The following is a 57,671-nucleotide window of genomic DNA, read 5'->3' on the forward strand; positions in this document are numbered from 1 at the left end:
CTGGCGATCATGTCGGCCTCGCCGCGCTTCGCGCTGCGGCGGTACCGCTTCGCCGCGCGCTTGTGGAGCCTTCGCTCGGTCCGCCGCGACGGACGGGGGACCTGCCGGTCGAAGTAGTGCGTCCGAGCCATACCGAACTGCTCGTCGACTGCGTTGAACAGCGAGGTCATCGCCCGCAGGGTCTTCTCCGCGTCGGCCAGCTCCGCTCTGCGGGTCGCGGGGTCACCCTCGCCGGCCTCGGCGATCACGTCGATCCGCTCGCCGACCCGTCGGAGCTTGTCCCGGAACCGGTCGATCTCCTGGTTGAAGGGGTGCACGTCGAAGCGGTACGCGTCGCTCAGCACCTCGCGAAACCGCGCCTCCTCGAAGATGCGGTCGCGCAGCCGGGCGGTCCGCGCGGGTGCGCGGCCCCCGCGCATTCGGGCCAAGGCCTCCTCGCAGTCCCGCTGCGCCGCGGTCGCCGCGCCCCTGACCCGCCCGCAGTAGGAGCCGATGCTCAGCAGCGGGAACTGGTGGTCTCCGCCGGGCGCCCGGCCACGCGCCAGGAGCGCCACCCCTACGGCACTGACGGTGGCGCCCACGGTGGAGATCAGCGCCACGACGATCTCGCCCTGCACAGCTCCCCCTCCGCACAGCGCCACTGCCGCTACTCCCCCATGGTAGGCACGGCCAACCCTTGCGGGACAGAGGGAGGTTGACGCGACGAAAGGGACCGCCGGCGCGTCAGCCCGCGCAGGAGTACGCCACGAATGCGGCCCAGGCTTCCGGCCCGAGGGCGAGCCGGGGGCCGTCGGCCCGCTTGGAGTCACGGACGTGGATCTTGGTGGGTGTGGGGGCTATTTCGACGCAGTCGTTTCCGTTGCTGCTGCTGCTGTAACTGCTCTTGCGCCACTCCAGGGCGACCTCGACACAGTCACCTGCTTCGCTGCTATTGCTGTAGCTGCTCTTGAACCACATCAGCCCCGAGGCATCCTCGGGGGAGGCCGCATGGATCATGTCTCTCCAGCAGTTGCTCGATGAAGGCCAGGGTTTCCTCGGGCGAGAGGGCCTGGGCACGGATGATGCCGTAGCGCAGTTCGAGGACCCTGAGTTGCCTCGGTTCGGCTACCGGGCGACCTCCGAAGTCACCATCAGTGCGCCCCACTCCCGAACCGTCATGGAACTTCAGCACCTCGACCAACCCGCCCGTCCCCGGATGACTCGCGTGCGCTGTCGGCATCACCTGAAGCTCCACGTACGGCAGCCGGGCTACTTCCAGCATGTGTTCGAGTTGTCGGCGCAGCACCATTGTGCCTCCGACCGGACGCCGCAGGGTCACCTCTTCTTGGACAAAGCTGAACTCCGGAGCCGGTGACCGATCGAAGACGGATTTCCGGGCCACCCTCGCGGCAACCATCCGCTCCAGCTCGTCCAGCGAGTAGGCCGGTCGCCAGGTACCGAGCAGCGCGCGAGCGTACTCGGGCGTCTGCAACAACCCATGAATGTTGTGGTTGCTGTAAAGCAGCAGCTCGACCGCCCGCTCCTCCAGCATCTTCAGTTCGCGCACCTTCTTCGGGTACCGGGCCTTCTCCATGTCCTCCTTGAAGGCCCTGAGACGCCCGCCGGCGTCCAGGACGTCGTCCGCGCGGTCCAGGAAGTCCGCCCGGGGGATCCGCGCCCCGCGCTCGACCTTGCGGACCAGGTCCTCCCCGTACCCGACGGCCCGCCCGAACTCGACCACCCGCATCCCGGCCGCCTCCCGCCAGAGCCTGATCTGGCGGCCGGTCGCCTCGACCACCGGGGCGACCTCGTCCTCGGGGCTGACGTCCCACCCCGGCTCGTCCGCGCTCTCGCTGCTCACACCCACCCACCTCCAACGCCCACCGTTCCCGTACGACACCCGGGACAGCCGGGACAGATCAGGACAGCGACCGGACAGTCCCGGTACGCACAGGCGTCATCGCAGCTCACAGTAGGCATGGTCGGACACGCTGAGTGACGTGAATCAGGAAACCGCCGGGCCGCAGGCCCAACGCGTCGAACCCGTCCGCAACTTCAGCGTGCTGCTGTCCCCCACGCCACGCGGCGCCCGTCTGGCCAGGCTGCTGGCCACCGAGCAACTGCGCTCCTGGGAGCTGCCGTTGAGCCCGGCCGACCAGATCGTCGCGGAGCTCGCGAACAACGCGGCGACGCACGGCCGCGTACCGGGACGTAACTTCCGCCTCACGCTGTACGTCGTCGGCGACACCCTCCGCATCGACGTCACCGACACCCGCGACGACCGCCGACCTTGGCTCCAACACCCCGACGAGGAGGTCGAGTCGGGCCGAGGACTGCTCCTGGTGGACGCCCTCGCCGACCGCTGGGGCAGCGCCTCCGGGCCGCGCCCGCGCAAGATCGTCTGGGCTGAACTGAGGCTCCAGGAACCGAACCCTGAGCAATCGTGCTCCGGTGCGGCCGGCGGTCTTTGCCAAGAACCACCAGGGAGAAAGAAACCGCACCAAGCCCCACCTCTCCCGCCCGAAGAGCGGGCTCACTCCCGCGAGTGAATATGCCCAACTGGGCTGGATTTGAGAGGGGTCGCCTGCCTTACGCTCAGCGCGACACAGCACCACCACAGACATGCGACGGCCCTCGCAGGGACTGGCATCCCAGTGCGAGGGCCTGACCACCGAGGAAGCGACCTTCCCGATGGATACCAAAGACCTTAGCGTGCCCGCGCCCGCCCGGTCCCACGCTCCGGCCAAGAATCACCCGGACCGACGGCACTCACACTCAGGCGTCGTCCACGACAACGCCCGCCACATCACCCGCTTCACGGTGATCGGCAACCATCTCGCCCAGCACCGGGAGCTGTCGCTGCTGGCGATCGGACTGGCCGTGCACATCCAGTCCCTCCCGGCCGGTGCCCTCGTCGACATCAAGACCCTCGCAGCCCGCTTCCCCGAAGGTGCGACCCGGATCGCCGCCGCTCTGCGCGAGCTGGAGGCCCACGGCTACCTCCGGCGTACCCGTGAGCGCGTTCCCGGCGGCCGGATCGTCACCCGCACGGTCTCCTGCAACCAGCCCGGACGCCATGAAGCGGCAGACGCCACGGCGCACAGGCCGCCCGCCCGGCGGCCGGCCCCGGCCGAACGCCCGCCCCGCAAGGCACTGCCAGCCGTCCCGAAGCCCGCCAACACCGCCCCCGCCCTCCTCCGGACAGCCATCGACCTCCTCGCGGGCCTGCATCGCACGGACCCCAGGCTCCTCCTCTCCGCCTCCGACGCCGAATACCTCGCCCCCGGTGTCGTCGCCTGGCTGGAGCGCGAGCTCACACCCACCGCCGTACGCCACGCCCTGACGAGCACTCTGCCGGACGAACCCCTGCACCGCCCGGCCGCCCTGTTGGCCCACCGCCTCGCCGCCCAGCTACCGCCCCTGCCCCCGTTCCGTGCCCCCTCACCGCCGCCGGCCGTCCGGCATCCGCTCCGGAACTGCGACGGCTGCGACAGAGGGATCCGCATGGCCGAGCCCGGACTGTGCCGCGACTGCCGATCCGATCCCCCCGGAGCGACCTAGCATGAGCGGGACGATCCTTGCCCCCGGGCACAGACGAGGAGCGAGCGCCATGACCATCGCCCCGGACAACGCGCAGCAGGGAAGCACCCACCGGTACCGGGCCATGCGCGATTTCGTTCAGTCCATGGACGACACCCTGCCCGGCAAGTTCGAGGTCACCAAAGAAGGAATCGTCCACGACATGACGGCGCCCATCGGCCCGCACGAGCTGACCACCCTGCACCTGCGGAAACGTCTCGAAAGAGAGATGCCGGACGAGAACGTGGCCCACACGGGCGAGCCGGATGTCGAGGACGAACCCGAGGGCATCATGCGACGCCCCGACGTGATGGTGATCGCGCTCGCCGACATGGACGTCCCAGGGAGCTTCGATCCACGTACGCTCATCGCGGCCATCGAGGTCGTCTCTCGTTCCAACCCGGACAACGACTGGGTGAGCAAAGCACGCGACTATCCCCTGATGGGCATCCCCGTCTACGCGATCTTCGACCCCCGTACCGGCACCGGCGCCGTCCTCACCGACATCCACCCCACCCCGGACGGCCCCCGCTACGCGACCCGCAAGGACTTCGTCTACGGCGAGGACGTGACGATCGCCGACTGGACGATCTCCACGGCGAACCTGCCGCTCTACCCGGACGTCTGAACCCGGACACGGCGAAGGGGCCCGTACGGACGACACCGTACGGACCCCTTCCCGAATGACAGCCCGGTCAGATCACACCCTGCTCCAGCATCGCGTCGGCGACCCGCTCGAAGCCGGCGATGTTCGCGCCGCTGACGTAGTCGCCGGGGACGCCGTAGCGTTCGGCGGTCTCGTGGCAGACGTCGTGGATGTTGTTCATGATGCCGGTGAGCTCGTCCTCGACCCGCTCCCGCGACCACGAGGTGCGGGCGTGGTTCTGGCTCATCTCCAGCGCGCTGACCGCGACACCGCCCGCGTTGGCCGCCTTGCCGGGGCCGAAGGCGACGCCCGCCTGCTGGAAGAGGTGGACGGCCTCGGGGGTGGTGGGCATGTTGGCGCCCTCGGAGACCGCCTTGACGCCGTTGCCGATCAGCGTGGCCGCCGCGGTCGCGTCCAGCTCGTTCTGGGTGGCCGAGGGCAGCGCCACATCGCCGGGCACGTCCCAGACGCTGCCGTTCGCGACGAACCGCGCCGACGCGCCGCGCCGTGCCACGTAGTCGGAGACCCGGCCGCGCTCGACCTCCTTGACCTGCTTGAGCAGTTCGACGTCGATGCCCTTCTCGTCGACGACGTAGCCGGTCGAGTCGGAGCAGGTCACCGGGTTGGCGCCGAGAGCGGTGAGCTTCTCGATGGTGTAGATCGCGACGTTGCCGGAACCGGAGACGACCGCGGTGCGGCCCTCCAGGTCCTCGCCGCGCTCGCGCAGCATGGCGGCGGCGAACAGGACGCTGCCGTAACCGGTGGCCTCGGGCCGGATCAGCGAACCGCCCCAGTGCGTGCCCTTGCCGGTGAGGACACCGGCCTCCCAGCGGTTGGTGATGCGCCGGTACTGGCCGAACATGTAGCCGATCTCCCGGCCGCCCACGCCGATGTCGCCCGCCGGCACGTCCGTGTGCTCACCGATGTGCCGGTACAGCTCCGTCATGAACGACTGGCAGAACCGCATGACCTCGGCGTTCGACCTCCCGTGCGGGTCGAAGTCGCTGCCGCCCTTGCCACCGCCGATGCCGAGACCGGTCAGCGCGTTCTTGAAGATCTGCTCGAAGCCGAGGAACTTCACGATGCCCAGGTTCACCGACGGGTGGAAGCGCAGACCGCCCTTGTACGGGCCGAGCGCGCTGTTGAACTCCACCCGGTAGCCCCGGTTGACGTGGACCTTGCCGTGGTCGTCCGTCCACGGGACACGGAAGATGATCTGCCGCTCGGGCTCCACCAGGCGTTCGACGAGGGCCGCGTCCGCGTACTCCGGGCGCTGCGCGAGGACCGGGGCCAGGGTTTCGAGCACCTCGTGCGCGGCCTGGTGGAACTCGGGCTGCGCCGGATTGCGGTGCTCGATGTCGGCGAGCAAGGACGCGATACGGCTCTTCGGGTCAGGACGGGTCACCTGGGGTCCCTTCTGAGGGAGTGGCCGGAGCGGCGGACCGGGCTGGTCCGACCGGGTGGGCTTCCGGCGGCATCGGCATAGGGGCCAGGGCGCACCCGGGCAGGGGCGGGCGCCTGGAACCCCGGAATTCCGGTACGACCGGCGGGGGTGCGTGCGCTCGGCGCCGTTGCCGGTGCGCAGACCTGCGGATCCCCCGCCCGAGGGCGGAAGACCGCCCCCACAGTGTTACTCCTGAATTTCGCGCACGTTACGTGATTCCGTATACGTGGCAGTAGAAGGGCAGTTCACCTGCGGGGATCGTCCATACAAGGTAACCCCGGCAGGTCTCCGTATACGGACGTGTCCGCCCGCCGAGACAGATGTCTCCACAGGGCGGGCAATACGGACCAATCAGCCCCAATGCTAGCTAATCCAGGGTGTTCCACAGTCGCGACGTCCCCGGGTGACCGCCCCGGACATGCGAAAGGGCCCGTACGACCGAAGTCGTACGGGCCCCTTCTGGAGCTCAGCTCAGGCTGTAGCTACCGGGTCAGGCACAAGATCACTTCGTGATCTTGATGACCTGGCCGGCGCCGACCGTCCGGCCACCCTCACGGATGGCGAACTTCAGGCCCTCTTCCATGGCGATGGGCTGGATGAGCTGCACCGACATCTCGGTGTTGTCACCCGGCATGACCATCTCGGTGCCCTCGGGGAGGGTCACAACGCCCGTCACGTCCGTCGTACGGAAGTAGAACTGCGGACGGTAGTTGTTGAAGAACGGCGTGTGGCGGCCACCCTCGTCCTTGGACAGGATGTAGGCCTGCGCCTCGAACTCGGTGTGCGGGGTGACCGAGCCCGGCTTGATGATGACCTGGCCGCGCTCGACGTCCTCGCGCTTGATGCCACGGAGGAGCAGACCGACGTTCTCACCGGCCTGGCCCTCGTCGAGCAGCTTGCGGAACATCTCGATGCCGGTGACCGTGGTGGTGGTCTTCTCGGTCTTGATGCCGATGATGTCGACGGTCTCGTTGACCTTCAGGACACCACGCTCGATACGGCCGGTGACGACCGTACCGCGACCGGTGATCGTGAAGACGTCCTCGATGGGCATGAGGAACGGCTTGTCGACGTCACGCTCGGGCTCCGGGATGGCAGCGTCGACGGCGTCCATGAGGTCCAGAACGGTCTGGCCCCACTCCGCGTCGCCCTCGAGCGCCTTGAGCGCCGAGACCTTGACGACCGGAAGGTCGTCGCCCGGGAACTCGTACTCGGAGAGGAGCTCGCGGACCTCGAGCTCGACGAGCTCCAGGATCTCCTCGTCGTCCACCATGTCGGCCTTGTTCAGGGCGACGACGATGTACGGAACGCCGACCTGGCGGGCCAGGAGCACGTGCTCCTTGGTCTGCGGCATCGGGCCGTCGGTGGCGGCGACCACGAGGATCGCGCCGTCCATCTGCGCGGCACCGGTGATCATGTTCTTGATGTAGTCCGCGTGACCCGGGCAGTCGACGTGGGCGTAGTGACGCGCCTCAGTCTGGTACTCGACGTGCGCGATGGAGATGGTGATACCGCGCTGGCGCTCTTCGGGAGCCTTGTCGATCTGGTCGAAGGCCGAGGCCTCGTTCAGGTCCGGGTACTTGTCGTGCAGCACCTTGGTAATGGCGGCCGTGAGGGTCGTCTTACCGTGGTCGATGTGACCGATGGTGCCGATGTTGACGTGCGGCTTAGTCCGCTCGAACTTCGCCTTCGCCACTGGGATCCTCCTACGGAGTGGTTCTGTACGCCTTACTCATCGGCGCCAGGTGATCTTTGCTGGTAAGCCCGGGCCCCGGGTCATCCCCCCGCGAATGCGGAGGAATGACCCGTGAGGCTCAGGAGTCAAGCCTAAAGCGTGTGAACGGAGTGCGTTACTCGCCCTTGGCCTTCGCGATGATCTCCTCGGCGACGTTCCGCGGAACCTCGGCGTAGGAGTCGAACTGCATCGAGTAGCTTGCGCGACCCGAGGTCTTGCTGCGGAGGTCGCCGACGTAGCCGAACATCTCCGAGAGCGGCACCAGACCCTTGACGATCCGGGCGCCCATGCGCTCCTCCATGGCCTGGATCTGACCACGGCGGGAGTTGATGTCGCCGATGACCTCACCCATGTAGTCCTCGGGCGTGGTGACCTCGACGGCCATCATCGGCTCAAGGAGCACGGGGGACGCCTTGCGCGCGGCCTCCTTGAAGGCCTGCGAACCGGCGATCTTGAACGCGAGCTCGGAGGAGTCGACCTCGTGGTAGCCACCGTCGATGAGGATGACGCGGACGCCAGTCATCTCGTAGCCGGCCAGGATGCCGAACTGCATGGCCTCCTGCGCACCGGCGTCGACCGAAGGGATGTACTCCTTCGGGATGCGACCACCGGTCACCTTGTTCACGAACTCGTACGAGGCGTCGCCGCCCTCGATGGGCTCGATCGCGATCTGCACCTTGGCGAACTGACCGGTACCACCGGTCTGCTTCTTGTGGGTGTAGTCCAGTCGCTCGACGGCCTTGCGGATCGTCTCGCGGTACGCGACCTGCGGCTTGCCGACGTTGGCCTCGACCTTGAACTCACGGCGCATACGGTCGACCAGCACCTCGAGGTGCAGCTCGCCCATACCACCGATGATGGTCTGGCCGGTCTCCTCGTCCGAGTGAACCTGGAAGGAGGGGTCCTCCTCCGCGAGACGCTGGATGGCGACACCCAGCTTCTCCTGGTCACCCTTGGACTTGGGCTCGATGGCGACCTGAATGACCGGCGCCGGGAAGTCCATGGACTCCAGGATGACCGGGTTCTTGTCGTCGGACAGCGTCTCACCGGTGGTGGTCTGCTTCAGGCCCATGACGGCGACGATGTCACCGGCGCCCACCGACTCGATCTCCTCACGCTTGTTCGCGTGCATGCGGTAGATCTTGCCGATGCGCTCCTTCTTGCCCTTGACCGAGTTCAGCACCGCGGTGCCGGACTCCAGACGACCGGAGTAGATCCGGACGAAGGTGAGCTTGCCCAGGTGGGGGTCGCTCATGATCTTGAAGGCGAGCGCGGACAGCGGCTCGTCGTCCGACGGCTTGCGCTTGACGACGACGTCCGCGTCCTTGACGTCGTGGCCCTCGATGGCCTCGACGTCGAGCGGGGTCGGCAGGTAGCGGACGACCGCGTCGAGCAGGGGCTGGACGCCCTTGTTCTTGAACGCGGTGCCACAGAACACCGGGGTGACCGTGACGTCCTTGGACTTGCCGGACGCGATGGTGACGCGACGGATCGCGGCGTACAGCTGCTCCTCGGTGGGCTCCTGGCCCTCCAGGAACAGCTCCATGATCTCGTCGTCGTGCTCCGCGACGGTCTCGACCAGCTTGCCGCGGTACTCCTCGGCAGCCTCGGCGTGCGTGGCCGGGATGTCGACGACGTCGTACATCTCGCCCTTCGCCGCCTCGGCGGACCACACGAGCGCCTTCATGCGGACCAGGTCCACAACGCCCTTGAAGTCCATCTCGGCACCGATCGGCAGCTGCATGATGATCGGGACGGCGCCGAGGCGATCCTTGATCATGTCCACGCAGCGGTGGAACTCGGCGCCGGTGCGGTCCAGCTTGTTCACGAAGCAGATGCGCGGCACGCCGTAACGGTCGGCCTGACGCCACACCGTCTCGGACTGCGGCTCGACACCGGCGACACCGTCGAACACCGTGACGGCACCGTCGAGGACGCGGAGCGAACGCTCCACCTCGACCGTGAAGTCGACGTGCCCGGGGGTGTCGATGATGTTGATCGTGTAGTCGTTGTCCTCGAGCGGCCAGTGACAGGTGGTGGCAGCAGAGGTGATCGTGATGCCACGCTCCTGCTCCTGCTCCATCCAGTCCATGGTGGCAGCGCCGTCGTGGACCTCACCGATCTTGTAGCTGACGCCGGTGTAGAAGAGGATCCGCTCAGTGGTGGTCGTCTTGCCCGCGTCGATGTGGGCCATGATCCCGATGTTGCGGACCTTGGCCAGGTCAAGTGAAGTGGTAGCCATAAGGCTTCAGTCTTCTCTCGGTCTCGATGGGGTCTGCGACTACCAGCGGTAGTGCGCGAAGGCCTTGTTGGACTCGGCCATCTTGTGGGTGTCCTCACGCTTCTTCACGGCCGCACCGAGGCCGTTCGAGGCGTCGAGGAGCTCGTTGAGGAGGCGCTCGGTCATGGTCTTCTCGCGACGGGCGCGGGAGTAACCGACGAGCCAGCGCAGCGCGAGGGTGTTGGCGCGACCGGGCTTGACCTCGATCGGGACCTGGTAGGTCGCACCACCGACACGGCGGGACTTGACCTCGAGGGTCGGCTTGATGTTCTCAAGCGCGCGCTTCAGCGTGATGATCGGGTCGTTGCCCGTCTTCTCACGCAGACCCTCCATGGCGCCGTAGACGATGCGCTCGGCGGTGGAGCGCTTGCCGTTCAGCAGCACCTTGTTGATCAGCGACGTGACAAGAGGAGAACCGTAGACCGGGTCGATGATGACCGGGCGCTTCGGGGCGGGGCCCTTACGAGGCATTCTTACTTCTCCTTCTTGGCGCCGTAGCGGCTGCGGGCCTGCTTGCGGTTCTTGACACCCTGGGTGTCAAGCGAACCGCGGATGATCTTGTAGCGAACACCAGGCAGGTCCTTCACACGGCCGCCGCGCACGAGCACGATGGAGTGCTCCTGCAGGTTGTGTCCCTCACCCGGAATGTAAGCGGTGACCTCGATGCCGCTGGTCAGACGCACACGCGCGACCTTACGCAGGGCCGAGTTCGGCTTCTTCGGGGTGGTCGTGAACACACGCGTGCAGACGCCACGACGCTGGGGCGAACCCTCGAGTGCGGGCGTCTTGTTCTTCTCGACCTTGTCCTGCCGGCCCTTCCGGACCAGCTGCTGGATCGTAGGCACTACTTCTCCGGTTTCTGTGTGCCGAATGGTGAAGCTAACCTGGAACATTCGCCGACCCACGCGGTCGGGTGTGTCGAATCCGGCAGATCTTCGCCGCAAGGCGAAAAGGGCGCAGATCGCGGTGGCCGTTGACAGACCCCGCGTGCGGTTTCAAGGCACGCACGAGGGCCAGGGCACACCCCAGGCACAAGGTCTGAGCGTACCTACCTCATTCGCTGTGGTCAAAACAAATGGGCAGGACCGGTAGGCCCACACGATTCAAGCCGAAGCCGCAACCCCGTCCACGATCTTCGAATCAGCGGTTCCCGGCCCGAAGCCCGTCCGCGCGCGACAGAGCCGCACCGATCACCGCACCGACCCACGATACGGACCGGCGCGGCCCGCCGCGACCGGAGCGGCCGGAAGCCCTCATCCAGAAATGGCCGATTCGCGCCCTTTCACACTCCGCGGTCTTGCGCCTTCAGTACGTTGATCCGTCGTTGTGGGGAATCGGGGGCTGAGCATGACAATGTGGACACCTGCTTACTCGCCGGACGACGGCGGGCTGGACGACCGGGTGCCGTTCCTGGCCCGGCTGGAGAGCGAGGACCGCTCGGCGCTGCTGGCCCTGGGCCGCTCGCTGGACTTCACGCCCCGCATGGTCCTGGTCCGCCAGCACGAGCCCTCCTCGCACGTCCTCTTCCTCGTCCACGGCTGGACCAAGGTCACCGCCTCGGCCGCCAACGGCTACGAGGCCCTGCTGGCGCTGCGCGGCCCCGGCGACATCGTCGGCGAGTCGGCCGCGCTGACCGGGCGCTCACGGTCGGCGACGGTGACCGCGCTGGAGCCCGTACGGGCGGTGGCGGTCGAACGCGACCGCTTCAAGGACTTCCTCGGCCGCTCCCCCGCCGTCTCCTTCGCCCTGCTCGGGCTCACCGCGGACCGCACCCGCGCGGCGGACCGGCGTCGGCTGGAGTTCGCCTCGATGAGCGTGCGGGAACGCTTCGCCGTCCTGCTGCTGGATCTGGCCCGCACCCACGGCCGCCGCACCCCGGAGGGCGTCGAGCTGGCCGTGCCGCTCAGCAAGCAGGAGCTGGCCGGTTCGGTGGGGGCGTCCCGGGAGATGGTGCAGCGCCTGCTGCGGGAACTGCGGGACAAGGGAGCGGTGGCCACGGGCCGCCGCACCATGCTGATCATGCGGCCGGACATCCTGCGCCGCATCGCGGCGACGGGTCCGGTGGCGGGCATCCCGACGCCACCGGGGCCGTCGGAGGAGTGAGCGGGACTCGCGGCGCGTCGGCACGCGCGGCAGCGGACATCTCGCCGGGCGTCGGCATGCGCAGCGGCACACCTCGCCGCGCGTCGGTACGCGCGGCAGCCGACACCTCGCGGCACGTCGGCACGCGCGGCAGCCGACGCGGACGAACGTGTGGGCGAACGCGCCCTGCCGTGGTGTCCCATCTGCCTCGGACGCCCTTCTGTGCACACGGTCACACTCCGAATGGGTCATCCGCCCTCACCGCCCGAGCCCCGTCTCCACCACGCTGCTGCTCTGCACGGCACACCCCCCGAGAGGCGACCATGACCGACCCTGTGAACCGCACGATCCTGCTGCTGGACATCGAGAGGTTCAGCGATCGGGACGATGTGGAGCAGGCCTATCTACGACGCATGCTCTACGACGTCGCCGACCGGACGCTGGAGAGCGCGGGCATCGACGAGACCCGCCGGCTGCGGGCCGACCGCGGGGACTCCGTGATGGAGCTGATCGACGCGGGCACCCCGGTCACGGCACTGCTGCGGGCCCTGCTCACCGAGGTCCCGGCGCAGCTGCGGACGGTCAACCGCATGGCGTCCAGCTCCGCGCAGATCCGGCTGCGCGGCGTCCTCGCCACCGGTTGGGTCGCCGTCGACCGGCACGCCGGCTGGGTCGGCAGCGACCTCAACCACGCCTGCCGGCTGCTGGACGCCGACGTGCTGCGGGCCGCGCTGCGCGAGCGCACCGGCGACTTCGCCCTGTGCGTCTCGGACGCCCTGCACTCCGGTGTCGTACGCCATGACCACCCCGGCATCCCGGCCGCCGACTTCCACGAGGTGACGGTGGCGAGCAAGAACGGCCCGCTGAAGGCGTGGCTGCACGGACCGGTGCCCGCGGGGGCGACCGGCCAGGACCACGGTGATACGGGGGCGGGGGAGGCGCCGGGCGGATCGGGGGACCGCCCGGCGCCGCACGTCACCGCGCAGGGCCTGCCCGAGGAGCGCGGTCCCGCGCAGGGGCGGCCGGAGGAGCGCGGTCCCGCGCAGGGGCGGCCGGAGGAGCGCGTCCCCGCACAGGGCACCCCCCAGGACCGGGTCCTCACCCAGGGGACTCCCGGGGAACGGGCCCTCGCCCAGGGGACTCCCGAGGAACGGGTCCCCGCGCAGGGAACCCGCAAGGACCGCCCGGCGCCGGACGGGACACGGGGAGCCCCGGCGCCGGGCGCCGTCTTCAACTTCAACGGCGGCTCGCCCTCCTTCGGCGGCAGCCTGGTCGCCGGTGACCAGCACGGCGTCAGCGGCGGCCAGGTCACCGGCGACGTACACCTCGGCGGCCACGAGCCCGGTCACGAGCGCGACCGCGACCACGACCGCCAGCGGGGAGAAGGCTCATGAACGGCCGGCCCGAACCGGACAGCCCCAGACCCGCGGCGGCCTCTGCAGGCGGCGCCGCCGCTCCGGACCCGAAGCCCGCCGAGCCGGCCGCCGACGAGGCCCAGCCGGCCGCCCCACCGACCGCCGCGCCCGCCGCCGAGGAGCGCGAGCAGCCGCAGAACGCCTGGTCGGCCCGGCGCGACCTGATCGACCACAGCCCCCGGACCATGAACTTCAGCGGCGGCTCGCCGTCGTTCGGCGGCAGCCTGGTCGGCGGTCACCAGCACGGCGTCAGCGGCGGCCGGGTCACCGGCGACGTCATCATGGGCACCAAGACGGAGATCCACTACGCGATGGCCGGGTACTCCGCGCCCTCCTCGGCCTCCGGCGAGATCCCGCAATCCACGCTCGACCGCCTGGACGCCACCTTCGCCGCCGACGAGGAGGTCATGGCCGAGCTGCTCGAACGCCTGCGCCGCGACCGGGTGCTCGTCCTGTCCGGCGCCCGCTTCACCGGCCGCCGCACGGCCGCCCTGATGCTGCTGCGCCGGCTCGCCGCCGCCCCCGTCCGCGCCCTGGTGAGCGACACCGGACCGAGTTCCCTCGCCGAGCAGTTCGCCACCGAGGAACAGGCCCGCGGCTACGTCCTGTGCGACCTCGCCACCCGCCGCGACCGCCCGCTGCGCGAACCGCACCTGCTCGCCGCGAAGGACCGGCTCGCCGAGCGGAACGCCTACCTGGTCGTCACCGTCGGCCCCACCGCCGTCCTGGAGGACGTGCCCGCCGTGGAGTGGCGGCCGCCGGCCGCGGCCGAGGTGCTCCGCGCGCACCTGGACGCCGGACCCGCCCCGCAGGCCGCCGCCAAACTCCTCGACCTGCCGGCCGTGACGGAGTTCCTGGAGCGCGGCCACCAGCTCCGCGAGGTGGCCGCCTTCGCCCAGTTACTGGTCGGCCACGCGGCCGGACGGGTCACCGAGGACGATGTCGCCCAGTTCTCGCTGCTCTCCCTGGAGCACCAGGTCCAGGAGTGGTTCGAGGAGGACGAGAGCGCGATCCATCTGCGCGACAAGGCGTTCCTGGTCGCGCTGGCCGCCTTCGACGGCGGACCGTACGCCCTCACCGCGGAACTGAGCGACCTGCTGTACCGCTTCCTCCAGGAGACCGAGAACCCCGCCCGGCCCCCCGAGGTCCCCGTCTTCGGCACCCATATCGGCAAACGGCTGCGGCTGGCCCGCGCCGAGCGGTTCGAGGACGACGAGCACACCGAGTGGGGGCTGGTGCTCCAGCAGAAGGCCAGGTTCCGCGACGAGCGGGCCTCGCTGGTGCTGCTGCGCGAGCTGTGGACCGGCCACCCCTCCGCCCGGCCCGCCCTCATCAAGTGGCTGCGACAGCTCGCCGACGACGGCCGCCCGCTGGTGCGCACCCGCGCCGCGTCCACCGTCGCGATCCTGGCCCGTACCGACCTGCCCTCGGCGATGGCACTGGTCATCGAGCCATGGGCGACCTCGCAGCGGTTCCGGCAACGGCTCGTCGCGGTCAACTCGCTGACTTTCGCCCACCTCATCGGCACACCCAACATCCCGCGCATCCTCGACGCCTGGTGCGAGGGCGACGACGCCCGGCTGCGCTGGGTGGCCGTGCGCTCGTACGGACTGATCGGCCCCGAACGCCCCGCGGAGGCCATGGCCGCCCTGCGCGGCGCGGTACGGCGGCTCTACGACGACGGCCCCGACGACCTCGACGAGGCGATGGCCGGCGAACTCGCCGAGGCCGTCGAGCTGTTGCTGCTCTCCCCCGCCAGCGACCAGGTGCTCGCGGAGCTGCGCGAGCACCTCGACCGCGACCGCGCCGTGCACGACCTCGCGCTCGCCGGGTTCGTCAACGCCTGCCGCCGCAAGGAGGACGACGAGCGGTACGGGACTCCCCTGGTCCTCGCCTGGTACGCCCGCGCGGTGACCGCCGGCGGCACCGCGGCCCGCGGCATCCCCCACCTCTGGCGCGCCGCGCTGGCCGACCCGCGCGCCACCCGGCACGCGCTCGACGTCCTGCGCGACTGGGTCCTGATCGCCGACCGCGCCACCACCACCGAATGGGCGCTGGCCGCCCTGCTCCCGACGCTCGTCACCACGCCCGCCGAACACCAGCGGCTGAGCCATCTGCTGCGCACCATGCCCGGCGAGGACGGCAACCCCCCGCCCCCGGTGGCGGCCCGCCTGCTCACCACGCTTCCGACCCGCTGACCCACGTCAGAACGCCCCGCGCCCGCCGGGTGGTACGTCCGAGGAGACACGCCCCATGCCCACCTTCCGCCAGCCCGATTGGCAGCAGCAGGCCGACCGGCACACCCAGATCGTCGACCCGGTCCTCACCGTGCGGCAGCTGTCGCGCTTCGACTTCAACCTCAAGTCGTACGTCCGTATCGACCACGCCCTGGTCTTCTCCACCGCCAAGGGCGGCTACGAGCCCTATCTGCCGCCCCGGCGGCCGACCCGCGCCGAGGTCCTGGCCAACCACTACACGGCCGTGTACGAGGTGGACATGGGCGTGCACCCGCACACCTGCGACCTCGAACTGCCCAGCGACAACGACGCGTTCGAGTTCACCGCCGCGGTCGACATCTCCTGGCAGGTCATCGACCCGGCCCGGTTCGTGGCCAGCGGTCACCGGGACGTACCCGGTCTGGTGCTGAGCGAACTCCAGCAGGCGGCCCGTCCGGTGACGCGCCGGTTCCCCATCGCCGAGAGCGCGGCCGCCGAGGCGGAGCTGCTGGAGCGGATGAACCTGCTGGGCCCGCTCGGCGCCCCGGCCGGACTCCAGGTCACCTGGACGCTCCGGCTGCGCCGCGACGAGGACGACATCGAGCACCAGCGGCGCATGCGGGCCATCGACCAATCCGCCAGCGAACAGATCCTGGCGGCGCAGCGGGGCATGGACATCGACATCGCGGTCGACCACCGGGACCGGCAGAGCGACCGCCTCCAGATCGAGCGGGCCATGCAGTACGGCACCCAGCAGCAGATACTGGCCCTTCAGCAGCAGCAGTGGCAGCACGCCCAGCTCATGCGGGCGAGTGAGCAGCAGATGGAACTCCAGCAACTGGAGGCGGAGAAGGCCAGGTTCTACGCGTGGCACCTCCAGCAGGGCGGTGTGCACGCCTGGGCGCTGCACCTGGCCCAGCACCCGGAGGACTCGGCCACCGTCATGAACAGCATGCGGGAGGACCAGCTCCGCATGATCCAGTCCCAGATGGAACTGGTGAAGCAGCTGCTGGGCGGCGAGGGCGCGGAGAACTGGGAGCTGGAAGGTCCGAAGCAGCTCGCCCTGCGCACGGTCAACGACATCCTCACCCAGCGCCTGCCGGGCGTACCGCAGGACCCGCCGCAGCTTCCGGGGGGTGGTCCCGTGTACCCGGGGTCGGCGATCCCGCAGGGCGGCGGCGCGCCGGACCCGGGAGCGGCGGGAGTGCCCGGCCTGCCGGGCGACGGCGGGCCGGGCGGGCCGGGGTGGGCGAGCGCGCAGCACCCCGGCGGGTACGCGGCGCCGACGGGCCCGTACGGCGCCCCGGGAGCCCCCGGAGTGCCGCCGGACCCCGCTCCCGGTGCCTACGGCGTCCCCGGAACGCCTGGCCCCGGCCCCTACGGAGTGCCCGGGGCGCCGGGTACCGGTCCCTACGGCGTCCCCGGAGCGCCGGGTTCTCCTTCGTACGGTGTGCCCGGGGCGCCGGGTTCTCCTTCGTACGGAGTCCCCGGGGCGCCCGGCGCTCCGCCGTACGGTGTGCCCGGGGCGCCCGGAACACCCGGCTCTCCGGCGCAGGTTGTGACCGGGGAGCCCGGTTCGCCGCCGTACGGAGTGCCCGGGGCACCTCCGGTTCCGGACGGCGCACCGGCCATGCCCACCACGCCGCCCGCGTCGCCCGGCGCCGCGCAGCGCCCCCCGTTCCCGCCTGCCGCGGGCGGGCCGGACGCCCGGCCGCCCGCCTCGCCGCCTCCCCCGGCGTACGCCCCCGCGCCCCCGACCGGCGCACCGGACCCGTACCCCGGCGCCCCGGCCCCGCAGGCCGCCACCGCCGTGGCACCGGCCGCACCGCCGGAGGCTCCTGCCTGGCAGCCGCCGCCCGGCTACGGCAGGACCCCGACACTGCCGGCCCAGACGGTGCCGGAAGTCCCGACGACCGCCCACCAGGGCGACAGCGACGGTGACAGCGACATCGAGCCGGGGGACAAGGACGCCGCCGACCGGGCGGAGGGCAGCGGCGGATGACCACGCTCGACCCCGACCCCGCTCCCGCCCCGGCGCCCCTCCCTGCTCCGGGACCTGCTCCCGGGCCCGCTCCCGGACCGGTGCCGGCCGTCCGGCAGGGCGGCGACCCGGACGGCGGCGACCTCGTCCCCCTCTGCGAGCGGCTGCTCACGGAGTTGCGCGCCGAGGTGGCCCGGGCGGACGGCAAGGCGTCCGTCCTGGTGGGCGCCCTCGGTATGACCGTGGGTGTCTCCAGCGGGCTGCTCGCCGGGCGGAACTGGTCCCCGGCCGCGCTCTCCGCCCCGGGCGCGGTGCTGTGGTGGGCCGGGACCGGAGCCCTGGGGCTCTCCCTGCTGGCTCTGATGCTGGCGGTGCTGCCCCGCTACCGCACCGGGACATGGACGCCGGGCACACCGCTGTCCTACTTCGGCGACATCCAGGAAGCCGTCCGGCTCGGCCGGTTGGAGACCGCGCTCGACGACACCCGGCGCGACCCCACGTCCGGGCTGACCAGCACCCTCGCTGGCCTGAGCCGTATCGCCGCCCGCAAGCACCAGTGGATCCGCACCGGTCTGATCGCCTTCTGCGCCGGCACGGCCCTGCTGCCCTCCTCGCTGCTGATCGGCTGATCCGGCCGCACAGCAGCCGTCCCCGTCTCCGAGGCCGTCGAGCCTCTGAGTCTCCGCAGGAAGCACACGGAAGTACAAGGAAGCACGATGACCCAGCCACCACCGGAGTACCCGGAGCCCCCGGAGTACCCGACGCAGACAGCCCGGCCGCAGGTGCCCCCGCAGTACCCGCAGCAGCAGCCACCGGCCTATCCCCAGCAGCCCACATATCCGCAGCAACAGCAGCCTCCGGCGTACCCCCAGCAGCAGCCCACGTACCCGCAGCAGCAGCCTCCGGCGTACCCCCAGCAGCAGCCCTCGCACCCGCAGCAGCAGCCACCGGCGTATCCGCAGCAGCCCACGTACCCGCAGCAGCAGCCACCGGCGTACCCCCAGCAGCAGCCCTCGCACCCGCAGCAGCAACAGCCGCCCACGTATCCGGGCCAGCAGCCGCCCGCCTACCCGGGCCAACCACAGCCGCCCACGTACCCGCAGGCCGCACCCACCTATCCGGGGGCCGCCCCGATACCCCCGCAGTACACCCAGGCCCCTCCCCAGACCCCCGCGGACCCTGCCTCGGCTCCCGGTGCGGCCGCGGCCGACGACCCCGCCCATCCGCACCACATCAGCACCGACGCCCGCCGGGTCCACCTCTCCAACCAGCAGCGCCGCACCGACGCCACCGCGGTCGGCAACCTGCTGCTCTACCTGCCGAACTTCCTGTGCAGCCTGTGCGTCGTCGGCCTGGTCTCCGCGATCTTCGGCGATCTCGCGTTCGTGGTGATCCTGCTCTGGATCGCCAGCGGCGCACTCGTCTTCCACCGCCCGACGGAAAGCGCCCTCGCGCGCCGTCTGCTTCATCTGCGCCACCCCACTCCACAAGAACGAGCCAAAATCGAACCCGTCTGGCGGGAGGTCACGGCCCGCGCCGGGGTCGAGGGGCGCAACTACGAGCTGTGGGTCGAGGACAGCGACGGCCTCAACGCGGTCGCCGCGGCCGGCCACATCGTCGGCGTCACCCGCTTCGCCATGAACGAGCTCCCCAACGGCGAACTCGCCGCCGTCATGGCCCACGAGCTGGGCCACCACGTCGGCGGCCACGCCTGGTCCGGCCTGCTCGGCTACTGGTACGCGCTTCCGGGCCGGCTCGCCTGGCGCTTCCTGAAGGCGTTCTCCACCTTCGTCTTCCGGGTGTCGAAGGCCTTCGGCTGCTTCGGCGTCGCCTTCGTGGTGCTGTTCATCGGCGGTATCGCGATGGCCACGATCAGCACGCTCTACGGGCTGCCGCTGCTGATCCTGGGCGTGCCGTACGCGCTCGCCGCCGTCGGCCGCCGCGCCGAGCTGCGCGCCGACGAGCACGCCGCCGCGCTCGGCTTCGCCCCGATGCTGGCCGCCGTACTGGGCAAGCTGCACCAGCAGGAGCAGCAGGCCGAGGCCCAGGCCACCGCCCAGAACGGCGGTGTCCCCGTCGAGGAGAGCGCGCTGAGCAAGCTGCTCTCCTCCCACCCGGACCACCACACCCGGCTGCACCACCTCCAGCCGTACCTCCAGCCGCAGCGGCCGCGCTGAGAGCCGCACCGGGCCCGGGGCCCACGTACGGAAACGCTGAAGGGCGGCCACCCGGTGGGGTGACCGCCCTTCAGTGCTTCAGACGACTCGCGCCTTACTGGTTGTACGGACCGTAGTCGTAGTCCTCCAGCGGGACGGCCTGGCCGGAGCCGGTGCCGAACGGCGAGTAGTCGATGTCGTCGTAGCCGACGGCCGAGTACATCGCGGCCTTGGCCTCCTCGGTCGGCTCGACCCGGATGTTGCGGTAGCGGGACAGACCCGTACCGGCCGGGATGAGCTTACCGATGATGACGTTCTCCTTGAGGCCGATGAGGCTGTCGGACTTGGCGTTGATCGCCGCGTCCGTCAGAACTCGGGTCGTCTCCTGGAAGGAGGCGGCCGACAGCCAGGACTCCGTCGCCAGCGAGGCCTTGGTGATACCCATGAGCTGCGGACGACCCGAAGCCGGGTGACCACCCTCCTGGACCACACGACGGTTCTCGGTCTCGAACTTCGAGCGCTCGACCAGCTCGCCGGGCAGCAGCTCCGCGTCGCCCGACTCGATGATCGTCACACGGCGCAGCATCTGCCGGATGATGATCTCGATGTGCTTGTCGTGGATCGACACACCCTGCGAGTTGTAGACCTTCTGGACCTCGCCGACCAGGTGGACCTGGACGGCACGCTGGCCCAGGATGCGCAGCACGTCGTGCGGGTTGGTGGCACCCACGGTGAGCTTCTGGCCCACCGAAACGTGCTCGCCCTCGCCGACCAGGAGTCGGGCGCGCTTGGAGATCGGGAACGCCGTCTCCTCGCTGCCGTCGTCCGGAGTGATGACGATCTTCTTGGTCTTCTCGGTCTCCTCGATGCGGACACGGCCGTCCGACTCGGAGATCGGGGCGACACCCTTCGGGGTGCGGGCCTCGAAGAGCTCGACGACACGCGGCAGACCCTGGGTGATGTCGTCACCGGCCACACCACCGGTGTGGAAGGTACGCATCGTCAGCTGGGTACCGGGCTCACCGATGGACTGGGCGGCGATGATGCCGACCGCCTCACCGATGTCGACCAGCTTGCCGGTGGCCAGCGAGCGGCCGTAGCACATGGCGCAGGTGCCGACGGCGGACTCACAGGTCAGGACCGAGCGGGTCTTGACCGTGTCGATGCCCGCAGCCACCAGCTGGTCGATGAGGACGTCACCGAGGTCGACGCCCGCCGGGGCGAGCACCTTGCCGTCGACGACGATGTCCTCGGCGAGGCAGCGCGCGTACACGCTGGTCTCGGCGTTGTCCGCCTTGCGCAGGACGCCGTCGGCGCCGCGCTCGGCGAAGGCCAGCTTGAGGCCGCGCTCGGTGCCGCAGTCCTCCTCGCGGATGATGACGTCCTGCGAGACGTCCACCAGACGACGGGTCAGGTAACCCGAGTCGGCGGTACGCAGGGCGGTGTCCGCCAGACCCTTACGGGCACCGTGCGTGGAGATGAAGTACTCCAGCACGGACAGGCCCTCACGGAAGGACGCCTTGATCGGACGCGGGATGGTCTCGTTCTTGGCGTTCGACACCAGACCACGCATACCGGCGATCTGCCGCATCTGCATCATGTTTCCTCGGGCACCCGAGTCAACCATCATGAAGATGGGGTTCGTCTTGGGGAAGTTCGCGTTCATCGCCTCGGCGACCTCGTTGGTCGCCTTGGTCCAGATCGCGATGAGCTCCTGAGTGCGCTCTTCCTTGGTGATCAGACCGCGCTCGTACTGCTTCTGGACCTTCTCGTCCTGCGCCTCGTAGCCCGCGACGATGGCCTTCTTGGCCTCGGGCACGACGACGTCGGAGATGGCCACGGTGACACCGGAGCGGGTGCCCCAGTAGAAGCCGGCCGACTTCAGGTTGTCGAGCGTCGCCGCCACGATGACCTTGGGGTAGCGCTCCGCCAGGTCGTTGACGATCTCGCCGAGCTGCTTCTTGCCCACCGAGTAGTCGACGAACGGGTAGTCCTCGGGCAGCAGCTCGTTGAAGAGCGCGCGGCCCAGGGTCGTCCGCAGGCGGAAGGTGTCACCCTGCTGCCACTCCGGCTCGCCCTCCTCCTGCGCCGGCGGGGTCCAGCCGCGCGGCGGGATGGTGCCCACCGGGAAGCGGATGTCGATCGCCGACTGCAGCGCGAGCTCACCGGCGTCGAACGCCATGATCGCCTCGGCCGTGGAGCCGAACGCGCGGCCCTCGCCCTTGGTGTCGCGCAGCTCACCGTCGGTCGTCAGGAAGAACAGACCGAGGACCATGTCCTGGGTCGGCATCGTCACCGGACGGCCGTCGGCGGGCTTGAGGATGTTGTTCGAGGACAGCATCAGGATGCGGGCCTCGGCCTGCGCCTCCGCGGACAGCGGCAGGTGCACGGCCATCTGGTCACCGTCGAAGTCCGCGTTGAACGCGGTGCAGACGAGCGGGTGGATCTGGATGGCCTTGCCCTCGACCAGCTGCGGCTCGAAGGCCTGGATGCCGAGGCGGTGCAGCGTGGGCGCACGGTTCAGCAGAACCGGGTGCTCGGCGATGACCTCTTCGAGGACGTCGTACACGACCGTGCGGCCGCGCTCGACCATCCGCTTGGCGCTCTTGATGTTCTGCGCGTGGTTCAGGTCGACCAGGCGCTTCATCACGAACGGCTTGAAGAGCTCCAGCGCCATGGCCTTGGGCAGACCGCACTGGTGCAGCTTCAGCTGCGGACCGACGACGATCACGGAACGCGCGGAGTAGTCCACACGCTTGCCGAGCAGGTTCTGACGGAATCGACCCTGCTTGCCCTTCAGCATGTCGCTGAGGGACTTCAGCGGACGGTTGCCGGGGCCCGTGACCGGGCGGCCACGACGGCCGTTGTCGAACAGCGCGTCGACGGCCTCCTGGAGCATGCGCTTCTCGTTGTTCACGATGATCTCGGGCGCGCCGAGGTCGAGAAGCCGCTTCAGGCGGTTGTTGCGGTTGATCACACGGCGGTACAGGTCGTTCAGGTCGGAGGTCGCGAAGCGGCCACCGTCCAGCTGCACCATCGGGCGAAGGTCCGGCGGGATGACCGGCACGCAGTCCAGCACCATGCCCTTGGGGCTGTTGCTGGTCTGCAGGAACGCGGAGACGACCTTCAGGCGCTTGAGCGCACGGGTCTTCTTCTGGCCCTTGCCGGTGCGGATGATCTCGCGGAGCTTCTCGGCCTCCTCGTCGAGGTCGAAGGACTCCAGGCGCTTCTGCAGCGCCGCGGCACCCATCGAACCGTCGAAGTACGTGCCGAAGCGGTCGCGCAGCTCGCGGTAGAGCAGCTCGTCGCCCTCGAGGTCCTGGACCTTGAGGTTCTTGAACCGGGTCCACACCTCGTCGAGACGGTCGATCTCGCGCTGCGAACGGTCGCGCAGCTGCTTCATCTCACGCTCGGCGCCCTCGCGCACCTTGCGGCGCACGTCGGCCTTGGCACCCTCGGCCTCGAGCTCGGCCAGGTCGGTCTCGAGCTTCTTGGCGCGGGCCTCGAGGTCGGCGTCGCGGCGGTTCTCGATCTGCTGACGCTCGACGGAGACGTGGGCCTCCAGCGAGGGCAGGTCGCGGGTGCGGCGCTCCTCGTCCACGAACGTGATCATGTACGCGGCGAAGTAGATGACCTTCTCGAGGTCCTTCGGCGCCAGGTCCAGCAGGTAGCCGAGGCGCGAGGGGACGCCCTTGAAGTACCAGATGTGGGTGACGGGAGCGGCCAGTTCGATGTGGCCCATCCGCTCACGGCGCACCTTGGCGCGAGTGACCTCGACGCCACAGCGCTCACAGATGATGCCCTTGAAGCGGACACGCTTGTACTTGCCGCAGTAGCACTCCCAGTCCCGGGTCGGACCGAAGATCTTCTCGCAGAAGAGTCCGTCCTTTTCGGGCTTCAGGGTGCGGTAGTTGATGGTCTCGGGCTTCTTGACCTCGCCGTGGCTCCACTGACGGATGTCGTCAGCGGTGGCCAGACCGATCCGGAGCTCGTCGAAGAAGTTGACGTCGAGCACTATGCGTCAATCCCTCTCAGGGTTGTAAGTCATGGGGTCTGATACGGGGGTCCTGGGGCCGGCCGGGCTCATGGTGAGCCCGGCCGAACTCCCGTCAGACCTCTTCGACGCTGCTCGGCTCGCGCCGGGACAGGTCGATGCCAAGCTCCTCCGCCGCGCGGAAGACGTCCTCGTCGGTGTCGCGCATCTCGATGGACATGCCGTCCGAGGACAGCACCTCCACGTTGAGGCACAGGGACTGCATCTCCTTGATGAGCACCTTGAAGGACTCGGGGATGCCGGGCTCGGGGATGTTCTCGCCCTTGACGATGGCCTCGTAGACCTTCACGCGGCCGGTGACGTCGTCGGACTTGATGGTCAGCAGCTCCTGGAGGGCGTACGCGGCGCCGTAAGCCTCCAGCGCCCACACCTCCATCTCACCGAAGCGCTGGCCACCGAACTGGGCCTTACCACCCAGCGGCTGCTGGGTGATCATCGAGTACGGACCGGTCGACCGGGCGTGCAGCTTGTCGTCGACCAGGTGGTGCAGCTTGAGGATGTACATGTACCCGACCGAGATCGGGTCCGGGAACGGCTCGCCGGAGCGGCCGTCGAACAGGCGCGCCTTGCCGGTCGGGAGCACCATGCGCTCGCCGTCGCGGTTCGGGATGGTGTGCTGGAGCAGACCCGCGAGCTCGTCCTCGCGCGCACCGTCGAACACCGGGGTGGCGACGTTGGTGCCCGGGGCGACCTGGTCGGCGCCGATGACCTGAAGACGCTGGGCCCACTCGTCGGCGAGACCGGAGACGTCCCAGCCGCGGCTGGCGAGCCAGCCGAGGTGGATCTCCAGCACCTGTCCCGGGTTCATTCGGGACGGGACACCGAGCGGGTTGAGGATGATGTCGACCGCGGTGCCGTCCTCCAGGAACGGCATGTCCTCGATCGGCAGGATCTTGGAGATGACACCCTTGTTGCCGTGACGGCCGGCCAGCTTGTCACCATCGGTGATCTTGCGCTTCTGCGCGACGTAGACGCGGACCAGCTGGTTCACGCCCGGCGGCAGCTCGTCGCCCTCTTCGCGGTCGAAGACGCGGACGCCGATGACCTTGCCGATCTCGCCGTGCGGGACCTTCAGCGAGGTGTCACGGACCTCACGGGCCTTCTCACCGAAGATCGCGCGCAGCAGGCGCTCCTCCGGCGTCAGCTCGGTCTCACCCTTGGGCGTGACCTTGCCGACGAGGATGTCGCCGGCGACGACCTCGGCACCGATCCGGATGATGCCGCGCTCGTCGAGGTCGGCGAGGACCTCCTCGGAGACGTTCGGGATGTCCCGGGTGATCTCCTCGGGGCCGAGCTTGGTGTCACGGGCGTCGACCTCGTGCTCCTCGATGTGGATCGAGGAGAGGACGTCGTCCTGCACGAGGCGCTGCGACAGGATGATCGCGTCCTCGTAGTTGTGACCCTCCCACGGCATGAACGCCACGAGCAGGTTCTTGCCCAGGGCCATCTCGCCGTTCTCGGTGGCCGGACCGTCGGCCAGGACCTGGCCCTCGATGATCCGGTCGCCCTCGTTGACGATGACCTTCTGGTTGACCGAGGTGCCCTGGTTGGAGCGGGCGAACTTGGCCAGGCGGTACGTGATGTACGTGCCGTCGTCGTTGGCGGTGGTGATGTAGTCCGCGGAGACCTCCTGGACGACACCCGCCTTCTCGGCCTTGACCACGTCGCCGGCGTCGACGGCGGAGCGGTACTCCATGCCGGTGCCGACGAGCGGAGCCTCGGACTTGATGAGGGGCACGGCCTGACGCATCATGTTCGCGCCCATGAGGGCACGGTTGGCGTCGTCGTGCTCGAGGAACGGGATCATGGCGGTCGCGACCGACACCATCTGGCGCGGCGAGACGTCCATGTAGTCGACGTCGTCACCGGGGACGTAGTCGACCTCGCCGCCACGGCGGCGGACCAGGACGCGGTTCTCGGTGAAACGCAGGTCGTCGTCGAGCGTGGCGTTGGCCTGCGCGATGACGAAGCGGTCCTCCTCGTCGGCCGTCAGGTAGTCGACCTCGTCGGTGACGACACCGTCGACGACCTTGCGGTACGGCGTCTCCACGAAGCCGAACGCGTTGACGCGGCCGTAGGAGGCGAGCGAGCCGATCAGACCGATGTTCGGGCCTTCGGGGGTCTCGATCGGGCACATGCGGCCGTAGTGCGAGGGGTGCACGTCACGGACCTCGAAGCCGGCCCGCTCACGGGAGAGACCACCCGGACCAAGGGCCGACAGACGGCGCTTGTGGGTGAGACCCGACAGCGGGTTGTTCTGGTCCATGAACTGCGACAGCTGGCTGGTGCCGAAGAACTCCTTGATGGAGGCGACGACCGGCCGGATGTTGATCAGGGTCTGCGGCGTGATCGCCTCGACGTCCTGGGTCGTCATGCGCTCGCGCACGACGCGCTCCATACGCGCCAGACCCGTACGGACCTGGTTCTGGATGAGCTCGCCGACGCTGCGCAGACGACGGTTGCCGAAGTGGTCGATGTCGTCGGTCTCGACGACGATCGACTGGCCGCTGTCGGCGACCGTCTCGGTCTCGCCCGCGTGCAGCTTCACCAGGTACTTGATCGTCGAGATGACGTCCTCGACGGTCAGGACGCCCGCGTCGAGCGGAGCCTCCGCACCCAGCTTCTTGTTGACCTTGTAGCGGCCGACCTTGGCCAGGTCGTAGCGCTTGGGGTTGAAGTACAGGTTCTCGAGCAGCGTCTGCGCGGCCTCACGCGTGGGGGGCTCGCCCGGACGCAGCTTGCGGTAGATGTCGAGCAGCGCGTCGTCCTGGCCCTGGGTGTGGTCCTTCTCCAGGGTGGCGCGCATGGACTCGTACTCGCCGAACTCCTCGAGGATCTGCTCGGTGGTCCAGCCGAGAGCCTTCAGGAGGACGGTGACGGACTGCTTGCGCTTGCGGTCGATACGCACACCGACCATGTCGCGCTTGTCGATCTCCATCTCCAGCCAGGCACCCCGGGACGGGATGATCTTGGCGGAGAAGATGTCCTTGTCGGACGTCTTGTCGATGGAGGAGTCGAAGTAGACACCCGGCGAACGGACCAGCTGCGACACCACGACACGCTCGGTGCCGTTGATGACGAAGGTGCCCTTGTTGGTCATGAGCGGGAAGTCGCCCATGAAGACCGTCTGGGACTTGATCTCGCCGGTCTCGTTGTTGGTGAACTCAGCCGTGACGAAGAGCGGGGCCGCGTACGTGAAGTCACGGTCCTTGCACTCGTCGATGCTGTTCTTCGGCGGTTCGAAACGGTGATCGCGGAAGGTCAGGGACATCGACCCGGAGAAGTCCTCGATCGGGGAGATCTCCTCGAAGATCTCCTCCAGACCGGACTTGGTGGGGACGTCCTGACCGCTCTCCAGAGCCTCCTCGACCCGACTCTGCCAAGCGGTGTTGCCGAGCAGCCAGTCGAAGCTCTCGGTCTGCAGCGCGAGCAGGTTCGGAACCTCGAGAGGCTCCTTGATCTTTGCAAAGGAGATGCGCAGCGGGGCGGTGCTGGCAGCGTTGTTCGTATTCGCGGTCGAGGCAGTGCGCGAGGCGGCCAAGAGGGGGTCCTTCCGAGGGCTCGGACTCACTACGCGCGTACCGGTCCCTCGCTCACGCATCAGGACAGGAGGTTCCCGATCCGGCTAAAAGGCCAGGTCAGGGAGTTCCGGTCATCGATGCTCGAGTGAAGGCATGCCCCTGGTGACGGGCAGGGGACAGCTAACAGGCAGCGCAAAGGGACAGTGTAGCCACTTGGCACACTGATGTCCAGTGCGGGTTTTTCGAGACCCTCGTCGTCCTCGACACCTGCTGCAAGCCCACGCCCTCAATGCACGTTGATACTGCCCTCCACGCCGTCGATCCATGCCTCGGATTCGGATCGTTGTGACGACGCGTCCTGAGAATTGCGCGCTGCGTGCGGTTCGTCAAGGCCCCCTGGCCCGAACCAGCTGCCGCGCTCGTCACTTGCCGCCTGTCACCGGGGGTTTCGCAGGCACGATGAAGATCACCATACTCGCCGGGCTCCCCGGTGCAAGGAGGCCGCCACCCGGCCCCTCGAACGCCGAAGAGCGACCACCCAGATGGATGATCGCTCTTCGGTGCGTTCGCGTTACAGCCTCAGAAGGCCGTAATCAGCGTGCAGACGAGGTCCAGGGGACCTCGGGGTGTTACTTGACCTCGACGGAGGCGCCGGCGCCCTTGAGGGACTCGGCGGCCTTCTCGGCGGCGTCCTTGGCGACCTTCTCGAGGACGGGCTTCGGGGCGCCGTCCACGAGGTCCTTGGCCTCCTTCAGACCCAGGGAGGTCAGCTCGCGCACGACCTTGATGACCTGGATCTTCTTGTCGCCCGCACCGGTGAGGATGACGTCGAACTCGTCCTTCTCCTCCTCGGCCTCGGCGGCGGCGGCCGGACCGGCCGGGCCGGCGACGACGGTCGCGGCGGCGGCGGTGACGTCGAACTTCTCCTCGAACGCCTTCACGAACTCGGAGAGCTGGATGAGGGTCATGCCCTCGAACTCGGCGAGCAGTTCGTCCTGGGTGAGAGCCATGATGGCTTTCCTTCCACTAAATCGGCTGGTGCCGGATGTACATGTATGGCGGGCGTACGTTCGGCCCGCTACGACCTCCGCCCCCGGCGGGGAGCCTTAAGGCGGCGGTCATTTCGCGAGCCGAGTTACTCGGCACCGCCCTGCTCGTCGACCTTGGCACGGAGCGCGTCCACGGTGCGGACGAGCTTCGAGGGAAGCGCCTGGAAGAGCTGTGCAGCCTGCGTCTGCTTGCCCTTCATGGCGCCCGCCAGCTTGGCGAGCAGAACCTCGCGGGACTCGAGGTCCGCAAGCTTCTTGATCTCGTCGGCGGACAGCGCCTTGCCGTCAAGGACACCGCCCTTGATGACGAGGTTCGGGTTGTCCTTGGCGAAGTCACGAAGACCCTTCGCCGACGTCACCGGGTCACCGGTGATGAAGGCGACCGCCGTCGGACCGTTGAACAGGTCGTCGAGCGTGTCGATCCCGGCCTCGTTGGCCGCAATCTTGGTCAGCGTGTTCTTCACCACGGCGTACTGGGCGTCTTCACCGAGCGAACGGCGCAGCGTCTTGAGCTGCGCCACGGTGAGACCCCGGTACTCGGTCAGCACAGCAGCGTTCGAGCTGCGGAACTGGTCCGCGAGCTCGGCTACCGCGGCAGCCTTGTCGGGCCTTGCCATGAGCGTGGCCTCCTTCCGGGTGATGAGGACCGCTCAGAAGGGGCTGAACAGACGAAACGCCCCGGCGCAGGCGCACGGGGCGTAGCTCGACCGGGCGTACATGGCGCGAACCATGAACTCCGGGAGCATTTCCACGGTCACCTGCGCGGGTCGTCCACTGTCAGCGGATCCTTCGGTCACCGCGCCCTCTCACGAGCACACGGCAACGACCAGCGGTCTTTGGCTTCGGCAAGAGAGTACGTGAGCGGGCCACCGTCAGGCAAATCCGCCCGTACGGGGCTCACGCCCGGCCGGGAGCCGCCCCGGAGCCGCCCTGGGACCGCGCGTTCAGGGGGTGGTCCTCTGCTGCTTCACCAGGTCCTCGAAGTCCCGGGTGTCCGCGGCCGGCGGCCGCCGTACCGAGAGCCGTACGCCGTAGTCGCGGTAGTGGGCGGTCTGGGTCATCAGGCCCGTCGACATCCGCGCCTCCTCCACCTTCTTCACCAGCAGGTCGCGGTCGTCGACCCAGATGTCCAGGGTCTCGCCGGTGACCCCGGCCGCGGTGAGCTGCTCGCGCAGCGCGCGGTCGGTGAGAGCGGCCACCTCCACCGTGCCCGTGTAGTGCCGGGTGCGCACGCCGTCCACCGTCTCCTCCCCGGCCGCGCGGACGTTCCCCGAGGCCAGCAGGAGCCTGATGGGCGGGACGGGGGCGGTGTTGCGGAGCTGGTCCTTCAGATATCTGCCCGAGTCGCCGGGCAGGGCGTCCAGGTCCTCGTAGTCGTACCTGATCCAGTGCCGGCCGCCCATCTGCCGCGCGAACCGGGTGCCGACCTGCGCGTAGTACGCGTCGGGCAGCAGCCGGGCCTCCATCGTGGTGGTGCCCAGCCGGCGCATGGTCGCGGCCAGTTCGCCGCCGGTGTACGTGATGCGCAGGGTGCCGGTGGAGTCGCCGGCCCAGTCCAGGGCGCCCTCGGTCCGGGTGGAGAGCATGGCGCCCATCACCGTGGCCGAGGTGATCCGCGCGGAGCCGGCCCGGACGGTGGCCGTCTCCACGGCGCGCAGCGCGGCCGCCGTACGGGCGTCGGGGCGGTGCGGGGCGCTGTCGGACTCCGCGGGCCGCGAGTCGCCGTCACGGTCGGCGGTGCAGCCCGTGAGGGCGGTCAGCACGGCCGCGAGAAGCAACGGGAGGACACCGCGCCCGACGAGTCTGTCCCTCATCCGTACCCCCCTCGTGGCCCCCGTGATCTTCACGCTAACCCGGCGCCGCGGAAAGGGCACGGGTGCGCACGGAAACAGGGACGGGCCCCGCACCTGGAAGAGGTGCGGGGCCCGTGACCGACTGGGGTGAGCCTCAGGCTCAGACCGCCGCCGGGTCCTCCTCGACGAGGAGGTTGCGGGTGCGGTTCGGGTCGACCGGGATGCCGGGGCCGATCGTGGTGCTGATCGCGGCCTTCTTGACGTAGCGACCCTTGGCGGCCGACGGCTTCAGACGAAGGATCTCGTCGAGCGCGGCACCGTAGTTCTCCACCAGCTTGGCGTCGTCGAAGGACACCTTGCCGATGATGAAGTGCAGGTTCGAGTGCTTGTCGACGCGGAACTCGATCTTGCCGCCCTTGATGTCGTTGACAGCCTTGACGACGTCCGGGGTGACGGTGCCGGTCTTGGGGTTCGGCATGAGACCACGGGGGCCGAGGACGCGGCCGAGGCGGCCGACCTTGCCCATGAGGTCAGGGGTGGCGACGACGGCGTCGAAGTCCAGACGGCCCTTCGCGACCTCGTCGATCAGTTCGTCGGAGCCGACGATGTCGGCGCCCGCAGCCTCTGCGGCCGCAGCACGGTCACCGGTCGCGAAGACCAGGACCCGGGCGGTCTTGCCGGTGCCGTGCGGCAGGTTCACGGTGCCACGGACCATCTGGTCGGCCTTGCGCGGGTCGACACCCAGGCGGAAGGCGACCTCGACGGTGCCGTCGAACTTGCTGGTGGAGGTCTCCTTGGCGAGACGGACGGCCTCGAGGGGGGCGTAGAGCTTGTCCCGGTCGATCTTGGCGTCCGCAGCGCGGAGAGACTTGCTGCGCTTGCTCACTACTGCTCCTGTGTGTTCTTGAGGAGTCGTGGTTACGGGCCGAGCAGGCCCCGCCACGGTTCTACGAAGGTGCTACGGGGCTGGGGTTCAGCCTTCGACCGTGATGCCCATGGAACGGGCGGTGCCGGCGATGATCTTCGCGGCGGCGTCCAGGTCGTTGGCGTTGAGGTCGGGCATCTTGGTCGTGGCGATCTCGCGGACCTGCGCCTCGGTGATCTTGGCGACCTTGGTCTTGTGCGGCTCGCCGGAGCCCTTCTCGACACCCGCGGCCTTGAGGATCATCTTCGCGGCCGGCGGAGTCTTGGTCACGAAGGTGAAGGAACGGTCCTCGTAGACCGTGATCTCCACCGGGATGACCCAGCCACGCTGCGACTCGGTCGCGGCGTTGTAGGCCTTGCAGAACTCCATGATGTTGACGCCGTGCTGACCGAGCGCGGGGCCGACCGGCGGAGCCGGGTTCGCCGCGCCGGCGTTGATCTGGAGCTTGATAAGCCCCGTGACCTTCTTCTTCTTGGGAGGCATGTGCTCTCTCCGGGTCCTAGTGAGAGTTTTCAGCCTCCGTCCGCTTAATCCGGATGGAGGCATACCGCACTACGGTAGCCGATGGCCACCCGGCACAAGAAATCGAGCTGGTCAGGCGGGTTCCGCGGGGGTGCGGCGCCGCACCACGAGCACCGCCCTCACCAGCCCCACGACCAGGAAGATCCCACCGAACATCCCGATGACCGAGACCACTTGGCCGACCTGGCCCAGCCCCTGGTCCTCCACGGCCGTCGTCGGGTCCGAGGGCAGGTACCGGACGACGATGGACCGGCCGTCCCGGACCTCGTGGTGATGCACCTTGGTGTAAGTCAGCGGCGGCAGTTCCGCCTCCACCTTCCGCCCGTCGACCTCGATCTCGGCCCAGCAGCGGTGCCGCCAGCAGTTCTCCGCGCCGTCGTCGTGGAAGACCCCGACCGCGCGCACACCGTCCTTCTGGACGGACGTGATCCGCGTCCACTGCGTGACTCCCACCCAGGCCGCGCAGGCGAGCAGCGCGGCGCCCAGCAGCAGGTACACACCGGCCACCAGAAAGGGCCGAGGGCGCCCGGACCGCGCGGGCTGTGCCGCACTGTCCGAGGCGCCCTCGGCCGCTATGTCACTCGTCAAGACCTGGATCCCCCGATCCCGATCGGTGTTCTTCGAGGACGGTTCAGTTCTTCTGGATCTGGTCGAAGGAGAGCTCGACCGGCGTCTCGCGGCCGAAGATCTCCACCAGGCCCTTGACCTTCTTGGAGTCGGGGTTGATCTCGTTGATGGTCGCCTGGAGCGTGGCGAACGGACCGTCGGTGACGGTGACCGAGTCGCCGACCTCGAAGTCCAGGACCTGGACCTCGACCTTGCGCTGCGGCGCCGGCTTGCCCTCGGCCTCGGCGGCCTCGCGGGCGGCCTTCTCCTCGGCCTCCGGGGCGAGCATCTTGACGATCTCGTCCAGGGTCAGCGGGTACGGGTCGTAGGCGTTGCCCACGAAGCCGGTGACACCGGGGGTGTTGCGGACGACGCCCCAGGACTCGTTCGTCAGGTCCATGCGCACCAGCACATAGCCGGGGAGCTTGTTCTGGCGGATGGTCTTGCGGTCGCCGTTCTTGATCTGGACGACCTCTTCCTGCGGCACCTCGGCCTGGAAGATGTAGTCCTCGACGTTCAGCGAGACGGCGCGCTGCTCCAGGTTGGTCTTCACGCGGTTCTCGTAGCCGGCGTAGGTGTGGATCACGTACCACTCGCCGGGCAGGGTGCGCAGCTCCTGGCGGAGGGCCTCGACGGGGTCGACGGGCTCGGCCTCTTCCTCGGCGGCCTCGTCCTGCGCGGCTTCCTCGGAGTCGTCCTCGTCCGCGTCGGACTCGTCCTCCTCGGACTCGTCCAGGGCGTGCAGCGCGGCCTCCTCGGCCGGCTCGTCCGTCTCGGCTTCCGCAGCCTCGAACTCGTCCTGCTCGTCCGCGCCCTCGACGATGTCGAGCTCGTCGTCCACGGACTCGTCCGGCTCGATGGCGTCGTCGTTCAGGTTGGCGTCAGGCACTGTGGCTGCTTCTTCCTGGATACATAGGGGTGGAACGCGCGAAAGGGACGCCGGTAACCGCGGCGCCCTTCGCTGGTCGGCTCAGCCGAAGACGTACTTGGCTCCATGGCTGAGCCCATAGTCAATCACGGTGACCAGAGCGATCATGATCGCAACGAAGAAGATCACCACGGTGGTGTACGACGTCAGCTGGTTGCGCGTCGGCCAGACGACCTTGCGCAGCTCTGCGACGATCTGCCGGTAGAAGAGGGCGAGTCGCTTCAGCGGGCCCTTCTTGGCGCGCTTGCCGCCCTTGCGGGGCTTCTTCTTGGACTCCAGCGCCTCGTCCTGGGCATCAGGCATGTCGATGGAGCCCACGGCGTCCGCCATTCGTCCTCACCTGATTCCGGGTCGTGGCCGTGCCGCGCCCGGTCTGAGCCGCACGGCGGTGCATTTCTGTACGTACATGCGCACACATCACTGGCGAATGGTGTGTGTAGCAGGGCCGGAGGGACTTGAACCCCCAACCGCCGGTTTTGGAGACCGGTGCTCTACCAATTGAGCTACGACCCTTTGTGTGTCCCCAACGTACCGCATCCGGACGGGTGCTCGGTGTGCACCCGATGAGCGCGGGCCGCTGAAGGCCAACGAGGTGAGAGTGTACGTGCTCCGGGGCCGGGCGTCGAACAGAAAGCGCCCGTGGGAGCGCCGAGAACGGAAGATCACCGGAAAGGTGACGGAAGATCACCCAGGCCACCGCGGGATTCCGGACTGGTGTTCAGGAGTGCGCCCGGTCCTGTTCAGTCTGTGAAACCAGCGTGCCGGGGGCGTTTCCGGTCTGAAACGATGGGGTCCATGAGCGCTGCAACCTCTCCCACCGAGCGCCGGGTCTCCGCCCGCATCGGCGCGATCTCCGAGTCCGCCACCCTCGCCGTGGACGCCAAGGCCAAGGCCCTGAAGGCCGCCGGGCGTCCGGTGATCGGATTCGGCGCCGGCGAGCCCGACTTCCCGACTCCCGGCTACATCGTCGAGGCGGCCGTCGAGGCCTGCAAGAACCCGAAGTACCACCGCTACACGCCGGCCGGCGGCCTGCCCGAGCTGAAGACCGCCATCGCCGCGAAGACGCTGCGCGACTCCGGCTACGAGGTCGACGCGTCCCAGATCCTGGTGACCAACGGCGGCAAGCAGGCGATCTACGAGGCGTTCGCCGCGATCCTCGACCCGGGCGACGAGGTCATCGTCCCGGCGCCGTACTGGACCACCTACCCGGAGTCGATCCGGCTGGCCGGCGGTGTCCCCGTCGAGGTCGTCGCCGACGAGACCACCGGTTACCGGGTCTCGGTCGAGCAGCTGGAGGCGGCCCGCACCGAGAACACCAAGGTGCTGCTCTTCGTCTCCCCCTCCAACCCGACCGGCGCGGTCTACACCCGCGAGCAGATCGAGGAGATCGGCCGCTGGGCCGCCGAGAAGGGCCTGTGGGTCCTGACCGACGAGATCTACGAGCACCTCGTCTACGGCGACGCGGAGTTCCACTCCCTGCCGGTGGTCGTGCCCGAGCTGGCCGACAAGTGCATCGTGGTCAACGGTGTCGCCAAGACGTACGCCATGACGGGCTGGCGCGTGGGCTGGGTCATCGGCCCGAAGGACGTCGTCAAGGCGGCCACCAACCTCCAGTCGCACGCCACGTCGAACGTCTCCAACGTGGCCCAGGTGGCCGCCCTGGCCGCCGTCTCCGGCGACCTGTCGGCCGTCGCCGAGATGCGCGAGGCCTTCGACCGGCGCCGCAAGACGATCGTGCGGATGCTGAACGAGATCGACGGCGTGCTCTGCCCCGAGCCCGAGGGCGCGTTCTACGCCTACCCGTCGGTGAAGGCCCTGCTGGGCAAGGAGATCCGCGGCAAGCGCCCGCAGGACAGCGTGGAACTGGCCGCGCTGATCCTGGAGGAGGCCGAGGTCGCGGTCGTCCCGGGCGAGGCCTTCGGCACTCCGGGCTATCTGCGGCTGTCGTACGCGCTCGGTGACGAGGACCTCGTCGAGGGCGTCAGCCGGATCCAGAAGCTGCTGGCCGAGGCGCGGGACTGAGTTCCCGCCCGTAGAGAATCCTTGCAGGGCACCCGGGACATCGGTCCCGGGTGCCCTGTTCCTTTGTGCTCCTTTGTGCGAGCAAGACCACGATCGGGGAAACCGCTACCGGGACGGCGGGAACGTACGGCAGGATCTTTGGATGCAGAGCTCTTCAGGGGGGCGCCCCCCGAACCCCCCGTGTGTACGTGATGTCTCTGAGCTGCCGAAAGCCCATCTGCATCTGCACTTCACCGGGTCGATGCGGCCCGGCACCGTGCTGGAGCTCGCCGACAAGTACGGGGTGCGGCTGCCCGAGGCGCTGACCGAGGCGCTGACGAGCGGGGAACCACCGAGGCTGCGGGCGACCGACGAACGGGGCTGGTTCCGCTTCCAGCGCCTGTACGACGCGGCCCGCTCGTGCCTGCGGCAGCCGGAGGACATCCAGCGGCTGGTCCGGGAGGCGGCCGAGGAGGACGTGCGGGACGGCTCGGGCTGGCTGGAGATCCAGGTCGACCCGACCTCGTACGCGCCGCGCCTGGGCGGGCTGATCCCGGCGCTGGAGATCATCCTGGACGCGGTGGACACCGCGTCGCGGGAGACCGGGCTCGGTATGCGGGTCCTGGTGGCCGCGAACCGTATGAAACACCCGCTGGACGCTCGCACGCTGGCCCGCCTGGCGGTGCGCTACGCGGACCGGGGGATCGTCGGATTCGGCCTGTCGAACGACGAACGCCGGGGCATGGCCCGGGACTTCGACCGCGCGTTCGCCATCGCCCGCGAGGGCGGCCTGCTGGCGGCGCCGCACGGCGGCGAGCTGACCGGCCCGGCCTCGGTACGCGACTGTCTGGACGACCTGGACGCCACCCGGATCGGGCACGGGGTGCGCGCGGCGGAGGACCCGCGGCTGCTGAAGCGGCTCGCCGACCGCGGGGTGACCTGCGAGGTGTGCCCGGCCTCGAACGTGGCCCTCGGCGTCTACGAGAAACCGGAGGACGTCCCGCTGCGCACCCTGTTCGAGGCGGGCGTCCCGATGGCGCTGGGGGCCGACGACCCGCTGCTGTTCGGCTCCAGGCTGGCCGCCCAGTACGACATCGCCCGCCGTCACCACGCCTTCACCGACGCGGAGCTCGCGGAACTGGCCCGGCAGTCCGTACGGGGTTCGGCGGCGCCGCAGGACGTGAAGGCGAGGCTGCTGTCGGGGGTCGACGACTGGCTGACCGCCGGAAGTAATCCCGGGACCCCTCAACCTCCTGAGACCCCTGAGACCCCTGGAGCTCACCGATGGTCATGAACCTCACCGTTCTCGGTGCCACCGGAGGAACCGGTCAGGAGATCGTCCGCCAGGCGCTGGCGGCGGGGCACCGGGTCACGGCCGTCGTCCGGGATCCCGCCCGGCTGACGGTCACCGGCGCGGGCCTGGAGGTGGTCCGCACGGACCTGTCCGACCCGGAGGCGCTGCGGCCCGCGGTGGCCGGCCGGGACGCGGTGCTGTCCGGGCTCGGGGCCCGCAGCCGCAAGGACGCCGGGGTGGCGACCCGGCTGACCCGGACCGTGCTGGAGGCGATGGAGGCGGAGGCGGTCCGGCGGCTGCTCGTGGTGAGCGCGGGGCCGGTCGGACCCGAGCCCGCGGACGAGGGCTTCGTCGACCGGATCGTGCGAGGCCTGGTCTCGGCGGTCTTCAAGGACATCTACGCCGATCTGCGCGCCATGGAGGCCGAGCTGGCCCGCAGCGCCACGGACTGGACGGTCGTACGGCCGCCCCGGCTCCAGGACAAGCCGCTCACCGGCTCGTACCGCACGGTGATCGGCGGTTTCCCGCCCAGGGGCCGCTTCATCGCCCGCGCGGACGTGGCCCACGCGATGCTCGCCATGACCGGGGACCCGGCGACGGTGGGGCAAGGGGTGGGCGTGGCGTACTAGGGCCGCCCGACCGAGGGGCGGAGCCGGACCCGGGGCTGCCCGGCGGCCGTCTACAGGCCGGTTCCCACCATCACCGGCTCGTTGACGAGCGTGATCCCGAACGCCTCGCGCACCCCCGCGATCACCTCGCGGGCGAGCGCCAGCAGGTCCTCGGCGGTGGCCGTGCCCCGATTGGTGAGGGCGAGCGTGTGCTTGGTGGAGATGCGGGCGGGCCCGGTGCCGTAGCCCTTGGTGAAACCAGCCTTGTCGATCAGCCAGGCCGCGGAGGTCTTGGTGTGCCCCTCCCCCGCCGGGTAGGCGGGCGCCTCCACGTCCTCGCCCAGGCGCTCGCGCACCCGCGCCCGGAACACGGCGAAGTCGGCGTCGGTGAGGATCGGGTTGGTGAAGAAGGACCCGGCGGACCAGGTGTCGTGGTCCTCGGGGTCCAGGACCATGCCCTTGCCCGCGCGCAGCTTCAGCACGGTCTCGCGGGCGCGGGCCAGCGGTACGCGGTCGCCTGCCGCCACGCCCAGCGCGCGGGCGGTCTCGGCGTAGCGCAGGGGCGCGGAGAGTCCGTCCGCGTCCTCCAGCTCGAAACGGACGCGCAGTACGACATACCGCTCCGGGTCGGCCTTGAAGCGGCTGTGCCGGTACGAGAAGGCGCAGTCCGCGTTCGTGAGGGCGACCGTCTCGCCGGCCCGGCGGTCGTAGGCGATGACCTCGGTGATCGTCGAGGAGACCTCCTGGCCGTACGCCCCCACGTTCTGGATGGGGGTCGCGCCCGCCGATCCGGGGATGCCGGCGAGGCACTCGATCCCGGCGAGCCCGGCTTCCACCGCGCGGGCGACCGCGTCGGTCCAGATCTCGCCCGCGGCCAGCTCCAGCGTCGTCCCGCGCAGCTCGAACCCACGGGTGGCGATGCGCAGGGCGGTGCCGGCGAAGCCCTTGTCGCCGATGACGAGGTTCGACCCGCCGCCGATGACCAGCAGCGGTGTGCCGCTGTCGTCGGCCTCGCGGACGGCCTCGATCACCTCGGCGTCGGTCGTCGCGGTGACCAGCCGGGTCGCGGGACCGCCCAGCCGGAAGGTGGTCAGCGGGGCGAGGGGGGCGTCGTGGAGTTCCTGCACGCGCCCAAGACTACGAGACGGCACCGACAGCCCGGCCCACCCGCCACCGGTGCCGCCGATGCCACCGGCGACGCGGCCGTACGGCGGCGCACGTGTGCGTGCCTCCTGCCGCCGGGCACGCACGCGTACGGCCCCGTCGCCGTGGACGGGACCGTACGCGGTCGTCGTGCCCTCGCGGGTCGGTCTTCAGCGCGAGGTGGCCTCCAGAGCCTCGACGGGACGCGCCGTCGTGCCGTCCGCCGCGCTGTCGGCCGTACCCGCCGCCGGAGCCGTCCGCCGTCCGGCCGGGATCAGCAGCGCCGCGATGCCCGCCAGGACCACCACACCGGAGCCGGTGACCAGGGCGGGCCGCAGACCGTCGACGAAGGCCTCGGCGGACTCGTAGCCGCCCTGGGCCGAGAAGATCGAGGCCATGACGGCGATGCCGAGCGCACCGCCCACCTCGCGCAGGGCGTTGTTGGCGCCGGAGGCGATGCCCTGTTCCTTGGGACGGACGCTGGACATCACCAGGTTGGCGGCCGGGGCGAAGTAGAGGGCCATCCCGATGCCGCTCAGGATCAGGCCGGGCAGCTGGACGGCGTAGGAGGCGTCGGCGGTGACCACGGAGGCCAGGTAGCCGAGGCCGGCGGCCTGGAAGAAGAGGCCGGTGGCGACGACCGGACGGCCGCCGACGCGGTCGGAGAGGATCCCGGCGATCGGCGCGACGAGCATCGGCATGCCGGTCCACGGCAGCATCCTCAGGCCGGCCTCGGTGGGCGAGTAGCCCAGCACGCCCTGCATGTACTGGCTGAGCAGGAAGATCGAACCGAACATCCCGAGGAACATCAGCATGCTCGCGGCGTTGATCCCGGCGAAGGCGCGGGAGCGGAACAGCCGCATCGGGAGCATCGGGTTCGCGGCACGGCTGCCGTGGAGCACGAACCCGGCCAGCAGCACGCCGCCCGCGACCAGTCCGGTCAGGACGAGGGAGCCGGTCCAGCCGTCGGAGGGCCCGCGGACCAGGCCGTAGACGATGCCGAAGAGGCCGCCGCTGGCGAGCAGGGTGCCGGGAACGTCGAGCGGGGCGCCGGCGCCGTAGGACTCGGCGAGGCGCAGGCGGGCGAGCGGAAGCAGGGCCAGGCCCAGCGGGACGTTCAGCCAGAAGATCCAGTGCCAGGAGATGTGCTCGGTGAGGCTGCCGCCGATGAGCGGTCCGGAGGCGACGGCGAGCCCGTTGACGGCACCCCAGATGCCGTACGCCATCCCGCGCTTGGCGGCGGGCACGGCCGCCGTCAGCAGGGTCAGCGTCAGCGGCATCATGATCGCCGCGCCGACGCCCTGCACGGCACGGGCGGCGATGAGGGAGCCGATGCCGGGCGACATGGCCGCGGCGGCGGACGCGGCGGTGAAGACGGCGAGTCCGGCCAGGAACATCCGGCGCCGCCCGAAGCGGTCGCCGAGCGCCGCGCCGAACATCAGCAGGACGGCGAAGGTGAGCGTGTAGGCGCTCACGGTCCATTCCAGGTCGCCCAGCCCGCCCCCGAGGTCCTCCCGGATGGAGGGCAGGGCGGTCGTGACGACGAGGTTGTCGAGGGCCGCCATGAATCCGGCGACGCTGGTGATGACGAGGGCCCACACGGTTCCCCCACGACGTGCGCCGTGCGCCGTCTGCTGTGCCGCGGTCTGCTGTGACATCGCTCCCCCAGAGCGTCTTTTTTCGTTCCTGACAGTCGAGGCGTGCTGGAAATTAGTTATTGCTAACTAACTTTCCCGCCCATGGGAAAGCCCCGCGTTCGGCCTCCCCTTCCACCCGCCGCTTTCCCACCCGCGCTTCTCCATCCGTCACTTCTCCAGCCGGCCCTTGAGGCGGGCCTCCGGATAGAGCCCTTCCCACACCCGGTGCTCGGGCGGGAACCCCATGGCCACCAGGCAGTTGATGAGCATCCCGTACGCCATGAAGGTGGTCGTCTCCTCGATCTCCGCACCCAGCGACAGGCGCACCGTGTCCCACAGGCGCATCCAGCCGGTCCGTACGGACTCGCCGAACTCGTGATCGCCGGCCTGTTCCGCGGCGGCCACCGTGACGAACATCTGCATCTGCATCTGCAGCTGTTCGGGCCGCTCGGCGATGAGCGCCGTATAGGCGTTCGCCATGGCCCGCAGTGCCTCGTCGCCCTCCAGCCCTTCGCCCGCCTCCGCGAAGGTGCGGGTCACGTCCGCCGTGCAGCGCTCCACGGCGGCGAGGAAGATCGCCTTCTTGCCCGGGAAGAGCCGGAAGAGATACGGCTGCGAGACACCGACGCGCTTGGCGATCGCCTCGGTCGACGTGCCGTAGTAGCCGCCCGTCGCGAACTCGGCCGTCGCCGCGCGGATGACGCTCTCGCGCCTCTCTTCTGCACTCATCCTGACCACGACACGAAGTTAGTACTCAATCACTAACTTCGTCAAGGGGGTCGCTGGCGGGACCCGTATGTCCAGCGCCCCCGCATGCGTAAGGGGCGCCTCGCTGTCGAGTGCGCCCCTTGCCGCATGTACGCCGTCCACCGGACGTCTGCCGTCCACCGGACGCGTGCCGCCGTCAGGCCAGCCGCACGACCGCCCGGGACATGCCGAGCACCTTCTGCCCGGCGCACATGGCCGTCAGATCCACGCGCACGGTGTCGTCGTCGAGCTTGGCCGCGACCTTGGCACTGACCTCCACGGTGGCGCCCTCGTCGTCGTTCGGGACGACCACGGGCTTGGTGAACCGGACGCCGTACTCGACGACCGCGCCCGGGTCGCCGGTCCAGTCGGTGACCACCCGGATCGCCTCGGCCATGGTGAACATGCCGTGAGCGATCACGTCCGGGAGACCGACCTCCTTGGCGAACTTCTCGTTCCAGTGGATCGGGTTGAAGTCGCCGGAGGCTCCCGCGTAGCGGACCAGGTCGGCGCGGGTCACCGGGAAGGTCTGCGCGGGCAGCTCGGTGCCGACCTCGACGTCGTCGTAAGCGATCTTCGCCGTCATCGGTTCCTCACGCCCCCTCGGCCGCACGGGCCACCAGCTTGGTCCAGGTGGTCACGACGTGCTCGCCCGCCTCGTCGTGGACCTCGCCACGGATGTCCAGGATGTCGTTGCCGGCCAGGGACTTGATCGCCTCGATGGTGGAGGTGACGCTCAGCCGGTCGCCGGCCCGCACCGGGCGGGTGTAGGCGAACTTCTGGTCGCCGTGCACCACCCGGCTGTAGTCCAGCCCGAGCTGCGGGTCCTCGATGACCTGGCCCGCGGCCTTGAAGCTGATCGCGAAGACGAAGGTCGGCGGGGCGATCACATCGGGGTGACCGAACGCCTTGGCGGCCTCCGGGTCCGTGTACGCCGGATTGGTGTCACCCACCGCCTCCGCGAACTCCCGGATCTTCTCCCGCCCCACCTCGTAGGGCTCGGTGGGCGGATAGGTCCGCCCCACGAAGGACTGATCGAGCGCCATGGCCCGGCACCTCCTGCTGCTGTGCTGTCGACTGCTGTGATCGGCAGTGTCCTGACGGACCGCCGAAACGACACGAGGCCGCCCCCTGACTGCGGGGGCGGCCTCGTGTACGAGCCTGATTTATCGCGTTTCGCGGTGCGCGGTGTGCGCGTTGCAACGCGGGCAGTGCTTCTTCATCTCCAGTCGGTCCGGGTTGTTACGCCGGTTCTTCTTGGTGATGTAGTTCCGCTCCTTGCACTCCACGCAGGCCAGCGTGATCTTCGGGCGGACGTCGGTGGCAGCCACGTGAGTGCTCCTTGACGAACGGATAGGACTTATTTAACGCAAGAAAGAGTAGCCGATCGAAGGACCGACCCCACAATCGGCTACTGTCAGTAGCGGTGACCGGACTTGAACCGGTGACACAGCGATTATGAGCCGCTTGCTCTACCGACTGAGCTACACCGCTTTGATGCGATCGGACCCCGTCTTGCGACGGGGACCTCTCCCACCAGAGCCCCAATACGGAATCGAACCGTAGACCTTCTCCTTACCATGGAGACGCTCTGCCGACTGAGCTATTGGGGCGAGCGATGAAGACATTACACGGTCCGCCGCCGTTCACCCAAATCCGTTCCGCACCGGCCCGCGGGGCCCGGGCGGAGCCCTGTGCCGGGGCGGGCGCGGGGCGGGCCCTGGAGGGGTTCGGGACGGATTCGGAGCGGGGCGGGAGCGGATTCAGCAGTTCCGTTCACGGGCTCCACGCACCCCTCCCGATTCGCCTCCACCCCGCTCACGTCGGCTTTCTGTAAGCAGGATCACAGCGGAACGGTGTCCGGGCCACACCGGTACGACTATTGCGCTCCTCCCCGGCGCGGGCAGACGGCCGCCCTAGGCTCGACCCACTCTGCGTGATCTTGCGCCCAGTCGTCCGTGCGCGGCCCCGAGCCGGCCCCGATCCCCGAGTCCTTGGAGCGCGATGCCCGACAGCCAGCCGCAGCAGCCCCACTCGCCGTCTTCGCCGTCTTCATCGTCTTCGCCGTCTTTGCCCTCGGAGTCCTCGGGACAGCCGGGATGCTCGGGATATCCGGAACAGGCCGATCCGGCTCCCCTGCTGCTGTGCGGGGCGCGGCTCACGGACGGCCGGGCCGTGGACGTACGGCTGGGCGGCGGACGTATCGAGGCGGTCGGCACCGCCGGGAGCCTGGCGGCGGAGGCGGCCCGTGGGTGCGCCGCCCGGGTGGACCTCGACGGATATCTGCTCCTGCCGGCCCCGGCCGAACCGCACGCCCACGCCGACACCGCGCTCACGGCCGACGAGGGCGGACCGGTCTCGCACGACCCCGGGGACGTCCAGCGCCGGACGACGGAGGCCGCCCTGCTGCAACTGGGGCACGGAGCCACCGCGCTGCGGGCGCACGTGCGCGTGGGCGACGTCCAGGGGCTGAGCACGCTGGCCGCCGTCCTCCAGGCACGGCGCTCGCTGCGCGGGCTCACCGCGCTGACGACGGTGGCGATGCCGCGGCTGCTGACCGGGGTGGCCGGGGCCGACGGCCTGGCCGTACTGCGGGACGCGATGAAGATGGGCGCCTCCGTGGTGGGCGGCTGCCCGGACCTGGACGTCGATCCGACCGGCTATGTCGAGGCCGTGCTGGAGGTCGCCTCGGAGCACGGCTGCCCGGTCGACCTGCACACCGACGCGGCCGACCCGGGCCGCCTCGCCCGGCTCGCGGCGATGGCGGCCGGGCTGCGGCCCGGGGTGACCCTCGGTCCGTGCGGCGGTCTCGGCCGGCTGCCCGTCGAGGCGGTCTCGCGCGTCGCGGACCAGCTGGCGGCGGCCGGGGTGACGGTGGTGTGTCTGCCGCAGGGCGGCTGCGGCGGTGTCGACCGGCGGGGTACCGCTCCGGTACGGCTGCTGCGCGCGGCCGGCGTGCGCGTCGCCGCCGGGAGCGGCGCGCTGCGGGACGTCTCGAACCCCGTGGGCCGCGGCGACCCCCTGGAGGCGGCCTACCTGCTGGCCTCCCTGCACGGACTGCACCCCGAGGACGCGTACGACACCGTGAGCGCGTCCGCGCGAGCCGCCCTGGGGCTGCCCGAGGTCCGGGTGGAGGCGGGTTTCCCGGCCGATCTCATGGCCGTGCGCGGCAACCGGCTGACGGAGGCGCTGTCGCCCGCGTACAGCCGGATCGTGGTGCACCAGGGACGGATGGTGGCCCGGACGAGCGCGGTCCGGGAGTACTTCAACCCGGCCGCGGCGGTGGAGCCGGGACTGCCGCGGCAGGGGCGCGGCGGGGTGTCCTGAGGGAGCGCGGCCGTCGACCTGGACAGCGGTCGTCGACGCCGCCACCAGGTGCGGGCGACACGGGCGAGGCCGTGCGGCGGACCCGCCTGTCCGGGCGTACGGTCGAAGACATGCGCATTGTCATCGCTGGTGGTCATGGTCAGATCGCGCTGCGGCTGGAGCGGCTGTTGTCCGCGCGCGGGGAAGAGGTCGCGGGAATCATCCGTAAGGCCGAACAGGGCGACGATCTGCGGGAGGTCGGTGCCGAACCGGTCCTGCTCGACCTGGAGTCGGCCTCGGTCGAGGAGGTCGCGGCGCACCTCCAGGGCGCGGACGCCGCGGTGTTCGCGGCGGGTGCGGGTCCGGGCAGCGGCGCGGCCCGCAAGGACACGGTGGACAAGGCCGCGGCGGTGCTGTTCGCGGAAGCGGCGGTCCGGGCGAGGGTACGGCGCCTCGTGGTCGTCTCCTCGATGGGAGCGGACCCGGCCCACCAGGGCGACGACGTGTTCGACGTCTATCTGCGCGCCAAGGGCGCGGCCGACGCGCACGTGCAGAACCTGGAGGGGCTGGACTGGACGATCCTGCGCCCCGGTGCGCTGACGGACGACGCCGGAACCGGCGTGGTCCGTCTGGAGGCGCACACCGGGCGCGGTTCCGTGCCCCGGGACGACGTGGCCGCCGTACTGGCGGAGTTGGTGGACACCCCGGCGACGGCCGGCCTGGTCCTGGAGCTGATCGGCGGGTCGACACCGGTGTCGGTCGCGGTGAAGTCGGTGGCGGGTAACTGAGCACACCGGGCACACCGGGCACACCGTGCCGGTCCCTCTAACGGCCGTACGGCACGCACGCGTTCCGGAAGAGGGGGCACTCGCGTCCTAGAACAGCGGCATCTGGCCGGGGAACTCCGGCACGGCGTATCCGTCCAGGGTGGGCTGGGCCGCGCCCAGCGAGGCGGCCCGGCGCGAGCCGGGACATGAGGTGAGCGCGCCGTTCTCCCGCGCCCCGGGCGGGTCGTGCCGGGCGTACCGGCCCGCGACCACGGCGATCTCGCGACGGCACTCGGGGCAGCTTCTGCGGCGGGAGGACATGGAATCAGTGTGCCCTGCACGGGTCCTGACGGCACAACTGCTCCGCGAATACGGCCGTACCGGCGGAGCTCGCGCGGGTCGTGGGCGCCGACGCGCGGAAACCCGCTCGCGTACCTAGGCTCCGGCACGTGGCAGACACCTTCGAGGAACTCGTGGAGAAACAGCGCGCCGCGAACGAGGCGCATCTGAGGGTCCTGCAGCTGCGGGACACCTACGGCGCCCCCACGACCGCGTCGTGGACGCAGCAGCAGACCGACACGTACGAGACCGCCTGGCGGGCCTGGCGGGACCTGGCACGGGACGTACAGGCCTCCGTGACCGACTACGCGAAGGACGAGGGCAGACCGCGCAACGACGTCGAGGCGGACGTGAGGCGGGCGGCGGGCCCGGAGCCCGAGGAGACCCTGGAGGGGCACGGGAAGGCCGGCTGAACGGACGGCCGGCACCGGACCGAAGACCACCCGACCGCGCCGACCGGCCGCCTCACCCGCCGACCACCCGGCCAAGGGCCCGTGACCTGCTGTCGCGCAGGTCACGGGCGCTTTCCTGCGACTCTGCGACTCGATCCGCCGGACAGGCCCTAGCCGCGGGCCGCGTCGGACGCGCCGAGTGCGGCAAGGGTGAAGGCGTCCCGCAGCTCTCCCGCACGGATCGCCTGTGCGATGTCGCCGGGACTCCACCAGCGCGCGGCGGCGATCTCGCCGTCGCCAGCCGCGTCGGGACGCAGCGGGGCGTCGTCCGGAACCGCGACCTCGACCACGGCGACCTCGCTCTCCAGCATGCCGGAGTCGACGTCCAGGTACGCCACCACAGCCGCCGCGGAGCCGACCAGACCCGCCTCCTCGGCCAGTTCGCGCAGCGCGTCCGAGGCCGGATCGGTCTCGCCGAAGCCGCGCGGAAGTTCCCAGGCCCACCGGCCGATCGTCGGTCGCCACTGGCGGACCAGCAGAACGTCGTCGCCTCGTCGGGCCAGCACCAGGACTCCGGTACGGCCACCGCCGGTGCGGATCCGGTGCCGGACGGCCTCGGCGCCGGACGGCAGGCGGTAGGTGTCGAGGTAGACCTCGCACCATCGCCCGCCGTCGGCGTCCGTGTAGGCCTTGTGGGTGTGCGTGCGTGGCGCCTCAGTTTCCATCGGGCCCTCCCTCCGTCGCTCCAGGGAGCTCTATCACGTCGTACCGCCCCCGGAAGTCGGTCAGGCGGGACACACCTGCCGATACGGCCGCGACGACGACCGGCGCCAGCGCTCCACCGGCGCCGGCGACGAACGCCCCGGGCATCCCCTGGCCGAGCAGGCTGGTCGCCAGGCTCATGCCGCCGCCCGCAACCGTCTGAGTGGTGACCCCTCTTGCGGACTGCACGAACCGCTGGAGACGGGTCACCGGCACCTCGTGCACGCCACCGGCCGGCGGCTCCTTCGTACGCTCCGCGAGCAGATCGCCCACCTCCTGGAGTGCGGCGAGGTCACGGTGGTGCCACCAGTTGCGCAGGGCGTCGGCCGCGTCGTCCGTGTAACGCTGCCACTGCGCACCGCTCATCAGGCCGAGCCGCAGTTCGAACCGGGTCGGATAGATCACGACCGGGGTCTGCTCCACCAGCGCCGCGGCCTCTCGGCGCCGGATGCCGCGTCGCGGCGAGGTCAGCCCGAGCAGACAGCCCTCGCTCGCCGCGATGGCTCGGTAGTACGTCTCGTCGAAGGCCTCTCGCAGCGTCTGTGCGTCCACTTGCGCCGCGGGGTCACCGGAGCGCAGCAGGGGGTCGAGGCTCTCGTACAGGCGACTACGGTTGGGCAGGCCGTTCACGTCCAACTCCCCGCCGGTCCAGGCGGCGAGCACCGCCCGGCCCTCGTCGGTCGCCGCAGCCTCCGGGCGCGGCGGGGGACGCAGCGCGTACGCGGTCGCGTAATCGGCCGGCATCAGGGGGCTGACCTCCAGCAGTCCGCGCTCGGCGGCCTCCAGCCAGTCACGCCACCGGGCGACCGTGCGCCGCCGTAACGAATCGTCGAGGACACCGGTCTCCGCCAGCAACCGGTCCGCCGTGCCGACGGGCCCCTCCGCGGCGAGGGCCGCGACCGCGGCCTCGCCGTCCGCGCGGACGGCGAGCTCCCGCTGGAGTCGCCGGCACTGTTCGTCGGCGACCGGGAGGGAGGAGAAGAGGAAACCGGTCGAGAGCATCGCGATCAGCTGTCCGGCCAGGTCCGCGTTCCGGGAGTTCACCCGGATCGGCAGTACCGCACCGCCGCCGATCGCCCGGATGGCCAACTCGTCGAGCAGGGCGGCGGGCCGGAGCGCCGCGAAGACGGCGCCGTCGAGCAGTTGGGGGTAGGTCAGGAAAAGGGAGCCGCCCTGGATGACTTCCCAACGCAGCCGCCCGAGCAGTTCCGCCCGCTCCAGCGAGGACAGTCGCTCCACCGGGGCGTTGGCCCCGGGCATTTGGGCGCTCAGCCTGGCCCGCTGCTTTACGCTGTCCCACCCCGTGCTGAGGACCGCGGTCATGTGTCAGCCCTTTCTGTGGCGTCCATGCAGGAGCCAGTTCAGCAGGTGCCGCATCGAACAGGACCGAAAACGAAGAAACCCCCTCCGACCTGCCGTAAAGGCTGATCGAAGGGGGCTTTCCCCAGTGTGGCGGCGCCAGGATTCGAACCTGGGAAGGCGAAGCCGGCAGATTTACAGTCCCCTCAGGGACGCCCTTCGCAAGTGCCGCTGACCTGCACAGATACAGGTGCCTGGACCGAACTGCCCTCCAGTCGTCCACGCCTCGTCCACCGAGCGCGCTTGATGGACTGCTGGCGCCCTACGCCTCAGGCAGCGGCGCCAGCTTCCGACGAAGCCCGCCGACTCAATCGGGTCAGTTCTATGGCTCCCGCCCCCATCCGACAACGGCAACCGCGGCTACGCCAGCGCCTACGACAGCGGCTGCGGTGTTGATCGGCGCACCAAGCGAAGGCCACAAGGAGACAAGCGCCGCGGCAGCAGTACCCCCTAGCCCGGCTACGGCAAGTACAAGGCAGCGCCGCGTCTTCCTCCGCCGCAGTCTTCCCTCGGCTACAGGAGGCGCATCACCATTCGCGGGGGACGTTAATTCTTGCGGCTCAGTAGGTAGTGTCACCTCTGACCTTTCTCTTCTTCCGACGGGCTAGGTCAGGGCGGCTCCCGTCTCACCGGGGGCCGTCTTTCGTCGGCCACACCGCCCCGATGCCTGCTTAGAGTGGCGCAAATGCCAGCCGCTTCGCATCCTGCTCAATCTTTACGATTCATGAAAGCAACGTACTGGGCACGCAACAACTGTTGCCATACAGTGGGCTTGAGCTGCATGTTTTATCTACCCTCTCAGACCCGCATTGCAACACCGCATTGCAATGTCGAAGCGCAGCACAGCGGATGATCCTGCAGGTAGCGGGAGCGCCGCTCCCCCGGCCGGCCCCAGCCGCCGCGCGTCGACAACAGGCACGACCAGGCTCGCACCCTCCGAGGACCGCAGGCGGATCCGGGGCGAGCCGCAAACGGATACGGGACGAGCCGTAAACAGCGTTGCCATGACGTTCCACAGACCCGGAAGAACGTTGTAGATCCGTTACTCAAAGTCGATGTCCCGCTCCGCTCCGTTCGGGCAGACGGTGGCTCGATGCGCTGCCAATCCGCGCCAAGTCCGCGCGCCGCCGACAGGGCTGCGGAAGCAGAGGCCGCGCTGGAGGCACCTGAAAGCGTTCTTCGGGTGATTGCCCTACGTGGCCATGCGTGTCCCACCGAGGCTGCCAGACTGCGCCTGAGCCAGCGAACAACACCCCGGCAACTGCAGCGCGCCAGGCGGCCCTTGCCGTCACTATCCAGCCGGCCATCACAGGGGCATGCCCTCACAAGCCGCGACACCAGCCCCTCCAAACCGCTCCTGAACTAGCGGCGCAGCCTGCCTTCGTGCCCCAGGCTGCCCCATTCAGGCCTCCACTGCAGATTCACAGATGGTGCAGACGTCTCCTCTACGCACGGCCGACGGCGGATTCGCTTCGGGTCTGATGCCGACCTTCCCTCGGTCCGACACAGAGCCGCCAGCCGTCCCCGCATCTCTCGACGAGAAAATGCTGCGCCGAACGTTGCCGAACGCTGCGCCAGCGCTTGACGACAGCTGCGCCGGATGCCAAGATCGCCACATCCGGCACCCGCGAGAGGCGCCGGACAGGGAGAGGGGAATAGCTAATGAGCACGCCTTTGCGTAAAACGTCCCTGATGAGAGTCGCCGAGTACCTGGCTTCCAAGGGGGCGGGAAGCAAGTTCAGCAAGCTGGAACTGTTCGAAGCAGTCCCGGACATCTCACAAGCCGACCGCCGCATGCGGGACCTCCGGCCGATGGGCTGGAAGATCGACAACTACAAGGTCAACCCGAACCTCAAGCCGGACGAGTACCTGATCCGGGAGATGGGGACGCGGGTCGACCTCGGCGAGACGCCGCCGAAGACCATCCGCAAGAACATCACTGGACCCAAGCGCCGGCGCATCCTGGAGCGCGACGGCCACATGTGCCAGGTCTGTGGGATCCGCGCCGGCCAGGAGTTCCCGGACGCCCCCGGCCGCAGCGCTGCCCTGACCATCGGCCACATCATCCCGGTCAAACGCGGCGGCACGAACGACGACGACAATCTCCGCACCGAGTGCCAGCGCTGCGGCGACGAGTCCCGCGACATCACTGTGGACCCGCCCACGTCCCAGCAGGTGCTCACCCACGCATCCCGCGGAAGCCTGAAGGACAAGCGCACCCTCTACGGCTGGATGCAGGCCGGCCGCCGCACCCCCTCTGACACCGAAAAGGTGTTCCAGGAGTGGTCCCGGCTGCCCCACGCCGAACGCATGCAGGTCATGACCGCTCTCGCCGACCAGGTCATCAAGGGACTCGAAACCGAATAGCAGTCCGGCCCGGGCAGGCAGCCGCCAGAAGTACTGCGACTGCCTGCCCGGGCGCTGGTGCAAGACGCGGTCACTGTGGGAGGACTGTTGAAGCGCGCGGGAGGCTTCAGCTGCGACGGCGCGGGCCTCTACTGGGCGTGAGGAAAGCTCTGCCGCAGCCATTCACGGACTGCTTCAGGCGTGTTCCTGCCGTGCTGCCTGAGCGCGTCCGTGATGTCGCGGCCGCAGACAAGCGCGATCGGGTGCCCGTCCTCATGCACCTCGCTCTGCACCTGGCGGTTGAAGTGCGATGTGGTCACCAGCACGCCGAAGTTGCGGTGCCGGATGCGGGAGATGAGCCGCGAGACTTCCCGGACACCGACGCTGTTGCCGGGTTCGTAGCATTTGGCTTCCAGGGCGAAGTCAATGCTGATCGAGGCCGCCGGCGGCCCCAGAATGTATGAGCCGACGGCGTCTCTTCCGCCGTCACGGCTCGGTCGCGTCACATCGACGTCCCCCGTGGCCGGGGCGATCAGCCGCCAGATGGCCACGGCACATGTCTCGAAGTCTGTCTCGCGCCCGCGGAAGTACTCCCGGATCTCCGCCAGCATGGCTTCGCCGACCCGGTCACCGGGAAGCTGCTGGGCAGCTGAGCGTATGACTGTCGTGGCCGGTGCGAGCAGAGGCCGGTAGACGCGGCTTTCGACCCAGGTCTGCCAGGCTTCCGGGCACTCACCCTCCAGAGGGCTGCCCCCGGCCAGTACGTGCCGGATCCAGCCGCGGGGGATGCACGCCTGATCCAGCACGGTGAAGCGGGAACGGTAGTTCTGGAACCGCTCCGTACCGGTCGAACGCCAGATAGCCGAGAGTTCGTCATCAGACGCCAGTGTTGGCCCGCCGGGAGCGAGCAGTCCGCGGAAGCGCACCGCGCGGCCGGGTGCAGCCTTCTCGAACAGCAGGAACGGCGGAACACCGCTTGCCCGTTCCTGCGCTGTCCCGTGAGAGCGTGCGAAGGCGTCGCGCAGCAGCACGTTGCCTTTGCGCGGCGTTTCATGCAGCCCTTTGCCCGGGGTGCGGTTGTCGCCGTAGTAGGTGAAGGTGCCGGTCTCGGTGTCCAGATGGTCCGGCCAGTCCACCGCCCCGCCGCTGGTGTACAGCACCGCCAGGCGCACTGTTCCCTTCGCTGGGGACCCTGCATAGCGAAACCCGCCCTGGTTGCCAGTGCCGGGCAGCAGCTTGCCGATGGGGTCATCGCCGGAGTGGCCAAGAGCCCCGCCGGCATAGACAGCATCGACCACCAGGTCAGCTTCGCCGAGATTCGAAAAGGCAACGTCCAGTTCAGCCAAGCGAGGAGAAGGGATCACGGGCTACGTCTACCAGACACCTACAACACCACCAGCCGCCGCCCGGCCCCAACTCGGCACGGCCACTGGTGACACCTCACCACCAGTCAGGTACGCCCCAACCGGCAGCTTTACAGCGGGCTAAGTCCCCTGTCCGTGACCTGCAGGTTTTCCCCTGTGTGCTGCTGCCGGGGGACGCCTGGGGGAATCAGCGTCTGTTCCCAGGTCTGCTCAGTGTCGCGAACAGCCGGTGGCCGGGGTGGGTGCGCGGCTACGGTCGGGATGCTGGATCCGACCGTGTTCGAGGGGGTGTTAGTGGCGGGTGGGGAGGCGCAGTACGGCGCTGAGGGCGGGGACCACGTCGATTTCCGCGATGGTGTGTTCACCGGTCCGGTCACGGGCAAGGGCGACCACCATCACCATTACTACGGAGTGCTGCGGCCTGCGGCTGCGTGGCCGCATCGGGCGGCTTCCCTGCCCCGGCCGATGAGTTCGGCATACCGACGGCAGGTGGAGCGGATTGCTCCACCCCAGTTGCTGGGTCGTGACGCCGAGCTGGCCGAACTGGCCGGCTTCTGTCTGGAGGAGCAGCGCGGTTCGTATGTCTGGTGGCAGGCCGGGCCGTGGGCGGGTAAGTCCGCGCTGCTGTCCACCTTCGTGCTCAACCCGCCTGAGGCGCTTTCTGCCGGCCGGGTGCGGCTGGTGTCGTTCTTCATCACCGCCCGACTGGCCTCGCAGGACACAAGGGAAGCGTTCACCACCGTGCTGACCGAGCAACTGTGTTCCTTGCTCGGCCTGGACTTGCCGCTCGGCGGGGATGAGGCAGCCCGGGAGGCGGCTCTACTGGATCTACTTGCTCAGGCCGCGGCGGCCTGTCAGCAGGAGGGTGGCCGACTGGCGCTGGTCGTGGACGGGCTGGACGAAGACCGAGGCGTGACCACCGGGCCGGGAGCGCACAGCATCGCGGGGCTGCTGCCCGGCCGCCCCCCGGCAGGGATGCGGGTCATCGTCGCCGGACGGCCCAACCCGCCCATCCCTGATGACGTGCCCGACTGGCACCCGCTGTACGACCCGGGCATCATCCGCCTGCTCGGCGACTCCCTGCACGCCCGGAATCTGCAACGCCTCGGCCAGTCCGAACTCAAACGCCTGCTCAAGGGCAGCCCCGTCGAGCAGAATCTGCTGGGCCTGCTGACCGCCGCCCGAGGCGGCCTGTCCGGCACCGACCTGCGGGAACTGACCGGTGCGGACCTGGTGACCGTGGAGGAGGTACTGCACACGGTGGCCGGGCGTACCTTCACCCGCCGACTCGCCACCTGGTCACCGGACGACGCACCGCAGGTATACCTGCTCGGCCACGAAGAACTACACAACGCCGCCTGCCACTACCTTGGCCACGACCGCCTGGCCCACTACCGCAATCGGCTGCACAGCTGGGCCGACAGCTACCGCACACCCACCGACGGCCAGCCGCCGTGGCCGCCACACACTCCCGAATACCTGCTGGCCGGCTACTCCCGCATGCTGGCCACCACCAACGACACCAACCGCTTGGCCGCCCTGGCTATCGACGCAGCACGCCACGACCGGATGCTTGACCTCTCCGGCGGTGACGCCGCAGCTCTCACCGAGATCAAGACCTGCCAAGACCTGCTCCTGGCCAGCCCAGAACCGGACCTGTACGCCCTGGCCAGACTGTCCCACCGCCGCAGCCAACTCGAATCCCGCAACGCCAACATCCCCGCTGAACTCCCCGCCGTGTGGACCACCCTCGGCCAACCCAACCGGGCCGAAGCGCTCGCCCATGCCCTCACCAACCCGCTCCAGCAGGTCCGTGCGCTGGTCAGGGTGGTTGAGGCAGTGGCTGCGACCGGTGACCACGAGCGGGCCCGTGCAATGGCCACAGACGCCGAGCAGATCGCCCGCACCATCACCGAACCGTTCCAGCACCCATGGGCGCTGGTCGACGTGGCTGGGGCGGTAGCTGCGGCCGGTGACCACCAGCGGGCCGAACAGATCGCCCGCACCATCACCGACCCGTTCGAGCAGGGCCAAGCGCTGGCCGACGTGGCTGGGGCGGTAGCTGCGACCGGTGACCACCAGCGGGCCGAACGGATCGCCCGCACCTTCACCGACCCGTACTGGCAGGTCCGTGCGCTGGCCGACGTGGCTGGGGCGGTAGCTGCGACCGGTGACCACGAGCGGGCCCGTGCAATGGCCACAGACGCCGAGCAGATCGCCCGCACCATCGCCAACAAATGGGTAATGGTCAGGGTGGCTGGGGCGGTGGCTGCGGCCGGTGACCACCAGCGGGCCGAACAGATCGCCCGCACCTTCACCAACCCGTTCGAGCAGGGCCAAGCACTGGCCGACGTGGCTGGGGCGGTAGCTGCGACCGGTAACCACCAGCGGGCCGAACAGATCGCCCGCACCATCACCAACCCGTTCGAGCAGGGCCAAGCACTGGCCGACGTGGCTGGGGCGGTAGCTGCGACCGGTGACTACGAGCGGGCCCGTGCAATGGCCACAGACGCCGAGCAGATCGTCCGCACCATCACCGACCCGAGCCGTCAGGCCCAAGCGCTGGCCGACGTGGCTGGGGCGGCGGCTGCGGCCGGTGACTACGAGCGGGCCGAACAGATCGCCCGCACCATCACCAACCCGCACTGGCAGGCCCAAGCGCTGGCCGACGTGGCTGGGGCGGCGGCTGCGGCCGGTAACCACCAGCGGGCCGAACAGATCGCCCGCACCATCACCGACCCGAGCCGTCAGGCCCATGCGCTGGCCGACGTGGCTGGGGCGGCGGCTGCGGCCGGTGACTACGAGCGGGCCCGTGCAATGGCCACAGACGCCGAGCAGATCGCCCGCACCATCACCGACCCGTCCCAGCAGGCCGAATTGCTGACAGGGCTGGTTGAGGCGGTGGCTGCGGCCGGCGACCATGAGCGGGCCCGTGCAATGGCCACAGACGCCGAGCAGATCGCCCGCACCATCACCGACCCGGACGAGCAAGCATTCGCGCTGGCCGACGTGGCTGGGGCGGCGGCTGCGGCCGGTGACTACGAGCGGGCCCGTGCAATGGCCACAGACGCCGAGCAGATCGTCCGCACCATCACCGACCCGTCCCAGCAGGCCGAATTGCTGACAGGGCTGGTTGAGGCGGTGGCTGCGGCCGGTGACCACCAGCGGGCCGAACAGATCGCCCGCACCATCACCGAACCGCTCGAGCAGGCCCAAGCGCTGACAGGGCTGGCTGGGGCGGTGGCTGCGGCCGGCGACCATGAGCGGGCCCGTGCAATGGCCACAGACGCCGAGCAGATCGCCCGCACCATCACCGACCCGTCCCAGCAAGCCCGTGCGCTGGCCGACGTGGCTGGGGCGGTGGCTTCGGCCGGTGACCACGAGCGGGCCCGTAAAATGGTGACAGATGCCGAGCAGATCGCCCACACCAATACCAACCGGTTCAATCAGGCATGGGTACTGGTCGGGGTGGCTTGCGCGATGGCTGCGGCCGGTGACTACGAGCGGGCCGAACAGATTGCCCGCACCATCACCAACCCGTCCGAGCAGGCCCAAGCGCTGACAGGGGTGGCAAAGGCAGTTGGTCTGCCACGGGCTGATCACTTGTTGGGCGAGGCATTTGCGCTGGGGTCATGGCTGACACCTCTGCCGGTACTGGCGAAGATACATCCGCAGGAGGTGATCCGAATCGCCGACGCGGTATATGTGGACAGTCTTCGCGTGATGCCCGATTGATTCTGACGCTTGCGCGAACTGCCGAAGAACAAGACTTTGGCCAAGAAGGCCACAGCGAAGAAGGCGACTGGTCGCCGACCTCGCAGCGCCTAATCGAGGACGCCCAGCTCGGTGTCTGGCCGACAGAAGGCGCACGGCTCCATGTTCGGATCGGTCAGCGAGACGCGTGCCTCGTGATCGCTGACTGGGTGGGGCGTGCCCTCAATCATCGTGCAGTCGTCGACATGGATCACGGCAGGCGCGAGTCCGTCCGGGGTTCGCTTCTGCTGGACGACGAACCCGACCCGGGCCTTTGTCTGGGCCAGGGGCGGAAGCATCTTTCCTCCCTTGGCTGGCCGGCCTGGGCGGCGCGGGAGCGGCGCCTCAGCGCGGGCGAGGGCCTCCTGGACGGCCTTGCGCTGGAGGCGAAGGTAGATACCGACGGCCTTATGGTCGGCTACCTGCTTGTCGAGGTGCGCCAGGATCACCCGCAGGCGCACAGGATCCGGAGGCAACTCGCTCACGCGTTCGAGCTGGGCAGATGCATCAGGAGGGCGCGGCAGGTTGCCGCGCCCTCCTGATCGTTGCCAGCCATTAGCAGTAGGCGCTGGTCACCCCCGCACAACCAGAAGACAGCCGGTCCGGGCGCCGTGGAGATTTGCAGTCACCTCTCAGGAAGGCACTGACCTGCAAGCATCCGGGCGTTTGCTCGTCTACAGAAGCGCACGGGGTGCCTCTCGATCCACGCATTGAACCCTGCCCAGGGGGCAGGCTGGTACTGACCATCCTCAAATCCATGTCTGACCAGAGGAGCTGGATTTTTGCCCGTTCCTTGAACACGCACTTAGCGACTCGGGCACTATGGTACGAATCGATCACCGTTGGTCTGGGGAGCTGCCATGGTTCGTCGCAAAAGGGGCAGAGAGTCCAAGTCTTCCGTAGCGCCTGAACCAGCTATCCCCCCTGCGCGGGAAGCGCCACAGCCGCCGGCTGGCCTTCGCCTCCCGAAAGATGCCATTAAACGTATCAATATTGGACAGTCGTTCGCCGAGTATGACGCCGCTCTGAGCGATCCGAGTATCTACGTACACACTCCGGCACTTGAAGCCGCCCTAGACCCGAACAGCGAGAAGGTCTTCTTTGTAGGGCGGCGAGGTACTGGAAAGACAGCCGTCAGAAAATACTGCGGAATAAATGGCGGCGCCACACGCGTTATCGTTCCGGAGATTTTCAGCCCCTCTTCAACCCTGCAAGAGATCGACCTCTTGACGAACGTCAAAGGTAAACCATTCAGGTCTCTCGTGTTTGCCTTCCGCAGAGCGTTGCAGGTAGAGATCCTTTCGATGTGGCTTCAAGATCGTCCTGGCCGTGACAGGCTAGCCAACGAAATTCAAGATGAGCTTGATGAATATGCAGCCATGGATTTCGACCTCCGTTGCCTAAGAATCATTGCGCGAGTTAGTGGCGCCCTTGCTGACGGCGACGACGAGCGCTGGCTGGCCGAAAATAAGATCGCCAAGCGGGTTGCGGATGAGATGAAGCAACTATCTGCTGAAGGGATCGCTACCCACACAGTACTAATTGACAGTATCGACGACTACTGGGAAGGGAGCGACGAGGGGCTCGTCTACCTGACCGCATTCATGCACGCGTGCCAGGAAATTTCCACTCAGATCCCCTGGGCGCGCGCGATCATTTTCCTTCGCGAGAACATTTATGAGCGCGTGCGTGGACTCGACACAGAGTCTTCAAGGCTCGAAACCTCAGTAGTCGGAATGGAGTGGAATGAACGCCAACTACTGGAGGTTATCGAAAAGCGCTTGAATCGGAATCTCACAGCAAAGTTCGGACTGCGTGGTGCGACCTGGCAGGCGTTCTTCGAGCATCCAGACGAGGCATGGAGCAACGTCCTTGAATATTGCCAGAGGCGACCACGTGACATTCTGATCTACACTAGTAATGCAGTGGAAGCCGCGCAGGGTGCTGGCCACGATAAAATCCTTCTTGAGGACGTCCAGCAGGCACGACGTCGATTCTCCGACAATCGGTTCCGCGACCTTGGGGATGAGTACTCAGAGAATTTCCCGCAGGTGGCTACCGTGCTCTCCCGTTTTTACGGGCTCGGAAACGCTTTTACGTTCGGCGCAATCGAGGATCTCATCAGAAAGCTGATGAAAGATCCAGAAGTCGTACAACTTTGCGGCACGTGGCTATCCGCCAACGCCTCACCTGAGAAATTTATCCGCCTTCTCTATGATATTGGATTCGTTGGTATCCGGGCAGCAGGAAAGAGCCCCAAGTTCCGTGCTCTAGGGCCGCTCGACACAAGCCCTCCCCCGGTGAGTAATGCCACAGATGTCGTCATCCATCGCTGTTACTGGGATGCCCTCGACCTCCAAGACAGCCTGGTTAGAGACATTCCCGATGACGCCGAGTTTGGCAAAATTGGGAAGATTGAGGATCTGCCTGGAGGCGTGGACAGGACCGAGTACGTCGCCCATGTCGAGATGCTTATGGATGACATCAAGCAAATCAAACTAGGCACTGCCGGCGCGCAGGATTTCGAAGAGATTGTCGGCGACGTAATTCGTCTTTGCTTCTTTCGCGCCCTCGGGAACGTAGAAGCCAGATCCCGAAGTCACGATGGCCGGGTCGTGCGGGACTGGATTGCTTCTAACCGAGCAAGCGGCGGTTTCTGGGAAGCGATGAGAACCAGATACGGGGCCACTCAGGTTATCTGGGAGTGCAAGAACTATACAGAATTGCACGCTGACGACTTTCACCAGTTGAGCTACTACCTCAATGAGTTCAGCGGCGGATTCATTGTCGTAGTATTTCGAGGCGAGATGAAGCCCGCCTATTACGGCCACATCAAACGCATCGCAATGCAGAACAAGTTCGTTCTGCCCCTGAACGAAAAAGACCTGATGGTATTTCTACGACAGGCCCGTAATGGTAAAATCAAAGAGGATCACATTCA

Annotated in this window: 47 protein-coding genes and 3 tRNA genes (2 of these 50 only partly in view); 18 read left to right on the top strand and 32 right to left on the bottom strand. The window is 68.9% G+C overall.

Going from position 1 to position 57,671, the window contains the following annotated elements:
* From ACWC24_RS12210 to ACWC24_RS12220, 3 genes are all read right to left on the bottom strand, one after another.
* Positions 1 to 617: the 5' portion of a hypothetical protein gene (locus ACWC24_RS12210; RefSeq protein ID WP_450662715.1), read on the bottom strand. It extends 229 nt beyond the left edge of the window; only the first 617 of its 846 coding nucleotides appear in the window; it begins with the start codon at positions 615 to 617; its stop codon lies beyond the left edge, outside the window.
* Between the two features lie 106 nt (positions 618 to 723).
* A complete protein-coding gene (locus ACWC24_RS12215; protein WP_450662716.1) occupies positions 724 to 957 on the bottom strand; it encodes a DUF397 domain-containing protein in 234 nt (77 codons plus the stop codon).
* Positions 929 to 1,846, bottom strand: a complete 918-nt coding sequence (locus ACWC24_RS12220) for a helix-turn-helix domain-containing protein (protein ID WP_450662717.1) — start codon at positions 1,844 to 1,846, stop codon at positions 929 to 931. Before ACWC24_RS12220 ends, ACWC24_RS12215 begins: the two co-directional genes overlap by 29 nt.
* A 133-nt stretch (positions 1,847 to 1,979) precedes the next feature.
* Here ACWC24_RS12220 and ACWC24_RS12225 point away from each other — a divergent pair, with 133 nt between their 5' ends.
* The 3 genes from ACWC24_RS12225 to ACWC24_RS12235 all read left to right on the top strand — a co-directional run bounded on the left by ACWC24_RS12225 (position 1,980) and on the right by ACWC24_RS12235 (position 4,186).
* Positions 1,980 to 2,528 (top strand): ATP-binding protein, encoded by a 549-nt coding sequence (locus tag ACWC24_RS12225; protein WP_450662718.1) that lies wholly within the window; start codon positions 1,980 to 1,982, stop codon positions 2,526 to 2,528.
* A gap of 142 nt (positions 2,529 to 2,670) precedes the next feature.
* Positions 2,671 to 3,540, top strand: coding sequence for a helix-turn-helix domain-containing protein (locus ACWC24_RS12230; protein WP_450662719.1), 870 nt, complete (start codon positions 2,671 to 2,673; stop codon positions 3,538 to 3,540).
* Positions 3,541 to 3,589: 49 nt separating this feature from the next.
* Complete coding sequence (locus tag ACWC24_RS12235; RefSeq protein ID WP_450662720.1) at positions 3,590 to 4,186, top strand: Uma2 family endonuclease; 597 nt, start codon at positions 3,590 to 3,592, stop codon at positions 4,184 to 4,186.
* Positions 4,187 to 4,253: 67 nt separating this feature from the next.
* Here the strand turns inward: ACWC24_RS12235 and gdhA are convergent, their stop codons facing one another.
* The 5 genes from gdhA to rpsL form a co-directional block, all read right to left on the bottom strand.
* Positions 4,254 to 5,609: an NADP-specific glutamate dehydrogenase gene (gdhA, locus tag ACWC24_RS12240; RefSeq protein ID WP_450662721.1), complete on the bottom strand. Its 1,356-nt coding sequence runs from the start codon at positions 5,607 to 5,609 to the stop codon at positions 4,254 to 4,256.
* A 541-nt stretch (positions 5,610 to 6,150) separates the two neighbouring features.
* Positions 6,151 to 7,344, bottom strand: coding sequence for an elongation factor Tu (gene tuf / locus ACWC24_RS12245; protein ID WP_392620022.1), 1,194 nt, complete (start codon positions 7,342 to 7,344; stop codon positions 6,151 to 6,153).
* A gap of 154 nt (positions 7,345 to 7,498) precedes the next feature.
* Positions 7,499 to 9,625 (bottom strand): elongation factor G, encoded by a 2,127-nt coding sequence (fusA, locus tag ACWC24_RS12250; protein WP_152887985.1) that lies wholly within the window; start codon positions 9,623 to 9,625, stop codon positions 7,499 to 7,501.
* A gap of 39 nt (positions 9,626 to 9,664) precedes the next feature.
* Positions 9,665 to 10,135, bottom strand: coding sequence for a 30S ribosomal protein S7 (gene rpsG / locus ACWC24_RS12255; protein WP_003992340.1), 471 nt, complete (start codon positions 10,133 to 10,135; stop codon positions 9,665 to 9,667).
* Between the two features lie 2 nt (positions 10,136 to 10,137).
* The gene (gene rpsL / locus ACWC24_RS12260; RefSeq protein WP_003948652.1) at positions 10,138 to 10,509 is read right to left on the bottom strand and encodes a 30S ribosomal protein S12; all 372 of its coding nucleotides are present in this window, start codon (positions 10,507 to 10,509) and stop codon (positions 10,138 to 10,140) included.
* Between the two features lie 508 nt (positions 10,510 to 11,017).
* Between rpsL and ACWC24_RS12265 the strand changes: the two genes are divergently transcribed.
* The 6 genes from ACWC24_RS12265 to ACWC24_RS12290 all read left to right on the top strand — a co-directional run bounded on the left by ACWC24_RS12265 (position 11,018) and on the right by ACWC24_RS12290 (position 19,535).
* Positions 11,018 to 11,767 (top strand): Crp/Fnr family transcriptional regulator, encoded by a 750-nt coding sequence (locus ACWC24_RS12265; RefSeq protein ID WP_450662768.1) that lies wholly within the window; start codon positions 11,018 to 11,020, stop codon positions 11,765 to 11,767.
* 302 nt (positions 11,768 to 12,069) lie between these two features.
* Positions 12,070 to 13,140, top strand: coding sequence for a hypothetical protein (locus tag ACWC24_RS12270; protein ID WP_450662722.1), 1,071 nt, complete (start codon positions 12,070 to 12,072; stop codon positions 13,138 to 13,140).
* Complete coding sequence (locus ACWC24_RS12275; protein WP_450662723.1) at positions 13,137 to 15,359, top strand: hypothetical protein; 2,223 nt, start codon at positions 13,137 to 13,139, stop codon at positions 15,357 to 15,359. Before ACWC24_RS12270 ends, ACWC24_RS12275 begins: the two co-directional genes overlap by 4 nt.
* 55 nt (positions 15,360 to 15,414) lie before the next feature.
* The gene (locus ACWC24_RS12280) at positions 15,415 to 17,379 is read left to right on the top strand and encodes a hypothetical protein (protein ID WP_450662724.1); all 1,965 of its coding nucleotides are present in this window, start codon (positions 15,415 to 15,417) and stop codon (positions 17,377 to 17,379) included.
* Entirely contained in the window at positions 17,376 to 17,987 is a 612-nt protein-coding gene (locus tag ACWC24_RS12285; protein WP_450662725.1) for a Pycsar system effector family protein, read from the top strand. Before ACWC24_RS12280 ends, ACWC24_RS12285 begins: the two co-directional genes overlap by 4 nt.
* Before the next feature lie 87 nt (positions 17,988 to 18,074).
* Positions 18,075 to 19,535 (top strand): M48 family metalloprotease, encoded by a 1,461-nt coding sequence (locus ACWC24_RS12290; RefSeq protein ID WP_450662726.1) that lies wholly within the window; start codon positions 18,075 to 18,077, stop codon positions 19,533 to 19,535.
* 94 nt (positions 19,536 to 19,629) lie between these two features.
* On the opposite strand, the gene ACWC24_RS12295 is transcribed toward ACWC24_RS12290, so the two are convergent.
* The 11 genes from ACWC24_RS12295 to ACWC24_RS12345 all read right to left on the bottom strand — a co-directional run bounded on the left by ACWC24_RS12295 (position 19,630) and on the right by ACWC24_RS12345 (position 33,425).
* Positions 19,630 to 23,529, bottom strand: a complete 3,900-nt coding sequence (locus ACWC24_RS12295) for a DNA-directed RNA polymerase subunit beta' (protein ID WP_450662727.1) — start codon at positions 23,527 to 23,529, stop codon at positions 19,630 to 19,632.
* Between the two features lie 94 nt (positions 23,530 to 23,623).
* The gene (gene rpoB, locus ACWC24_RS12300) at positions 23,624 to 27,109 is read right to left on the bottom strand and encodes a DNA-directed RNA polymerase subunit beta (protein WP_450662728.1); all 3,486 of its coding nucleotides are present in this window, start codon (positions 27,107 to 27,109) and stop codon (positions 23,624 to 23,626) included.
* Positions 27,110 to 27,718: 609 nt separating this feature from the next.
* On the bottom strand, positions 27,719 to 28,102 hold the full coding sequence (gene rplL / locus ACWC24_RS12305) for a 50S ribosomal protein L7/L12 (RefSeq protein WP_450662769.1): 384 nt from the start codon (positions 28,100 to 28,102) through the stop codon (positions 27,719 to 27,721).
* Positions 28,103 to 28,224: 122 nt separating this feature from the next.
* Positions 28,225 to 28,755, bottom strand: coding sequence for a 50S ribosomal protein L10 (gene rplJ / locus ACWC24_RS12310; protein WP_351602441.1), 531 nt, complete (start codon positions 28,753 to 28,755; stop codon positions 28,225 to 28,227).
* A 327-nt stretch (positions 28,756 to 29,082) separates the two neighbouring features.
* Positions 29,083 to 29,952 (bottom strand): hypothetical protein, encoded by an 870-nt coding sequence (locus tag ACWC24_RS12315; RefSeq protein ID WP_450662729.1) that lies wholly within the window; start codon positions 29,950 to 29,952, stop codon positions 29,083 to 29,085.
* Positions 29,953 to 30,091: 139 nt separating this feature from the next.
* Positions 30,092 to 30,817 (bottom strand): 50S ribosomal protein L1, encoded by a 726-nt coding sequence (gene rplA, locus ACWC24_RS12320; protein ID WP_351602437.1) that lies wholly within the window; start codon positions 30,815 to 30,817, stop codon positions 30,092 to 30,094.
* Between the two features lie 87 nt (positions 30,818 to 30,904).
* Positions 30,905 to 31,339, bottom strand: a complete 435-nt coding sequence (rplK, locus tag ACWC24_RS12325) for a 50S ribosomal protein L11 (RefSeq protein WP_037627044.1) — start codon at positions 31,337 to 31,339, stop codon at positions 30,905 to 30,907.
* A gap of 111 nt (positions 31,340 to 31,450) precedes the next feature.
* Positions 31,451 to 31,966: a hypothetical protein gene (locus ACWC24_RS12330; protein WP_450662730.1), complete on the bottom strand. Its 516-nt coding sequence runs from the start codon at positions 31,964 to 31,966 to the stop codon at positions 31,451 to 31,453.
* Between the two features lie 43 nt (positions 31,967 to 32,009).
* Positions 32,010 to 32,873, bottom strand: a complete 864-nt coding sequence (nusG, locus tag ACWC24_RS12335) for a transcription termination/antitermination protein NusG (RefSeq protein WP_450662731.1) — start codon at positions 32,871 to 32,873, stop codon at positions 32,010 to 32,012.
* An 81-nt stretch (positions 32,874 to 32,954) separates the two neighbouring features.
* Complete coding sequence (gene secE / locus ACWC24_RS12340; protein WP_152888556.1) at positions 32,955 to 33,242, bottom strand: preprotein translocase subunit SecE; 288 nt, start codon at positions 33,240 to 33,242, stop codon at positions 32,955 to 32,957.
* Positions 33,243 to 33,352: 110 nt separating this feature from the next.
* Positions 33,353 to 33,425 (bottom strand) — tRNA-Trp (locus ACWC24_RS12345).
* Between the two features lie 282 nt (positions 33,426 to 33,707).
* Between ACWC24_RS12345 and ACWC24_RS12350 the strand changes: the two genes are divergently transcribed.
* The 3 genes from ACWC24_RS12350 (at position 33,708) to ACWC24_RS12360 (ending at position 36,836) form a co-directional block, all read left to right on the top strand.
* A complete protein-coding gene (locus tag ACWC24_RS12350; RefSeq protein ID WP_450662732.1) occupies positions 33,708 to 34,934 on the top strand; it encodes a pyridoxal phosphate-dependent aminotransferase in 1,227 nt (408 codons plus the stop codon).
* Positions 34,935 to 35,076: 142 nt separating this feature from the next.
* Positions 35,077 to 36,207: an adenosine deaminase gene (locus tag ACWC24_RS12355; protein WP_450662733.1), complete on the top strand. Its 1,131-nt coding sequence runs from the start codon at positions 35,077 to 35,079 to the stop codon at positions 36,205 to 36,207.
* Positions 36,204 to 36,836 (top strand): NAD(P)-dependent oxidoreductase, encoded by a 633-nt coding sequence (locus ACWC24_RS12360; RefSeq protein ID WP_450662734.1) that lies wholly within the window; start codon positions 36,204 to 36,206, stop codon positions 36,834 to 36,836. Before ACWC24_RS12355 ends, ACWC24_RS12360 begins: the two co-directional genes overlap by 4 nt.
* 50 nt (positions 36,837 to 36,886) lie before the next feature.
* On the opposite strand, the gene ACWC24_RS12365 is transcribed toward ACWC24_RS12360, so the two are convergent.
* From ACWC24_RS12365 to ACWC24_RS12400, 8 genes are all read right to left on the bottom strand, one after another.
* On the bottom strand, positions 36,887 to 37,942 hold the full coding sequence (locus tag ACWC24_RS12365) for a UDP-N-acetylmuramate dehydrogenase (protein WP_450662735.1): 1,056 nt from the start codon (positions 37,940 to 37,942) through the stop codon (positions 36,887 to 36,889).
* 186 nt (positions 37,943 to 38,128) lie between these two features.
* Entirely contained in the window at positions 38,129 to 39,616 is a 1,488-nt protein-coding gene (locus ACWC24_RS12370) for an MFS transporter (RefSeq protein WP_450662736.1), read from the bottom strand.
* A gap of 147 nt (positions 39,617 to 39,763) precedes the next feature.
* Positions 39,764 to 40,333 (bottom strand): TetR/AcrR family transcriptional regulator, encoded by a 570-nt coding sequence (locus ACWC24_RS12375; RefSeq protein ID WP_450662737.1) that lies wholly within the window; start codon positions 40,331 to 40,333, stop codon positions 39,764 to 39,766.
* Positions 40,334 to 40,499: 166 nt separating this feature from the next.
* Positions 40,500 to 40,928 carry a MaoC family dehydratase gene (locus ACWC24_RS12380; RefSeq protein ID WP_450662738.1) on the bottom strand — a complete coding sequence of 143 codons (429 nt, stop codon included), beginning with the start codon at positions 40,926 to 40,928 and terminating at the stop codon, positions 40,500 to 40,502.
* A 7-nt stretch (positions 40,929 to 40,935) separates the two neighbouring features.
* Entirely contained in the window at positions 40,936 to 41,388 is a 453-nt protein-coding gene (locus ACWC24_RS12385) for an FAS1-like dehydratase domain-containing protein (RefSeq protein ID WP_450662739.1), read from the bottom strand.
* 120 nt (positions 41,389 to 41,508) lie between these two features.
* Complete coding sequence (gene rpmG / locus ACWC24_RS12390) at positions 41,509 to 41,673, bottom strand: 50S ribosomal protein L33 (RefSeq protein WP_003948671.1); 165 nt, start codon at positions 41,671 to 41,673, stop codon at positions 41,509 to 41,511.
* Positions 41,674 to 41,763: 90 nt separating this feature from the next.
* Positions 41,764 to 41,836, bottom strand: a tRNA-Met gene (locus ACWC24_RS12395).
* 46 nt (positions 41,837 to 41,882) lie between these two features.
* A tRNA-Thr gene (locus ACWC24_RS12400) sits at positions 41,883 to 41,955 on the bottom strand.
* A 391-nt stretch (positions 41,956 to 42,346) separates the two neighbouring features.
* Between ACWC24_RS12400 and ACWC24_RS12405 the strand changes: the two genes are divergently transcribed.
* Positions 42,347 to 43,669 (top strand): amidohydrolase family protein, encoded by a 1,323-nt coding sequence (locus ACWC24_RS12405; RefSeq protein ID WP_450662740.1) that lies wholly within the window; start codon positions 42,347 to 42,349, stop codon positions 43,667 to 43,669.
* A 110-nt stretch (positions 43,670 to 43,779) separates the two neighbouring features.
* Positions 43,780 to 44,436, top strand: coding sequence for an NAD(P)H-binding protein (locus ACWC24_RS12410; protein WP_450662741.1), 657 nt, complete (start codon positions 43,780 to 43,782; stop codon positions 44,434 to 44,436).
* Between the two features lie 87 nt (positions 44,437 to 44,523).
* Here ACWC24_RS12410 and ACWC24_RS12415 read toward each other — a convergent pair whose 3' ends face one another.
* Complete coding sequence (locus tag ACWC24_RS12415) at positions 44,524 to 44,736, bottom strand: hypothetical protein (protein WP_152888533.1); 213 nt, start codon at positions 44,734 to 44,736, stop codon at positions 44,524 to 44,526.
* A 128-nt stretch (positions 44,737 to 44,864) separates the two neighbouring features.
* On the opposite strand from ACWC24_RS12415, the gene ACWC24_RS12420 reads away from it, so the two are divergent.
* Positions 44,865 to 45,167, top strand: a complete 303-nt coding sequence (locus ACWC24_RS12420) for a hypothetical protein (RefSeq protein ID WP_450662742.1) — start codon at positions 44,865 to 44,867, stop codon at positions 45,165 to 45,167.
* A gap of 149 nt (positions 45,168 to 45,316) precedes the next feature.
* On the opposite strand, the gene ACWC24_RS12425 is transcribed toward ACWC24_RS12420, so the two are convergent.
* Together ACWC24_RS12425 and ACWC24_RS12430 are read right to left on the bottom strand one after the other, a co-directional pair.
* Positions 45,317 to 45,871 (bottom strand): NUDIX hydrolase, encoded by a 555-nt coding sequence (locus tag ACWC24_RS12425; RefSeq protein ID WP_450662743.1) that lies wholly within the window; start codon positions 45,869 to 45,871, stop codon positions 45,317 to 45,319.
* Positions 45,861 to 47,168, bottom strand: coding sequence for a hypothetical protein (locus ACWC24_RS12430; RefSeq protein WP_450662744.1), 1,308 nt, complete (start codon positions 47,166 to 47,168; stop codon positions 45,861 to 45,863). The genes ACWC24_RS12425 and ACWC24_RS12430 overlap by 11 nt, the downstream gene beginning before the upstream one ends.
* 1,791 nt (positions 47,169 to 48,959) lie before the next feature.
* Between ACWC24_RS12430 and ACWC24_RS12435 the strand changes: the two genes are divergently transcribed.
* A complete protein-coding gene (locus tag ACWC24_RS12435) occupies positions 48,960 to 49,634 on the top strand; it encodes an HNH endonuclease (protein ID WP_450662745.1) in 675 nt (224 codons plus the stop codon).
* A gap of 128 nt (positions 49,635 to 49,762) precedes the next feature.
* Here the strand turns inward: ACWC24_RS12435 and ACWC24_RS12440 are convergent, their stop codons facing one another.
* Positions 49,763 to 50,959, bottom strand: coding sequence for a restriction endonuclease (locus ACWC24_RS12440; protein WP_450662746.1), 1,197 nt, complete (start codon positions 50,957 to 50,959; stop codon positions 49,763 to 49,765).
* 279 nt (positions 50,960 to 51,238) lie between these two features.
* Here ACWC24_RS12440 and ACWC24_RS12445 point away from each other — a divergent pair, with 279 nt between their 5' ends.
* The gene (locus tag ACWC24_RS12445; RefSeq protein WP_450662747.1) at positions 51,239 to 54,712 is read left to right on the top strand and encodes a hypothetical protein; all 3,474 of its coding nucleotides are present in this window, start codon (positions 51,239 to 51,241) and stop codon (positions 54,710 to 54,712) included.
* A gap of 89 nt (positions 54,713 to 54,801) precedes the next feature.
* On the opposite strand, the gene ACWC24_RS12450 is transcribed toward ACWC24_RS12445, so the two are convergent.
* Positions 54,802 to 55,029 carry a DUF6233 domain-containing protein gene (locus tag ACWC24_RS12450; RefSeq protein ID WP_450662770.1) on the bottom strand — a complete coding sequence of 76 codons (228 nt, stop codon included), beginning with the start codon at positions 55,027 to 55,029 and terminating at the stop codon, positions 54,802 to 54,804.
* Positions 55,030 to 55,590: 561 nt separating this feature from the next.
* Between ACWC24_RS12450 and ACWC24_RS12455 the strand changes: the two genes are divergently transcribed.
* Positions 55,591 to 57,671: the 5' portion of a P-loop ATPase, Sll1717 family gene (locus tag ACWC24_RS12455; RefSeq protein ID WP_450662748.1), read on the top strand. Its footprint extends 37 nt past the window's final position; 2,081 of the gene's 2,118 nt are visible here — the first part of the coding sequence; the start codon lies at positions 55,591 to 55,593; the stop codon falls past the right edge of the window.

This window comes from Streptomyces sp. NPDC001443 (assembly GCF_053597355.1).

What these genes read in the sequence shown, in the direction of transcription:
- ACWC24_RS12280 (WP_450662724.1), top strand. Translation starts at nt 15,415, where the DNA reads ATGCCCACCTTCCGCCAGCCCGATTGGCAGCAGCAGGCCGACCGGCAC.
- ACWC24_RS12285 (WP_450662725.1), top strand. Translation starts at nt 17,376, where the DNA reads ATGACCACGCTCGACCCCGACCCCGCTCCCGCCCCGGCGCCCCTCCCT.
- ACWC24_RS12430 (WP_450662744.1), bottom strand. Translation starts at nt 47,168, where the DNA reads ATGCCCGGGGCCAACGCCCCGGTGGAGCGACTGTCCTCGCTGGAGCGG.
- ACWC24_RS12410 (WP_450662741.1), top strand. Translation starts at nt 43,780, where the DNA reads ATGCGCATTGTCATCGCTGGTGGTCATGGTCAGATCGCGCTGCGGCTG.
- ACWC24_RS12435 (WP_450662745.1), top strand. Translation starts at nt 48,960, where the DNA reads ATGAGAGTCGCCGAGTACCTGGCTTCCAAGGGGGCGGGAAGCAAGTTC.
- rpsG (WP_003992340.1), bottom strand. Translation starts at nt 10,135, where the DNA reads ATGCCTCGTAAGGGCCCCGCCCCGAAGCGCCCGGTCATCATCGACCCG.
- secE (WP_152888556.1), bottom strand. Translation starts at nt 33,242, where the DNA reads ATGGCGGACGCCGTGGGCTCCATCGACATGCCTGATGCCCAGGACGAG.
- ACWC24_RS12405 (WP_450662740.1), top strand. Translation starts at nt 42,347, where the DNA reads ATGCCCGACAGCCAGCCGCAGCAGCCCCACTCGCCGTCTTCGCCGTCT.
- ACWC24_RS12355 (WP_450662733.1), top strand. Translation starts at nt 35,077, where the DNA reads ATGCAGAGCTCTTCAGGGGGGCGCCCCCCGAACCCCCCGTGTGTACGT.
- ACWC24_RS12265 (WP_450662768.1), top strand. Translation starts at nt 11,018, where the DNA reads ATGTGGACACCTGCTTACTCGCCGGACGACGGCGGGCTGGACGACCGG.
- fusA (WP_152887985.1), bottom strand. Translation starts at nt 9,625, where the DNA reads ATGGCTACCACTTCACTTGACCTGGCCAAGGTCCGCAACATCGGGATC.
- rplJ (WP_351602441.1), bottom strand. Translation starts at nt 28,755, where the DNA reads ATGGCAAGGCCCGACAAGGCTGCCGCGGTAGCCGAGCTCGCGGACCAG.
- ACWC24_RS12450 (WP_450662770.1), bottom strand. Translation starts at nt 55,029, where the DNA reads ATGCTTCCGCCCCTGGCCCAGACAAAGGCCCGGGTCGGGTTCGTCGTC.
- ACWC24_RS12235 (WP_450662720.1), top strand. Translation starts at nt 3,590, where the DNA reads ATGACCATCGCCCCGGACAACGCGCAGCAGGGAAGCACCCACCGGTAC.
- ACWC24_RS12275 (WP_450662723.1), top strand. Translation starts at nt 13,137, where the DNA reads ATGAACGGCCGGCCCGAACCGGACAGCCCCAGACCCGCGGCGGCCTCT.
- ACWC24_RS12415 (WP_152888533.1), bottom strand. Translation starts at nt 44,736, where the DNA reads ATGTCCTCCCGCCGCAGAAGCTGCCCCGAGTGCCGTCGCGAGATCGCC.
- rplK (WP_037627044.1), bottom strand. Translation starts at nt 31,339, where the DNA reads ATGCCTCCCAAGAAGAAGAAGGTCACGGGGCTTATCAAGCTCCAGATC.
- ACWC24_RS12385 (WP_450662739.1), bottom strand. Translation starts at nt 41,388, where the DNA reads ATGGCGCTCGATCAGTCCTTCGTGGGGCGGACCTATCCGCCCACCGAG.
- ACWC24_RS12290 (WP_450662726.1), top strand. Translation starts at nt 18,075, where the DNA reads ATGACCCAGCCACCACCGGAGTACCCGGAGCCCCCGGAGTACCCGACG.
- ACWC24_RS12270 (WP_450662722.1), top strand. Translation starts at nt 12,070, where the DNA reads ATGACCGACCCTGTGAACCGCACGATCCTGCTGCTGGACATCGAGAGG.
- ACWC24_RS12445 (WP_450662747.1), top strand. Translation starts at nt 51,239, where the DNA reads ATGCTGGATCCGACCGTGTTCGAGGGGGTGTTAGTGGCGGGTGGGGAG.
- ACWC24_RS12380 (WP_450662738.1), bottom strand. Translation starts at nt 40,928, where the DNA reads ATGACGGCGAAGATCGCTTACGACGACGTCGAGGTCGGCACCGAGCTG.
- ACWC24_RS12370 (WP_450662736.1), bottom strand. Translation starts at nt 39,616, where the DNA reads ATGTCACAGCAGACCGCGGCACAGCAGACGGCGCACGGCGCACGTCGT.
- ACWC24_RS12425 (WP_450662743.1), bottom strand. Translation starts at nt 45,871, where the DNA reads ATGGAAACTGAGGCGCCACGCACGCACACCCACAAGGCCTACACGGAC.
- ACWC24_RS12315 (WP_450662729.1), bottom strand. Translation starts at nt 29,952, where the DNA reads ATGAGGGACAGACTCGTCGGGCGCGGTGTCCTCCCGTTGCTTCTCGCG.
- ACWC24_RS12215 (WP_450662716.1), bottom strand. Translation starts at nt 957, where the DNA reads ATGTGGTTCAAGAGCAGCTACAGCAATAGCAGCGAAGCAGGTGACTGT.
- ACWC24_RS12350 (WP_450662732.1), top strand. Translation starts at nt 33,708, where the DNA reads ATGAGCGCTGCAACCTCTCCCACCGAGCGCCGGGTCTCCGCCCGCATC.
- ACWC24_RS12230 (WP_450662719.1), top strand. Translation starts at nt 2,671, where the DNA reads ATGGATACCAAAGACCTTAGCGTGCCCGCGCCCGCCCGGTCCCACGCT.
- ACWC24_RS12360 (WP_450662734.1), top strand. Translation starts at nt 36,204, where the DNA reads ATGAACCTCACCGTTCTCGGTGCCACCGGAGGAACCGGTCAGGAGATC.